Source organism: Umezawaea endophytica, assembly GCF_025061645.1.
GTDB classification, from domain to species: Bacteria; Actinomycetota; Actinomycetes; order Mycobacteriales; family Pseudonocardiaceae; genus Umezawaea; species Umezawaea endophytica.
Genome location: NZ_JANYMP010000045.1, coordinates 1 through 56,843, shown reverse-complemented (window position 1 = coordinate 56,843; position 56,843 = coordinate 1). Strand labels below are relative to the sequence as shown.

Annotated in this window: 57 protein-coding genes (1 of these 57 running past the window's edge); 26 read left to right on the top strand and 31 right to left on the bottom strand. The window is 69.7% G+C overall.

Annotated elements, in window-relative coordinates:
- The 13 genes from NZH93_RS46890 to NZH93_RS46830 all read left to right on the top strand — a co-directional run.
- On the top strand, nt 1-80 hold the 3' end of the coding sequence (locus NZH93_RS46890) for a hypothetical protein (RefSeq protein WP_259629854.1). 310 nt of this gene lie to the left of the window's left edge; 80 of the gene's 390 nt are visible here — the last part of the coding sequence; its start codon lies off the left edge, out of view; the stop codon is at nt 78-80.
- Nucleotides 81-282: 202 nt separating this feature from the next.
- On the top strand, nt 283-465 hold the full coding sequence (locus NZH93_RS46885) for a hypothetical protein (protein ID WP_259629853.1): 183 nt from the start codon (nt 283-285) through the stop codon (nt 463-465).
- 5 nt (nt 466-470) lie between these two features.
- Complete coding sequence (locus NZH93_RS46880) at nt 471-854, top strand: hypothetical protein (RefSeq protein ID WP_259629852.1); 384 nt, start codon at nt 471-473, stop codon at nt 852-854.
- 24 nt (nt 855-878) lie between these two features.
- Entirely contained in the window at nt 879-1,139 is a 261-nt protein-coding gene (locus NZH93_RS46875; protein ID WP_259629851.1) for a hypothetical protein, read from the top strand.
- 5 nt (nt 1,140-1,144) lie between these two features.
- Nucleotides 1,145-1,360, top strand: coding sequence for a hypothetical protein (locus NZH93_RS46870; protein ID WP_259629850.1), 216 nt, complete (start codon nt 1,145-1,147; stop codon nt 1,358-1,360).
- Between the two features lie 79 nt (nt 1,361-1,439).
- Nucleotides 1,440-2,816: an FtsK/SpoIIIE domain-containing protein gene (locus NZH93_RS46865; RefSeq protein ID WP_259629849.1), complete on the top strand. Its 1,377-nt coding sequence runs from the start codon at nt 1,440-1,442 to the stop codon at nt 2,814-2,816.
- A 40-nt stretch (nt 2,817-2,856) separates the two neighbouring features.
- A complete protein-coding gene (locus NZH93_RS46860) occupies nt 2,857-3,339 on the top strand; it encodes a hypothetical protein (RefSeq protein ID WP_259629848.1) in 483 nt (160 codons plus the stop codon).
- Complete coding sequence (locus NZH93_RS46855) at nt 3,336-3,671, top strand: WhiB family transcriptional regulator (RefSeq protein WP_259629847.1); 336 nt, start codon at nt 3,336-3,338, stop codon at nt 3,669-3,671. The genes NZH93_RS46860 and NZH93_RS46855 overlap by 4 nt, the downstream gene beginning before the upstream one ends.
- The gene (locus NZH93_RS46850; protein ID WP_259629846.1) at nt 3,671-3,853 is read left to right on the top strand and encodes a hypothetical protein; all 183 of its coding nucleotides are present in this window, start codon (nt 3,671-3,673) and stop codon (nt 3,851-3,853) included. The genes NZH93_RS46855 and NZH93_RS46850 overlap by 1 nt, the downstream gene beginning before the upstream one ends.
- A 32-nt stretch (nt 3,854-3,885) precedes the next feature.
- The gene (locus tag NZH93_RS46845) at nt 3,886-4,683 is read left to right on the top strand and encodes a hypothetical protein (RefSeq protein ID WP_259629845.1); all 798 of its coding nucleotides are present in this window, start codon (nt 3,886-3,888) and stop codon (nt 4,681-4,683) included.
- A gap of 80 nt (nt 4,684-4,763) precedes the next feature.
- Nucleotides 4,764-6,107, top strand: coding sequence for a replication initiator (locus NZH93_RS46840; RefSeq protein ID WP_259629844.1), 1,344 nt, complete (start codon nt 4,764-4,766; stop codon nt 6,105-6,107).
- Nucleotides 6,104-6,310: a helix-turn-helix transcriptional regulator gene (locus NZH93_RS46835; RefSeq protein WP_259629843.1), complete on the top strand. Its 207-nt coding sequence runs from the start codon at nt 6,104-6,106 to the stop codon at nt 6,308-6,310. The genes NZH93_RS46840 and NZH93_RS46835 overlap by 4 nt, the downstream gene beginning before the upstream one ends.
- On the top strand, nt 6,307-7,698 hold the full coding sequence (locus tag NZH93_RS46830; protein ID WP_259629842.1) for a site-specific integrase: 1,392 nt from the start codon (nt 6,307-6,309) through the stop codon (nt 7,696-7,698). The genes NZH93_RS46835 and NZH93_RS46830 overlap by 4 nt, the downstream gene beginning before the upstream one ends.
- A gap of 217 nt (nt 7,699-7,915) precedes the next feature.
- Here NZH93_RS46830 and ddaH read toward each other — a convergent pair whose 3' ends face one another.
- Nucleotides 7,916-8,806 carry a dimethylargininase gene (gene ddaH, locus NZH93_RS46825; RefSeq protein WP_372507019.1) on the bottom strand — a complete coding sequence of 297 codons (891 nt, stop codon included), beginning with the start codon at nt 8,804-8,806 and terminating at the stop codon, nt 7,916-7,918.
- Between the two features lie 75 nt (nt 8,807-8,881).
- Here ddaH and NZH93_RS46820 point away from each other — a divergent pair, with 75 nt between their 5' ends.
- The 4 genes from NZH93_RS46820 (at nt 8,882) to NZH93_RS46805 (ending at nt 13,321) form a co-directional block, all read left to right on the top strand.
- The gene (locus tag NZH93_RS46820) at nt 8,882-9,322 is read left to right on the top strand and encodes an Lrp/AsnC family transcriptional regulator (RefSeq protein WP_259629841.1); all 441 of its coding nucleotides are present in this window, start codon (nt 8,882-8,884) and stop codon (nt 9,320-9,322) included.
- Nucleotides 9,323-9,350: 28 nt separating this feature from the next.
- The gene (locus NZH93_RS46815) at nt 9,351-10,103 is read left to right on the top strand and encodes an enoyl-CoA hydratase (RefSeq protein ID WP_259629840.1); all 753 of its coding nucleotides are present in this window, start codon (nt 9,351-9,353) and stop codon (nt 10,101-10,103) included.
- 261 nt (nt 10,104-10,364) lie between these two features.
- Complete coding sequence (locus NZH93_RS46810; RefSeq protein ID WP_259629839.1) at nt 10,365-12,254, top strand: 2-oxoacid:acceptor oxidoreductase subunit alpha; 1,890 nt, start codon at nt 10,365-10,367, stop codon at nt 12,252-12,254.
- Complete coding sequence (locus tag NZH93_RS46805; RefSeq protein WP_259629838.1) at nt 12,251-13,321, top strand: 2-oxoacid:ferredoxin oxidoreductase subunit beta; 1,071 nt, start codon at nt 12,251-12,253, stop codon at nt 13,319-13,321. Before NZH93_RS46810 ends, NZH93_RS46805 begins: the two co-directional genes overlap by 4 nt.
- Before the next feature lie 56 nt (nt 13,322-13,377).
- On the opposite strand, the gene NZH93_RS46800 is transcribed toward NZH93_RS46805, so the two are convergent.
- Entirely contained in the window at nt 13,378-15,825 is a 2,448-nt protein-coding gene (locus NZH93_RS46800; RefSeq protein ID WP_259629837.1) for a sunset domain-containing protein, read from the bottom strand.
- Nucleotides 15,826-16,021: 196 nt separating this feature from the next.
- Here NZH93_RS46800 and rarD point away from each other — a divergent pair, with 196 nt between their 5' ends.
- Nucleotides 16,022-16,972, top strand: coding sequence for an EamA family transporter RarD (gene rarD / locus NZH93_RS46795; RefSeq protein WP_259629836.1), 951 nt, complete (start codon nt 16,022-16,024; stop codon nt 16,970-16,972).
- A 30-nt stretch (nt 16,973-17,002) separates the two neighbouring features.
- Here rarD and NZH93_RS46790 read toward each other — a convergent pair whose 3' ends face one another.
- The 18 genes from NZH93_RS46790 to NZH93_RS46705 all read right to left on the bottom strand — a co-directional run bounded on the left by NZH93_RS46790 (nt 17,003) and on the right by NZH93_RS46705 (nt 37,436).
- Entirely contained in the window at nt 17,003-18,010 is a 1,008-nt protein-coding gene (locus tag NZH93_RS46790) for a polyprenyl synthetase family protein (RefSeq protein ID WP_259629835.1), read from the bottom strand.
- 19 nt (nt 18,011-18,029) lie between these two features.
- Entirely contained in the window at nt 18,030-19,595 is a 1,566-nt protein-coding gene (nuoN, locus tag NZH93_RS46785; protein WP_259629834.1) for an NADH-quinone oxidoreductase subunit NuoN, read from the bottom strand.
- Nucleotide 19,596: 1 nt separating this feature from the next.
- Entirely contained in the window at nt 19,597-21,162 is a 1,566-nt protein-coding gene (locus tag NZH93_RS46780; RefSeq protein ID WP_259629833.1) for an NADH-quinone oxidoreductase subunit M, read from the bottom strand.
- Nucleotides 21,159-23,096 (bottom strand): NADH-quinone oxidoreductase subunit L, encoded by a 1,938-nt coding sequence (nuoL, locus tag NZH93_RS46775; protein ID WP_259629832.1) that lies wholly within the window; start codon nt 23,094-23,096, stop codon nt 21,159-21,161. Before nuoL ends, NZH93_RS46780 begins: the two co-directional genes overlap by 4 nt.
- A 10-nt stretch (nt 23,097-23,106) precedes the next feature.
- Nucleotides 23,107-23,406, bottom strand: coding sequence for an NADH-quinone oxidoreductase subunit NuoK (gene nuoK, locus NZH93_RS46770; protein ID WP_106187055.1), 300 nt, complete (start codon nt 23,404-23,406; stop codon nt 23,107-23,109).
- Nucleotides 23,403-24,251 carry an NADH-quinone oxidoreductase subunit J gene (locus tag NZH93_RS46765; protein WP_259629863.1) on the bottom strand — a complete coding sequence of 283 codons (849 nt, stop codon included), beginning with the start codon at nt 24,249-24,251 and terminating at the stop codon, nt 23,403-23,405. Before NZH93_RS46765 ends, nuoK begins: the two co-directional genes overlap by 4 nt.
- 32 nt (nt 24,252-24,283) lie before the next feature.
- Nucleotides 24,284-24,811 (bottom strand): NADH-quinone oxidoreductase subunit NuoI, encoded by a 528-nt coding sequence (gene nuoI, locus NZH93_RS46760; protein WP_259629831.1) that lies wholly within the window; start codon nt 24,809-24,811, stop codon nt 24,284-24,286.
- Nucleotides 24,798-26,087: an NADH-quinone oxidoreductase subunit NuoH gene (gene nuoH / locus NZH93_RS46755; RefSeq protein WP_259629830.1), complete on the bottom strand. Its 1,290-nt coding sequence runs from the start codon at nt 26,085-26,087 to the stop codon at nt 24,798-24,800. Before nuoH ends, nuoI begins: the two co-directional genes overlap by 14 nt.
- Complete coding sequence (locus NZH93_RS46750) at nt 26,084-28,525, bottom strand: NADH-quinone oxidoreductase subunit G (RefSeq protein WP_259629829.1); 2,442 nt, start codon at nt 28,523-28,525, stop codon at nt 26,084-26,086. The genes nuoH and NZH93_RS46750 overlap by 4 nt, the downstream gene beginning before the upstream one ends.
- On the bottom strand, nt 28,525-29,802 hold the full coding sequence (gene nuoF, locus NZH93_RS46745) for an NADH-quinone oxidoreductase subunit NuoF (protein WP_259629828.1): 1,278 nt from the start codon (nt 29,800-29,802) through the stop codon (nt 28,525-28,527). Before nuoF ends, NZH93_RS46750 begins: the two co-directional genes overlap by 1 nt.
- A gap of 8 nt (nt 29,803-29,810) precedes the next feature.
- Nucleotides 29,811-30,560: an NADH-quinone oxidoreductase subunit NuoE gene (gene nuoE / locus NZH93_RS46740; RefSeq protein ID WP_259629827.1), complete on the bottom strand. Its 750-nt coding sequence runs from the start codon at nt 30,558-30,560 to the stop codon at nt 29,811-29,813.
- Nucleotides 30,557-31,879 (bottom strand): NADH-quinone oxidoreductase subunit D, encoded by a 1,323-nt coding sequence (locus tag NZH93_RS46735; protein WP_372507020.1) that lies wholly within the window; start codon nt 31,877-31,879, stop codon nt 30,557-30,559. Before NZH93_RS46735 ends, nuoE begins: the two co-directional genes overlap by 4 nt.
- A 176-nt stretch (nt 31,880-32,055) precedes the next feature.
- Nucleotides 32,056-32,808, bottom strand: coding sequence for an NADH-quinone oxidoreductase subunit C (locus NZH93_RS46730; RefSeq protein ID WP_259629825.1), 753 nt, complete (start codon nt 32,806-32,808; stop codon nt 32,056-32,058).
- 7 nt (nt 32,809-32,815) lie between these two features.
- Nucleotides 32,816-33,367, bottom strand: coding sequence for a NuoB/complex I 20 kDa subunit family protein (locus tag NZH93_RS46725; RefSeq protein ID WP_259629824.1), 552 nt, complete (start codon nt 33,365-33,367; stop codon nt 32,816-32,818).
- Nucleotides 33,368-33,388: 21 nt separating this feature from the next.
- Nucleotides 33,389-33,754: an NADH-quinone oxidoreductase subunit A gene (locus NZH93_RS46720; protein WP_259629823.1), complete on the bottom strand. Its 366-nt coding sequence runs from the start codon at nt 33,752-33,754 to the stop codon at nt 33,389-33,391.
- A 483-nt stretch (nt 33,755-34,237) separates the two neighbouring features.
- On the bottom strand, nt 34,238-35,533 hold the full coding sequence (locus NZH93_RS46715; RefSeq protein WP_259629822.1) for a geranylgeranyl reductase family protein: 1,296 nt from the start codon (nt 35,531-35,533) through the stop codon (nt 34,238-34,240).
- 61 nt (nt 35,534-35,594) lie between these two features.
- Complete coding sequence (locus NZH93_RS46710; RefSeq protein WP_259629821.1) at nt 35,595-36,284, bottom strand: demethylmenaquinone methyltransferase; 690 nt, start codon at nt 36,282-36,284, stop codon at nt 35,595-35,597.
- A gap of 51 nt (nt 36,285-36,335) precedes the next feature.
- Nucleotides 36,336-37,436: a glycosyltransferase family 4 protein gene (locus NZH93_RS46705; protein ID WP_259629820.1), complete on the bottom strand. Its 1,101-nt coding sequence runs from the start codon at nt 37,434-37,436 to the stop codon at nt 36,336-36,338.
- Nucleotides 37,437-37,590: 154 nt separating this feature from the next.
- Here NZH93_RS46705 and NZH93_RS46700 point away from each other — a divergent pair, with 154 nt between their 5' ends.
- Nucleotides 37,591-38,409, top strand: coding sequence for an inositol monophosphatase family protein (locus tag NZH93_RS46700; RefSeq protein WP_259629819.1), 819 nt, complete (start codon nt 37,591-37,593; stop codon nt 38,407-38,409).
- Here the strand turns inward: NZH93_RS46700 and NZH93_RS46695 are convergent.
- From NZH93_RS46695 to NZH93_RS46665, 7 genes are read right to left on the bottom strand one after another with little or no spacing between them, the layout of a single operon-like run.
- Nucleotides 38,406-39,026, bottom strand: coding sequence for a hypothetical protein (locus tag NZH93_RS46695; RefSeq protein WP_259629818.1), 621 nt, complete (start codon nt 39,024-39,026; stop codon nt 38,406-38,408). The two genes, NZH93_RS46700 and NZH93_RS46695, sit on opposite strands and share 4 nt — an antisense overlap.
- A 37-nt stretch (nt 39,027-39,063) precedes the next feature.
- A complete protein-coding gene (gene paaE / locus NZH93_RS46690) occupies nt 39,064-40,125 on the bottom strand; it encodes a 1,2-phenylacetyl-CoA epoxidase subunit PaaE (protein WP_259629817.1) in 1,062 nt (353 codons plus the stop codon).
- Nucleotides 40,125-40,616 carry a 1,2-phenylacetyl-CoA epoxidase subunit PaaD gene (gene paaD / locus NZH93_RS46685; RefSeq protein ID WP_259629816.1) on the bottom strand — a complete coding sequence of 164 codons (492 nt, stop codon included), beginning with the start codon at nt 40,614-40,616 and terminating at the stop codon, nt 40,125-40,127. Before paaD ends, paaE begins: the two co-directional genes overlap by 1 nt.
- Nucleotides 40,613-41,503 carry a 1,2-phenylacetyl-CoA epoxidase subunit PaaC gene (gene paaC, locus NZH93_RS46680; protein ID WP_259629815.1) on the bottom strand — a complete coding sequence of 297 codons (891 nt, stop codon included), beginning with the start codon at nt 41,501-41,503 and terminating at the stop codon, nt 40,613-40,615. The genes paaD and paaC overlap by 4 nt, the downstream gene beginning before the upstream one ends.
- Nucleotides 41,500-41,784: a 1,2-phenylacetyl-CoA epoxidase subunit PaaB gene (gene paaB, locus NZH93_RS46675; RefSeq protein WP_259629814.1), complete on the bottom strand. Its 285-nt coding sequence runs from the start codon at nt 41,782-41,784 to the stop codon at nt 41,500-41,502. Before paaB ends, paaC begins: the two co-directional genes overlap by 4 nt.
- On the bottom strand, nt 41,781-42,722 hold the full coding sequence (gene paaA, locus NZH93_RS46670; RefSeq protein ID WP_259629813.1) for a 1,2-phenylacetyl-CoA epoxidase subunit PaaA: 942 nt from the start codon (nt 42,720-42,722) through the stop codon (nt 41,781-41,783). Before paaA ends, paaB begins: the two co-directional genes overlap by 4 nt.
- A gap of 42 nt (nt 42,723-42,764) precedes the next feature.
- Nucleotides 42,765-43,220 (bottom strand): DUF3592 domain-containing protein, encoded by a 456-nt coding sequence (locus NZH93_RS46665; RefSeq protein ID WP_259629812.1) that lies wholly within the window; start codon nt 43,218-43,220, stop codon nt 42,765-42,767.
- A gap of 62 nt (nt 43,221-43,282) precedes the next feature.
- Here NZH93_RS46665 and NZH93_RS46660 point away from each other — a divergent pair, with 62 nt between their 5' ends.
- On the top strand, nt 43,283-44,512 hold the full coding sequence (locus tag NZH93_RS46660; RefSeq protein ID WP_259629811.1) for an isochorismate synthase: 1,230 nt from the start codon (nt 43,283-43,285) through the stop codon (nt 44,510-44,512).
- A gap of 75 nt (nt 44,513-44,587) precedes the next feature.
- Nucleotides 44,588-45,688, top strand: coding sequence for an alpha/beta hydrolase family protein (locus NZH93_RS46655; protein ID WP_259629810.1), 1,101 nt, complete (start codon nt 44,588-44,590; stop codon nt 45,686-45,688).
- A 39-nt stretch (nt 45,689-45,727) separates the two neighbouring features.
- Here NZH93_RS46655 and NZH93_RS46650 read toward each other — a convergent pair whose 3' ends face one another.
- Nucleotides 45,728-47,230, bottom strand: a complete 1,503-nt coding sequence (locus NZH93_RS46650; protein ID WP_259629809.1) for a M1 family metallopeptidase — start codon at nt 47,228-47,230, stop codon at nt 45,728-45,730.
- Nucleotides 47,231-47,282: 52 nt separating this feature from the next.
- On the bottom strand, nt 47,283-48,932 hold the full coding sequence (gene menD, locus NZH93_RS46645; protein ID WP_259629808.1) for a 2-succinyl-5-enolpyruvyl-6-hydroxy-3-cyclohexene-1-carboxylic-acid synthase: 1,650 nt from the start codon (nt 48,930-48,932) through the stop codon (nt 47,283-47,285).
- Nucleotides 48,933-49,093: 161 nt separating this feature from the next.
- On the opposite strand from menD, the gene NZH93_RS46640 reads away from it, so the two are divergent.
- The 4 genes from NZH93_RS46640 to NZH93_RS46625 all read left to right on the top strand — a co-directional run bounded on the left by NZH93_RS46640 (nt 49,094) and on the right by NZH93_RS46625 (nt 54,211).
- Complete coding sequence (locus NZH93_RS46640) at nt 49,094-49,999, top strand: 1,4-dihydroxy-2-naphthoyl-CoA synthase (RefSeq protein WP_259629807.1); 906 nt, start codon at nt 49,094-49,096, stop codon at nt 49,997-49,999.
- A 961-nt stretch (nt 50,000-50,960) separates the two neighbouring features.
- The gene (gene menE / locus NZH93_RS46635; RefSeq protein ID WP_259629806.1) at nt 50,961-52,055 is read left to right on the top strand and encodes an o-succinylbenzoate--CoA ligase; all 1,095 of its coding nucleotides are present in this window, start codon (nt 50,961-50,963) and stop codon (nt 52,053-52,055) included.
- Between the two features lie 42 nt (nt 52,056-52,097).
- Entirely contained in the window at nt 52,098-52,844 is a 747-nt protein-coding gene (locus tag NZH93_RS46630; protein ID WP_259629805.1) for a DUF8814 domain-containing protein, read from the top strand.
- A 494-nt stretch (nt 52,845-53,338) separates the two neighbouring features.
- Nucleotides 53,339-54,211: a 1,4-dihydroxy-2-naphthoate polyprenyltransferase gene (locus NZH93_RS46625; RefSeq protein ID WP_259629804.1), complete on the top strand. Its 873-nt coding sequence runs from the start codon at nt 53,339-53,341 to the stop codon at nt 54,209-54,211.
- Nucleotide 54,212: 1 nt separating this feature from the next.
- Here NZH93_RS46625 and NZH93_RS46620 read toward each other — a convergent pair whose 3' ends face one another.
- Together NZH93_RS46620 and cds1 are read right to left on the bottom strand one after the other, a co-directional pair.
- On the bottom strand, nt 54,213-54,611 hold the full coding sequence (locus NZH93_RS46620; protein ID WP_259629803.1) for a hypothetical protein: 399 nt from the start codon (nt 54,609-54,611) through the stop codon (nt 54,213-54,215).
- A 60-nt stretch (nt 54,612-54,671) separates the two neighbouring features.
- Complete coding sequence (gene cds1, locus NZH93_RS46615) at nt 54,672-55,760, bottom strand: L-cysteine desulfhydrase Cds1 (RefSeq protein ID WP_308214310.1); 1,089 nt, start codon at nt 55,758-55,760, stop codon at nt 54,672-54,674.
- 33 nt (nt 55,761-55,793) lie between these two features.
- Between cds1 and NZH93_RS46610 the strand changes: the two genes are divergently transcribed.
- Nucleotides 55,794-56,780 carry an ADP-ribosylglycohydrolase family protein gene (locus NZH93_RS46610; RefSeq protein WP_259629802.1) on the top strand — a complete coding sequence of 329 codons (987 nt, stop codon included), beginning with the start codon at nt 55,794-55,796 and terminating at the stop codon, nt 56,778-56,780.
- Nucleotides 56,781-56,843 lie beyond the last annotated feature (63 nt).

Here is a 56,843-nt window from a genome sequence, read left to right as displayed (position 1 = left end):
AGATCAGCGCCTCGGGTATGTGGTTCAAGGCTGACGGTCTCAAGCCCGTCCTCAAGTCAGTGGCCTCCTCGGCCGCCTAGCTCGTTCCCGCTCGCGTGACATTCGTCCGCTGACCGTTCCTAAGCCGTTTTCTCGGGCTGCTTGTTCTTTGACAATTCCACAGTGGGTAGAGCCATGCCTAAATCCGGCACCTGTCGATGGTGCCGGGATATTCGGCGGCGTCAGGCACGTGCACAACGCTCCTGACGTCTGCCGTGCATTCCGAACGATTCGGAGGAACGCATGGACAAAAACAACTATCCGATCAGCCTCGCCGAGTCCGAGAGTGATCCCCGGTTCACGGCTGGGTTGATTTTCGAGGTGATCGACGTGTTGGAGCGGCACGGCTATCCGAGTCCGGTGGGTGCGGACTACGCGGAGGTGCACTGCGGGCTGTTCCGGCTGCTGTACCGGTCGGCTGGGTGATCGCCGTGGCCGAAGACCTGTTCGGCAACGACGTCCCCGACACCTCTGTACCGGCGGGCCAGCCTCGGCCGGTCACCAACGACATGTCCGCCGTAATGACAGTGCTCGGCCGCGCGGAAGACCTGTTCGGCTATGTGCTGGCCGGGGCGTCTCGTCAGGTGTTTCGCCGGTGTGGCGGGGACAGGATGCGGCCGATTCCGCGGTGGGAGGCCGCCGTGGTGCACCAGTTGATCGAGGTCGGTCAGCTCACCGTCGGTGGCACGCATTTCCTGCGCTGCGGGGCTGTCCGGGGTCATGCCAACTCGGTGCTGATGCCCAAGACCACTCGTCTCCAACTCGGCCGGTGGCGGGCACTGAAGAACCCACCCTCCTGGAACAAGGCGGGCTAGGAAACCGGCTCGAAAGGCTCATCAGTGGCAATCGCCCAGAACAAGGCAGCAGAGAAATACGGGCAGTTCGTCGCGGCGATCGATTTCGTGACGGACATGCTCGGACCGCTGGAAAAGTTGATCGAGAGGATGAAGGAGAACCGTGCTCCGGCCGGTGCGTGGCGGATCGCGTCGCCGGAAGACCTGAAAAAGATGCTCGCCAAGTCCCGCGCTGATCTGAGTGCGCTCAAGGACCAGGCGGTCAAGTACGAAACCGAACTGACCACTCGCGAATGGAAGGCGTGACCGCCGTGTCGCATCAGCTTGACGCTGCGTTGGACGACCTCGGCAAGGCCATGAAGGTGCTCCGCGACTCGACCCGGCAGATCCCGTTCCGGCGGGAGGGGTTCCGAGCGGTGCATCACGAGTTCGCCCGGTCCACCGCCGCGCTGCGGGTGGCCCTGTCCTACGCCCGGTCCCAGCTCGAAGAGCCCGCCGTGCGTCGTCGTCGCAACCGTCGCCGGTAGTCCCCGGCACCAACCAATCAGGCAGCGGCCGATCAGCACATGATCGGCCGCTGTCGTCGTCTCCAGGGAAGGAATCACTATGCGAAACAAGTCCAAGCGCGGGGTCGGAGCAGAGTTCCGGGCCGTGGTGTGGATGGTCCGACACCCCGGCTCGGTTGCCACCCCGGCCGCGCTCACCGCGTCCCTGTCCTACCTCGGTCCGAGTCTCACCGGAACGGTTCTCGGTGGTGTCACCGCTGGCTCGGTCGGCTGGTACCGAGCACACCCGGACACCTTCGACCACTACGCCGCCCCGGTGATCCGGTCCTGGCAACGTCGCTGGGCCGGGGCGTACACCGGTCGCCGCTGGGCGGACCTCATGGGCGCGTGCCAGTTGACCCGCGAACACCACCGGACCGGCCGCACCCTCGTTCCGCGCGTGCTCAAGGTTCGGTCGTGGTCGGCATCGATCGACACGGTCCGGGTCAAGCTCGTCCCCGGTCAGGCGTTGCGGGCGTTCGTCGCCCAGGTGGACGAGTTGGCGGCCACGCTTAAAGCGGAGCGGGTCGCCGTGGAACGCGGTAAGCCTGGTGAGGTCGTGTTGATCATCCAGCGTGACGAACCGTTCGACCAGGTCATAGCCGCCCCGGCATTGCCGGAAGAGTGCTCCGCGGTCGACCTGCGGGCGCTGTGCCTCGGGGAGACCGAACTCGGCACCGACTGGAACGAACCGTTGGCGGGAACGCACCACCTGACGGCCGGTGCGACCGGTTCGGGCAAGAACTCGGTGGCCAACGCCAAGCTCCGCGCAGTCGCTCCGCTCATCCGGGACGGCCTGGTCCGGCCGTGGGTGTGTGACCCGAAGCTGTTCGAGTTCGTCGCGCTCAAGCCGATCCTCGACGGCCGGTACGCCGATTCGGCGGAAGACTGCGCCGAGTTGATCGACGCGTTCAAAACCAACATGGAGCGCAAGCAGCGCCGGTTGCAACGTGCCGGAGTACGGTCCATGCCGGTCTCGCGGGAGCACCCGTTGGACTGGCTGATCATCGACGAGATCGGCTCGCTGCTGGCCTACCAACCCGAGTTCGCCCGCGAGATCACCGCTGTGTGCTCGGTCATCACCTCGATGGGCCGCGCCACCAACGACGTCCTCGACGCCTACGTGCAAGAGCCGTCCAAGGACGTCGTCCCGATCCGGGACCTGATCCCCAACCGGGTGTGCCTGCGAGTCACCTCGGAGCGGCACCCGGACATGGTCCTGGGCGACGGTGCCCGTGAACGCGGCGCTATCGCCGACCAGATTCCGGCCGACGAGTCCACGGCGGGCATCGGGTTCCGCGTGGACTCCCGCTCCCGCAACCCCAAGCGCGTCCGCGCTGCCTACACGACGAATGCGGACATCACCGAACTCGTCGAGTTCGTCAAAGCCGGTCCCAGCGACTCCGCAGCCGGTTCAGGCCTGCGCGTCGTCGCCTGACCTTCCCCTCACCACCTCGCCTCACTTCTGGAGGTTCCCTATGTCTGCCAACGATTCCCCGCGCTTTCTCGACCGGATCATGCGGGCCGTCCGGTCCACGATGCGTTCCAAAGGCCTGCCGCGTCCGGACCGGTTGGTGATCTCGACGCGGTCCCGCTCGGTGCACATGGAGTTCACCAGCGGAACCGCCCCCGACCGCCTGGCCGCACTGCTGCTCTGGTCGACCACCCTGGACGGCGTCTCCCTGGCATGGACCCACCAACCGCGTCACGAGGTCTCGGTAGCCGCCACCGGCCGCACTGCCGCCGGAATCTCCTTCGGGCTCGCGGCCTCGGCAACCGTCGCCGATCTGGACGGTCACCCCGGCGTGGATCGGGGCAAGCCTGTGGTGGTGCTGGCCGGGGTGTTCCGGCTCGCGCCGTGCGTCGCCGAGTCCGTCACCTACGAGGATGTCGCCCGCCTGGTCCACCTTGGCCGCTCGGTGCTGGCTCGTCGCTCCGTCGCTGCGGGGGTAGCCGCGTGAACGCCAACGATCAGGCCAGCTACGCCGGTTACCGGGCCTTGATGCTCGTACTATTCGGCCGCTCAGGACAGCCCCCGGCCTGGCGCGCTCAAGCCGCGTGCGCTGGTCAGGACACCGAAGAGTTCTTCGACCCCAAGCGGATCGAGGACGTCAAGGACGGGTGCGCGGGCTGCCCCGTGCTCGCCGAGTGTCGCTCCGACCAACTCACGTGGGAAACCAGCGGCCAGGGGTCCCGCCGCTACTACGCCTCCGGGATCGTGGCTGGTCTGTCCGGGCCGGAGCGCAAGCGTCTGCACTACCCGCGCACCCCCGACCGCAAGGACGTGGCCTGATGCTCCAGTTCGCCGTCCCCGTCACTCTGCGCACCCTCGGCCGCCTGGCCGCGGTGGTCGCGGTCACCGTGCTGAGCCTGGCCGTCATGTACCTGGTCTGCGGCCTCGTCGGCGCGGCCGTGCTCCTGGTCCTGGTGCTCGTTCTCGGCAAGCTCCTCGTCAAAGCGGCCCGCGGCTCGTGACCCTCCACAACGAACACCAGGGGAGGTGAATCATGTTCGGCAAACCCAAGCAGCACAATGACAATCAGTTCGGTGAGACGCGTTCGGTGCGCAAGCTGCGGGCCAAGTTGGACGAGTCACACCAACTCCACCAGCTCACCGGGGACCCCCAACTCAACGCCGTGCAGGTCGACCGGTTCCGCACCTCGGTGACCCGGTGCATGTGGACGTTCCTCGCGGCGGGACTCGGGTTCACCACCACCGGTGTCCACGACTTCCTCGCCGGACACCTCGCCCCCGCTGACCCGATGTGGTGGGGAGCGTGGCTGGTAGAACCCGCGTTGGCGGGCATCCTGATCACGCTCCTGCGGTGGGAAGCCGAGATGATCTCGCGCGGCATCTCCGCCACCCACCAGACCGTGACCCGGCTCAAGCGGGTGCTTCTCGGGGCCACGCTGGTCACCAACGTGTGGTCCTCGGTCCGACCACCCTCGGGGCCGATCAACCACGGGATGGTGTTCCTGCACCTGGTCATCCCGCTGGTGGTCTACCTGATCGCCGAAGTCATGCCGATCATCCAACAACGCTGCACGGCCGCGCGGAACCAGGCGCTCAACGCCGCACCAACGTTGGTTGCTGACCAGCCGCGACCTGACGTGCCCGAACCCAAGTCCGCGGTGAGTGCCCCGATTCGGCTGCGACTTCCGGCACCCATGATCGAGGCCCTGCGCGTCAAGCGGGATCAAGTCGACGCGCTCGGTCGCGAACTCACCGCCCAGGACGTGCAGGACGCCGTCAAGGTCGCCCCCGACTACGCCGCGCGCATCGTCCGGGAACTCGCCACCACCTGAACCACCCCCATCACCAGGGGCATGACCAACGCATCGGTCATGCCCCTGTGCGTTGCGCCCCAACGAAAGGAGGCCTCGCCTTGCTGACCCTGGAAGACCGCATCCACGCCCGACTCAAAGCCCCCGACTACCGCGAATGGCGAGACAAGGTCACCGCCATCGGCGGCTGCGCCGCACCAATCCGACTGTTCGGGGCGTGGCAACTCCACGACACCACCACCGGCTCGGTGATGGCCCACCTCGGCGGGGAAGTGTTCATCCCCTGCGGCAACCGCCGACAGAGCGTCTGCCCCACCTGCTCCGATCGCTACGCCGCCGACGCCTTCCACCTCATGCACGCAGGCCTCTCCGGCGGCTCCAAAGGCGTCCCGCTCGCGGTCTCGGAGAAGCCTCGGGTCTTTGCCACGCTCACGGCTCCGTCGTTCGGGCCCGTTCACAACCGGCGGACGCATCCCAAGAGCGGCAAGGCCATCCCTTGCGCTTGCGGGGCCTTCCACCACCCTGACGACCCGCGCGTCGGCGGGCCGCTGGACTTCGACACTTACGACTACGTCGGCGCGGTCTTGTGGCAGGCACACGCGGGCAAGCTCTGGCACCGGTTCACCATCGCCCTCAGGCGTGCCCTGGCGAACGCGGCGGGACTGACGGTCCGGGAGTTCAAGGACCACGCACGGGTCTCCTACGCCAAAGTCGCCGAGTACCAGCGGCGCGGCCTGGTTCACTTCCACGCCGTCATCCGCATCGATGGGCCAGACGGTCCCCACGACTCCACGCCCCGGTGGGCGACCACGAAACTCCTCGACCATTGCGTCAAGTCCGCGGCTGCCTCCGTGCTGCTGGAAACGGCACGACCTGACGGCCTGGTGCTGCCGCTGGTCTGGGGCAACCAGGTCGACGTCCGACCCATCCGCCCTACCTCCGCACACGAGGTCGAGGACGAGTCCGGGGCGATCAGCGAACACAGGCTGGCCGGGTACGTCGCCAAGTACGCGACCAAGGGCACCGGCAAGACCGAAGCGGCTGACCGGCCGATCCGCTCCCAACTGGAGATCGACTACCTCCGCGTCTCCGAGCACCACCGAGCCATGATCCAAACCGCCTGGAACCTCGGCGACCTGCCCTTTTACGAGGAACTGAACCTCAAGCGGTGGACGCACATGCTCGGCTTCCGCGGGCATTTCCTGACCAAGTCCAAGCACTACTCGACCACCTTCCAAGCCATTCGAGGTGAACGCCGTGCCTTCCGCGCACAGGAAACCCTCGACCGCCTCGGCCTGGAAGCCGACTCCGTCACGGTCGTCAACGACTGGGCCTACACCGGCTCCGGATACGCCAACGACGCCGAACGCGAACTGGCCTCGGCCGTCGCCGATCGACTCCGCGAACAACGACGCCGCAAGTACGAAAGGGAGGTACCGGCATGATTTCCGAACTGCCTGACCCGAACACCCTCATGACGGTCCCCGAATTCTGCTTGCTCGTCGGGGTCTCCAAAGACACGTTCTACAAGTGGCGGCAGATTCCCGGTGCCGCACCCCTCGCCCGAAAGCTGCCCAACGGGTCCCTGCGAATACTCGGCGCGGACTTCGCCGCTTGGCTCGACCGGCTGAGGAGTGATGCGGCATGAACCCTACGTTCAAGGTCTCTATCTGGGAAATCAAGACACTCAAGCCGGGTACGGACGGCAAGAAACGGCCGAAGCCCTACGGTGTCCGCTGGCTTACCGCTGGTAAAGAACACTCCGAGTGGTATCGGACCAAAGCTCTGGCCAATAACCGACGCTCGAACCTCATACAGGCCACGCAGAACGGTGAAGCGTTCGACATCAAGAGCGGTTTGCCCGAGTCAGAATTCAAGTTGCAGTCGGCGCGGTCACTCTTGCAGCTCGCACAAGAGTTCATCGGCGACGAATGGCAGGAATCCGCTCCGAACACCCGTAAGCGCTATGTCGACACGTTGGCGATCCCGGTAGCCGCGTTCGTGAACACCACGAAAGACGTGCCCGACGAACGGGCGCTGAGGCGGGTACTCACCACCTGCCTGCTACCGCTGAACCAGCGTGACCGCGTGCTGACGCCCGAGGAATCGACGATCGTCGAGTGGATCAAGTCCGCCTCACGACCGGTGCGGGAGCTGGCGAGCAAGGTCGAGACGGCGAACCTGCTGCGGGCGGTTGCGAAGAACCTCGGCGGGAAGTCCGCGGCGGCCTGGACCACGCGCACACGTCGTGGCGTGTTGCACCACCTCCTGTCCTACGCGGTGGATGCCGAAGAACTCGTCGCCAACCCCGTAACGGGGCTGAGGGCCAGCGTGCAGCGAGGGAACAGCGAGGTTGATCCACGGGCGGTGCTCAACACTCGGCAGGCGCCTCAGCTCCTCTCAGCGGTCACCTACGCGGGGACGAAGCGCGGTCAGTACGACTATCTGTACGCGTTCTTCGCGGTGATGTACTACGGCGCTCTTCGGCCGTGCGAGGTGAACCGGATCAGGGAAGTCGACTGCGAGCTGCCCGAAACAGGATGGGGCGAGTTGCTGCTGTCGAAGTCGGCTTCCCGCTCGAACGCCCGGTACATCGACTCGGGCGAACTCTGGGAAGAGCGCAACCTGAAGCGGCGGGCTGAGGGGGCGGTTCGACCAGTGCCGATTCCGCCCGTGCTGGTTCGCATCCTGCGGTGGCATCTGAAGACCTTCGGCACCACGGCTGATGGGCGTCTGTTCCGCGGGACGATCAGCGGCGGTCCGGTGAGCGCGACCGTCTACACGGACGCCTGGCGCAAGGCCCGCAAGATCGGGTTGTCGCCGCTTCAAGAGGCGTCGCCGTTGGCCGGTGATCCGTACGACCTCCGACACGCCGCGGTCTCGACCTGGCTCGCTGCCGGGGTGTCCCCTGCTGAGGTGGCCGAACGCGCTGGCCACACGGTGGACGTATTGCTCAAGGTATACGCGAGGGTGCTCGACGGCCAGCGGGAGACGTCGAACAAGCGGATCGATGAACTGCTGGATGACGAGTCGTAGGCATGTCTGCCCAGGTAGAGTGATCGAAAAGGCCCCCGGCGATGATCTTGCCGGGGGCCTTTCCTGTTCCGTGCATGTTCCGTGAGCCGTGGCAGGACGCCGCAGTCAGCGGCAGACAGTCACCTTGAGCCAGCTAGCCCAGCGGCATCATCTGCGCTGATCAGCGGCACTATTCGCTCTCAACCAGCAACTACGGAGCGTGGCGAAAACCGCCAGTTCAGCCCCTCAGTTCCATCGTGCAGCACTTCGGACCGCCGCCGGACTTCCGGAGTTCCGAGATGTCCACCAGCACGGGTTCGAAGCCGTGGGCCTTCACCTGGGTTGCCAGGTCGGTTGCCTCGATCGGCAGGAACACGTGGCGGCCGTCTGAGACGGCGTTGATGCCCAGGCAGGCGGCGTCGGCCGCGGTGGCGATGATGGCGTTGGGGAACAAGCGGCGGAGGACTCGTTGGGAGCCTTCGGAGAAGGCGTCCGGGTAGTACGCGACCAGAGGGGTTGGGGACTGGTCGTCTAGGACGACCAGGGCTACGTCCAGGTGGTAGTAGCGGGGGTCGATGAGGTGTAGGGAGACGACCGGTACGCCCAGTACCTCCTGTGCTTCGGCGTGGGCGGAGGGGTCGGTGCGGAAGCCTGTTCCGGCCAGCAGGAGGGTGCCGGTCCAGGCGAAGTCGCCTTCGGCCTCGTTCGTGCGTTCCGGCATGACGACGTGGCGGTAGCCGTTGTCGAGGAACCAGCGGCGGAAGTGGTCGGCTTCGGCCGCGCGTTGTTCGGCGCGGAAGCGGGAGCCCAGTACGCGGCCGTCGACGACGGTGCCGGAGTTGGCGGCGAACACCATGTCCGGCAGGCCCGGCTGGGGTTCGATGACCTCGACCTGGTGGCCCGCGGCCTCGTAGGCGTCCTTCAGCGCGGTCCACTGGGCCATCGCCAGGTCCGTGTTCGTCGGCTGGGTCGGATCCATCCACGGGTTGATCGAGTACTCGACCGTGAAGTACTCCGGCGGGCACATGAGGTACCTGCGGGTGGTCGGTACGCGCAGGGGCGCGGCGGACGCGCCTAGGTCCAGTACCAGCGGCTCGTCGCCGGGGCCCAGAATGGATACCGAGGTCATGGATCGAAATGTAGATGGCCGGCTGACCCTCGATCAACGCCACAATATTGCGTCTTTTAGGGCACTATGTTGCGTGTGGACACCATCGACCATCGAATCATTTCGTGCCTCATGGCCAACGCCCGATCGAGTTACGCGGACATCGGGAACGTGGTGGGGCTGTCCGCGCCCGCAGTGAAGCGGCGGGTGGACAAGCTGCTCGACACCGGGGTGCTGCGCGGGTTCACGGCGGTGGTGGACCCGGAGCAGCTCGGGTGGGGCACCGAGGCGTTCGTGGAGGTGCACTGCCGGGGCAACGTGTCGCCGAGCGACATCCAGAACCGCCTGGAGCCGATGGCCGAGGTGATGGCGGCCTACACGGTGTCCGGCGCGGCGGACGCGATCGTGCACCTGCGGGCGGCGAGCATCCACCACCTCGAAACGGCGCTGGAACGGCTGCGGGCCGTCGAGATCATCGACCGGACGGTGTCGACGGTGGTGCTGTCCCGGCTGCTCGACCGGCCGCCGGCACCGTAGACCCGGCCGTCTCCGTAGAGTCGGCGGCATGGCTGAGGTGACCCTGGAGAGCTCCGACCGCGTCGCGGTGATCACCGTTCGGGATCCCGAACGGCGCAACGCGCTGACGCTGGAGCTGTCCGACCAGCTCGCCGAGGCCGTCGCGGCCTGCGAACGGGACCCCGAGGTGCACGCGGTCGTCGTGACGGGCGCCGCTCCCGCGTTCTGCGCGGGGGCGGACCTGACGGCGCTGGGCGAGGCCAAGGAGGAGGGACTTCGGCAGATTTACGCCGGCTTCCTCGCCGTGGCGGGCTGCTCGCTGCCGACGATCGCGGCGGTCAACGGCGCGGCGGTCGGCGCCGGGCTGAACCTGGCGCTGGCGTGCGACGTCCGGGTCGCGGGCCCGAAGGCGCGGTTCGACGCGCGGTTCCTCCAGCTCGGCATCCACCCCGGCGGCGGGATGACGTGGATGCTGCAACGGCTGGTCGGGCCGCAGACGGCGACGGCGATGACGCTGTTCGGGCAGGTCCTGGACGCGGACGAGGCCGTGCGGACCGGCTTGGCGTACACCCGTTCGGGTACGGACGTGGTCGCCGCCGCGCGGGACCTGGCGAAGGCCGCGGCCGACGGTCCGCGGGAACTGGTCCGGACCATCAAGGCGTCGATGCGGACGACGGCGGTGCTCGACGACCACGCCGAGGCCGTGACCACCGAACTCGCCCCGCAGGTGGTGTCGATCGAGTCGCCGGAGTTCGCGGCCAGGCTGGCGGCGCTGAAGGACAAGATCAGCGGGCGCCCCTAAATCTACCCGTTACCGAAAGTACCTGTTACCAGCGGTACGCCAATCGGGCGTACCGCTGTGACCTGCGCCGCCTTTGGCCGCGGGCGGATGGCGTCGTGCCTACCGTCGAGAGCACCGGCGGTCCACCGGGTGAGTCAGGGGTTCCCGACCAGTGGTACGCGGGCGACCGTTGCTTTAACACAAACGACTACCCTCGCAACTGCACATGTGATGCGGGACAACAGTTCGGCCTGTCCACGAAGAGAGGGATCGGCGTAGGAGATGACTACCGACCTGGGTAACGGCGCTGCGCCTGGAGCCCCCGAAACACGCAAGCTGGATCGAGTGGTGATCCGGTTCGCCGGGGACTCCGGTGACGGCATGCAGCTCACCGGTGACCGATTCACCTCCGAGGCCGCCGCCTTCGGCAACGACCTGGCGACACAGCCGAACTTCCCCGCCGAGATCCGGGCGCCCCAAGGCACCCTGCCCGGCGTGTCGTCGTTCCAGCTCCACTTCGCGGACTACGACATCCTCACCCCCGGCGACCGCCCCGACGTGCTCGTGGCGATGAACCCGGCGGCGCTCAAGGCGAACATCAAGGACCTGCCCAAGGGCGGGATCCTGATCGTCAACACGGACGAGTTCAGCAAGCGCAACCTGACCAAGGTCGGGTACGCGGCCAACCCGCTCGAGGACGACTCGCTGGCCGACTTCCAGGTGCACGAGGTCGCGATGGCGACCATCACGATCGGCGCGCTGGAGGAGACCGGGCTCGGCAAGAAGGACGCCGAGCGCGCGAAGAACATGTTCGCGCTGGGCCTGCTGTCGTGGATGTACCACCGGCCGACCGAGGGCACGGAGCGGTTCCTGCGCGAGAAGTTCGCGAAGAAGCCGGACATCGCCGAGGCCAACGTCCTGGCGTTCCGCGCGGGCTACTACTACGGCGAGACGACCGAGTCGTTCGCGGTGACCTACGAGGTCGCCCCGGCGAAGCTGAACACCGGCACCTACCGCCAGATCACCGGCAACACGGCGCTGGCGTACGGCCTGGTCGCGGCGGGCCAGCAGGCCCGGCTGCCGATCGTGCTCGGCACGTACCCGATCACCCCGGCGTCGGACATCCTGCACGAGCTGAGCAGGCACAAGAACTTCGGCATCACGACGTTGCAGGCCGAGGACGAGATCGCGGGCATCGGCGCGGCGCTCGGGGCCTCGTACGGCGGCGCGCTCGGCGTGACGTCGACGTCCGGTCCCGGTGTGGCGCTCAAGTCGGAGACCATCGGCCTCGCGGTGATGACCGAGCTGCCGCTGCTGATCATCGACGTGCAGCGCGGCGGCCCGTCGACGGGTCTGCCGACCAAGACCGAGCAGGCCGACCTGCTCCAGGCGATGTTCGGCCGCAACGGCGAGTCGCCGGTGCCGATCGTGGCGCCGCAGTCGCCGTCCGACTGCTTCGACGCCGCGATGGACGCGGTGCGGATCGCGCTCACGTACCGAACGCCGGTGCTGCTGCTGTCCGACGGCGCCATCGCGAACGGCTCCGAGCCGTGGCTGATCCCGGACGTCGACGAGCTGCCCGACCTGTCGGTGGAGTTCGCGACCGAGCCGAACGCGACCGACGGTTCCGGCGAGTTCTGGCCGTACGTGCGCGACCCGGAGACGCTGGCCCGCCCGTGGGCGATCCCCGGCACCCCCGGTCTCCAGCACCGCATCGGCGGTCTGGAGAAGGCGGAGAACACCGGCAACATCTCCTACGAACCGGAGAACCACGACCGGATGGTGCGGCTGCGCCAGGCCAAGGTCGAGGGCATCGAGGTGCCGGACGTGGTCGTGGACGACCCGACCGGCGACGCCAAGGTGCTCGTCGTCGGCTGGGGTTCCTCGTACGGCCCGATCGGTGCCGCGGCCCGCCGCGTCCGCAAGCTGGGCCTGCCGGTGGCGCACGTGCACCTGAGGCACCTCAACCCGTTCCCGAAGAACCTGGGGGACGTGCTTTCCCGCTACGACAAGGTGATCGCGCCGGAAATGAACCTCGGCCAGCTCGCGTTGCTCCTCAGGGCGAAGTACCTCGTGGACGTGCAGAGCTACACCAAGGTGCAGGGCCTGCCGTTCAAGGCCGAGGAGCTCCAGGACGTGCTCGCCGAAGTGATCAAGGGGGTTGGAGCGTGACAGCGATCGACCTGGGACTCCCCGCGCTGGGTGGGCTCGACGGGGTTCCCACGACGGACGAACCGCAGAAGGCCAAGGACTACAAGTCGGACCAGGAGGTCCGCTGGTGTCCCGGCTGCGGCGACTACATCGTGCTCAACGCGGTGCAGTCGTTCCTGCCCACACTGGGGCTCAAGCGCGAGAACATCGTGTTCGTGTCGGGCATCGGCTGCTCCAGCCGGTTCCCGTACTACATGAACACCTACGGGATGCACTCGATCCACGGCCGCGCCCCGGCCATCGCGACCGGTCTCGCCGTCGCCAGGCCGGACCTGTCGGTGTGGGTCGTGACCGGTGACGGCGACGCGCTGTCCATCGGCGGCAACCACCTGATCCACACGTTGCGGCGCAACGTGAACCTGAAGATCCTGCTGTTCAACAACCGGATCTACGGCCTGACCAAGGGGCAGTACTCCCCCACGTCGGAGACCGGCAAGATCACCAAGTCGACGCCCGTCGGCTCGCTGGACCACCCGTTCAACCCGGTGTCGCTGGCACTGGGCGCGGAGGCCAGCTTCGTCGGCCGAGCGCTGGACTCGGACAAGAAGGGCCTCACCGAGGTGCTCCGGCAGGCCGCCGAGCACCGCGGGTCGGCACTGGTGGAGATCTACCAGAACTGCCCGATCTTCAACGACGGCGCGTTCGACGTGCTCAAGGACGCCGACGACGCCAAGCGGCGGATCATCAACCTGGAGCACGGCAAGCCGATCACGTTCGGCCTCGAAGCCGAGTACGGCGTCGTGAAGTCCGGGTTCGCGGGCCTGGAGATCGCAAAGGTCTCCGAGGTCGGCATGGAGAACGTGGTCGTGCACGACGCCACGCTCGAAGACCCGTCGTACGCGTTCGCGCTGTCCCGGCTGTCGGCGCAGGACCTCTCGCACACCGTCACGGGCGTGTTCCGCAACGTCAAGCGGACCACGTACGACGACGCCGCGCGCGACCAGGTCGAGCAGGCGAAGGCGGCCAAGAAGGCCGACCTCCGCGCCCTGCTGCACGGCAAGGACACCTGGACCGTGCTCGGGGACTGAGTACCCGACGCGAAAGGCCCCCTCCACCGCGGTGGAGGGGGCCTTTTCCGTTCGAGCTACTGGGCCGGGCGGAAACCGGCCTTCTGGGCGTCGGCCTCGGTGCGGAACCAGACGTCGGCCCTGGTGCCGTCGAAGTCGGACGAGCCGGGCCGGAAGTAGCGGCGGCCGGTCAGGGTCGCCTTCACCTCGAAGTCGGCGGCGGGCGCGTGGCCGTCGGACTTGGGCAGCACCGACCCCGGACCGAACGGCGAGCGCGGGTTGAAGCCCTCCGGCTGCTGGAACCTGGGCGCGACCGGCGCGGGCGCCTCGCTGCGACCGCCCGTGGACGGGCTGAAACCCACCGGACGGGGCCGGAGCGGCTTCTTCGGGAGAGGAGGCTGGGCGACCGGCTGCGGCGGCCCCAGCAGCGGCGGGGACGTCATGGGCGGCGGACCGCCCGCCGGGCGCTGCGGACGCACCGGGAGGCCGTTGGAGCCGCGCGCCAGCAGTTCCGGCGCCAGGGTCGGCACGAACGGCTGGTCGTCCGTCGGCGGTAGCTGCCGGACGGTCTCCTGGGGCTGCGGGTCGTCGTCCGACTCGTCCAGGATGGGCTCGAACAGCGACCTGGGGCGCTCGGCGGCCGGTTGGGCCGGAGCGGACTTCGACGCCTTCGGCGCGGGCGGTGCGGCGGCCTCGGCCTGCTGGGGCGCGAAGAAGTTCGCGGCGGCCGGGCGCTTCTCGACCGCCGGGGTCTCGACGGGCTCCTGCTTGGTCGGGAAGAAGTCGGCGGGCTCGGCCGGGGTTGCCGCCGGGGCCTCTGCGGCGGGCTGCTCCGGCTCGGCGGAACGCGGCTCGACCGGCGGGAACCCGGTGGCCGGGCGGGGTTCCTGGGCCGCGGGCTGGACGGGCTCGGCAGCGCGGGCCGCGGGGGCGACCTCGGCAGCGCGCAACGCGGCTTCCTGGACGGCGCGGAAATCGGTCTCGCGCGACTCGTCACGCGAACCGGCGTCACCCGCCTGAGCAGCGCGGAAATCAGTGCCGCGCGACTCCGCGTCACCCGACTCGCCACGGGAGGTGGTCCCCTGGGCGTCGGCCCCGCGCGGAGCGGCCTGGGCGGCGCGGAAGTCGGCACCGCGCGACTCGGCGTCCCGCGACTCGGTGACGGGTGGTTCGACGACGAGCGGTTCAGCCACGGGCGACTCGGCGACGGGCGGGTCGGCCGCGGGCGTCCCGGTGGGCTCGTCCGGGTCGTCGCGGCGGTAGTCCGGGTCGTCCAGCTCGACGCCGAGCTGCCCCTTGCTGGAGGCGATGTCGTCGGTGACGATCGGGAACTGGCCGGTCAGGCTGTGCTCGGGCCACGACTCGCGTTCGGCTTCCCGACGGGCGTCGGCGGCCGCCGAGGCGCTCGCGGCCTCAGCGGCACTCGCGGCGTCGGCGGCGTCGAGGGCCCGCTGGAGTTCACCCGCGGGGATGACCGAGGTCTCCTCGGCAGCCGTCTCGGCGGGGACCGAGCCCTCGGCCGGGTCGGCGGCGGGAACGGTGTCGTCGGCGGCGAAGTCCTCTTCGCGCTCGTCCAGCAGCTCGGCCTCGTGCACGGACTCGGCGGGCTCGGCGGACTCGTCGACGTCGGGCCGCTCTTCCTCCTCCTCGCGCCACACCTCGCGCGGGTGCCACTCCTCGACCTCCGGCGGCGCGGTCGGCTCCTCCACCGCCGGGGCGAGGTCCGGGGCGACCGGCGGCAGGTAGCGGGTGCGGTCCGCGGGGATCTCGGGCACGTCGGGCTGCTCGTCCAGGTCCGCGCGCCGGAAGACCGTCGACTCCTGCTCCGGGTTCAGCGGGACGGGCTCGGCCTGGACCTCCTCGGGGGCGAGCCGCTGGAACAGGCTGCGCGGCTTCTCCTCCTCCGGCACGTCCACGGGCTCGACGACGCGCGTCGGCTCGGAGTTCTCCGGGATGCGGGTGAGCGCCGGGGGCAGCTCGTCGTAGTCCGGCTCCGGCTGCGGCTCGGGTTCGGGCTCCATCGGCCTGCCGAACGCGCTCGCCGGCACGAACGCGCCGACGTCGTTGTTCACCTGCTCGGAGGCGTTGAACGCGGGCGGGGGGTCCATCGACCGGGGCGGCTCGACCAGGCGCTGCGGCTCCAGCGGGCGCGGCGGTTCCGCAGGGCGCGGCGGCTCGTAGGCCCGCGGCTGCTCGTAGGCCTCCTGGCCGGGGCCCTGCGGCCACATCTGGTCCGGCACCGGCGGCGGCACGGCCAGCAGCGGGTCGGAGTTCGCGCGGGCACCGACGTGCCAGTCGTCGAACTCCTCGTCGCGCATCGGCGACGACACCGGTGAAGGCGGGGCCTGGGGCTGCGACCTCGCGGGTCCGGCTGGGGCGCTGAGCCTGTTCGCCTCCAACTCGGCGAGCCGCTGCTTGGCCGGTCGAACCTGCACCAGCCAGGTCACCAGCACACCGGCCACGAAGGACAGCAGGCTCCACAGCCAGACCTGCCCGAAGAGCGACACCACTGGAAGTTCCTCCAACTGGCAAGTCCTGTTACGCCTCGACGCGCTCCGCACGCCGAGCTGTTCACCCGGTAGTGGAAGCGGTGCCAAACTACCCTGACCTCGCGGTCAAGCGCGGTCGGCCGTCCACTCGCGCACGGATCTGTCGATACTAGGCCACTCGACGCAACTGACCAGGTCAAAGCGATCCACGTCGCGGCGTAGAGTGCGGCGAGTGCCATCGTTGACCAACCCGGCCACCACTTCGGTGGAAGTTCACCGCCCCGATCGGGGCATCGCCTACGGGGTGGGCGCGTACGGGCTCTGGGGTGTCGTCCCCGCGTACTGGCCCCTCCTTCTCCCCGCCTCCTCGGTCGAGACGCTGGCCCACCGGGTCGTGTGGTCACTCGTGGTGATGGCGGGCATCACCCTCGCGCTCGGCCAGTGGGGCGTGCTGCGCCGCCTGTCGGCCAAGGGCTGGCTGATGGTCGCGGGCGCCTCGGTGCTGATCGCGATCAACTGGGGCTTCTACATCTACGCCGTGAACACCTCCCACGTCGTGGAGGCCTCCCTCGGCTACTTCATCAACCCGCTGGTCAGCGTCCTGCTCGGCGTGCTGGTGCTGAGGGAACGGCTGCGGCTGCCGCAGGTCGCCGCGCTGGGGATCGCCGTGGTGGCGGTCGTCGTGCTGGCCGTCGACTACGGCTCGCTGCCGCTGCTCTCGCTGACGCTGGCCTGCTCGTTCGGCCTCTACGGGCTGCTCAAGAAGACCGTCCCGCTGGACTCCACCACCAGCCTCACCGGCGAGAGCATCGTGCTGGCCCCGCTCGCCATCGGCTACCTGGTCTGGCTGGGCGTGACCGGCGTGGGCACGTTCACCAGCCACGGGGTCGGGCACGCGCTGCTGCTGGCGTCGGCGGGCGTGGTCACGGCCGTGCCGCTGATGCTGTTCGGCGCCGCGGCGCGGAAGGTGCCGCTGAGCACCCTGGGGATGCTCCAGTACCTGACGCCGGTGCTCCAGTTCTGCTGGGGCGTGTTCGTGATGCACGAGACCATGACGCCGGTCCGCTGGCTGGGCTTCGCCCTGGTGTGGGTCGCGCTGCTGGTGTTCACGCTCGACGCGGCCCGCGCGGGGCACCGGGCGCGCCGGGACGCGGCGGTCGACCCCGCTCCCGAGTGCCGCTAGGACCCGGAGGTCCCGGCGGCGGCCTCGGGGTCAGTGCGAACGGGCGACGACGTACTCGCTGAGCGACTCCAGCGCGTCGCGGGCGGAACAGGCGGGCAGCTTGCCCAGCGCGGCGCGGGCCTCGTCGGCGTACTCGTCCAACGTCGTGCGGGCCTTCACCAGGCCGGACGACTCCCGCAGCAGCGCGAGCGCCTCGTCGACCTCGGCGTCGTCGGTGAGGGGAGCGGCCAGCAGCCGCCCCAGCCTGGTGCTCTCGGCACCGGGCTCGGCCAGCGCGTACAGCATCGGGAGCGTCTTCACGCCCTCGCGCAGGTCCGTGCCGGGCGTCTTGCCCGACTCCTCCGTCGGCGACGCGATGTCGATCACGTCGTCGGAGATCTGGAACGCCGCCCCGATCACGTCGCCGTAGGCGCGCAGCGCGTCGGTCTGCTCCTCGTCCATGTCGGAGAACATCGCGCCGAAGCGCGCCGCGGTCGCGATGAGCGACCCCGTCTTCTCCTTGATGGTCTTGAGGTAGTGCTCGACGGGGTCCTCGCCCTCGCGAGGACCCATCGTCTCGCGCATCTGACCGGTGACCAGCTCGGAGAACGTCTCCGCGATGATCCGCGCCGCCACCGTGCCCAGGTCGGCGGTGAGCGCCGACGCGTGCGCGAACAGGTAGTCACCGGTCAGGATGGCGATGCTGTTGTCCCACTTGGCGTTGGCGCTGACCGCGCCCCGCCGCATGGTCGCCTCGTCCATCACGTCGTCGTGGTAGAGCGTCGCGAGGTGCGTCAACTCGACGACCGCGGCCGCCTTGATGACGTTCTCCCGGTCCCACGCCCCGGTGAACTGGGAGGCGATCAGGGTGAACAGCGGGCGAATCCGTTTGCCGCCCGCGTCCACGAGGTGCAGGGACGTCTCCATCACCGGGTGGAACTCGCTCTGCACGACTCTGCGCAGCAGCTCCTCCACCTCGGCGAGGCCGTCCTGCACCACCTCCGCCAGCACAGGGTCGACGAACTGGAACCCTGTCCCCACCTGCTCGCTACTGGTCACCCTTGAAGCCTACGTACCACTAGAAGATGAAGCCGCCTGCCCCCGCCCAATCGAGGGCGAAGGAGGGCCAGACGCCCAGGACGAGCGTGATCGCCGCGCCCAGGGTGATCGCCACCGTGGTGAACGCGCCGGGCACGGTCACCGTCGGGCCGTCGGGCGCGGGTTCGCTGAAGTACATGAGGACGATGACCCTCAGGTAGAAGAACGCCGCCACCGCGCTGGCCACCAGCGCGACCACCACGAGCGGCGCGAGGCCGTCCTCGATGGCCGCCGCGAACACCACGAACTTGCCCACGAAACCACTCGTCAGGGGGATGCCCGCCAACGCGAGGAGCAGGAACGTGAAGACGCCCGCGAGCACCGGGGACCTCTTCGCGAGCCCCGCCCACTGGGACAGGTGGGTCGCTTCGCCGTCGGCGTTGCGCACCAGGCTGATCACGCCGAACACGGCGATCGTGGTGAAGCCGTAGGCCAGCAGGTAGAACAGCGTGCCGGACAGGCCCTGCTCGGTCAGCGAGATCGACCCGATCAGCAGGAAGCCCGCGTGCGCCACCGAGGAGTACGCGACCATGCGCTTCACGTCGGTCTGGGTGAGGCCGAGCACCGCGCCGATGACCATCGAGGCCACGGCGACGCCCCACAGGACGCCCCGCCACTCCCAGTTGGTCCGCTCGAACGCGACCGTCAGGACGCGCAGGATGCCGCCGAAGGCCGCGACCTTCGTGCAGGCCGCCATGAACGCCGTGATGGGCGTCGGAGCGCCCTGGTAGACGTCCGGGGTCCACGCGTGGAACGGGCCGACGGAGGCCTTGAACAGCAGGCCCACGACCAGCAGGCCGAAGCCCGCGAACAGCAGCGTGTCGGACTTGTCGCTGCCCGCCGTTGCGGTCGCGATGTCGGCCAGCTTCACGGAGCCCGCGTAGCCGTAGAGCAGCGCGAGGCCGTAGAGGAAGAACGCCGAGGCGAACGCGCCGAGCAGGAAGTACTTGACCGCCGCCTCCTGCGAGAGCAGGCGACGGCGCCGCGCGAGACCGCACATCAGGTACAGCGGCAGCGACAGCACTTCCAGCGCGATGAACATCGTCAGCAGGTCGTTCGCCGCGACGAACACCATCATCCCGGAGAGCGCGAACAGCGTCAGCGGGAAGACCTCGGTCTGCATGCCCGTGCGGGACGCCTGCGCGCGGTCCTGGACCGTGCCGGGGCGGACCGCGGCGTCGGCGACGAACGCGCCGCCGGGCTCGACGGACCGGTCCGCGATCAGCAGGACCGAGCCGAACGCCAGCAGCAGCAGCGTGACCCAGAGGAAGATCACCGGGCGGTCGACCGCGATGGCCTCCGACAGCGTGGTCACGCCCTGGGGCTTGTTGTCCTCACCGGCCGCGTAGATGCCGAGCGCGCCACCGGCGGCGACGAGGGCGAGCATGGTCAGGACGACCTGCGCCGCCCACCGCTGGTGCTTCGGCAGGAAAGCCTCGAACAGCACGGCGACGCAGGCGGCGCCGAGCACGATCAGGACCGGGGCGATGGCGCCGTAGAGGATCTCCGGCGGATCGATCGGCTGAATCTGGGCGAGGAACTTCACGTCACTTGCCTTCCTGCGCGACCGGGTCGGTCACGCCGACCTCGCTCAACGTCGCCCCGATCGACGGGGTGATCACGTCCAACACCGGCTTCGGGTAGAACCCGAGCACGAGGATCAGGGCCACCAGCGGCGCCAGCACGGCGATCTCCCGCTTGTCCAGGTCCTTGATCCCGGACCGCTCGGGGTCCTTCGCGGTTCCAGGGCCGCCCGCCACGGACAGCAGCGCCGTGCCGCGCACCGGGCCCTGGAAGACCCGCTGGTAGACCCACAGCACGTACAGGGCGGCGAGCACCATGCCGAGCGTGGAGACGATGGTGAACACCGGCTGGTTGGGGTACGAGCCGATGAGCACCAGGAACTCGCTCACGAACGAGTTCGTGCCGGGCAGCGCAAGCGAGGACAGACCGGCCACGAAGAACAGGCCGCCCAGCACCGGGGTCAGCTTCGCCATGCCGCCGTAGTCCTGGATGAGGCGGGAGCCGCCGCGCGACATCACCATGCCCACGACCAGGAACAGCATGCCGGTCGAGATGCCGTGGTTGACCATGTACAGCACCGCGCCGGTGCCCGCCTGCGAGCTGAACGCGAAGATGCCCAGCGCGATGAAGCCGAAGTGGGCGATCGAGGTGTACGCGACGAACCGCTTCATGTCCGTCTGGCCGACCGCGAGCAACGAGCCGTAGATGATGCCGACGACCGCGAGCGACAGCACGACGGGCGCGAGTTCCTTGCTGGCCGCCGGGAACAGCGGCAGGCAGTAGCGCAGGAAGCCGAACGTGCCGATCTTGTCCAGGATGCCGACGAGCAGCACACCGGCGCCGACGGGCGCCTCGGCACCGGCGTCCGGCAGCCAGGTGTGCAGCGGCACCAGCGGGGCCTTGATCGCGAAGGCGATGAAGAACCCGAGGAACAGCCAGATCTGCGTGGACGTCGGCGCGTCCTTCATGACCGTGACGAGCGTGGCCCAGTCGAGCGTGCCCTGGCCCAGCTTGTCCGCGCTGGTGACGTACAGGCCGATCACCGACGCGAGCATGATCAGCCCGCCCAGCAGCGAGTAGAGGAAGAACTTCATCGCCGCGTACTGCCGGTTCGGGCCGCCGAAGCGGCCGATCAGGAAGTACATCGGGACGAGGACGGCCTCGAAGAACACGTAGAACACGAACACGTCGGTCGCGGCGAACACGCCGACCATGCCGGTCTGCATCGCCAGCAGGAGCGAGAAGAACCCGCTCGCGCTGCGGCCCTCCGGCAGCTTGTCCGACCAGGCGCCGCCGATGACGACGGGCATCAGGAAGGCGATCAGCGCGATCATCACCAGCGCGATGCCGTCGACGCCGAACGACAGGTGCACCCCGAAGGTCGGGATCCACTCGGCCGAGCTGGTCAGTTGCAACCGGGCGCTCGACGACGGGTCGTACGCCACCCAGGCGACGACCGCCAGCGCGAGTTCCACGAGCGAGAACCCGAGCGCGACGAACTTCGCGGTCCGGTCGTTCCCCCGCAGGAAGGCCACCACCACGCTGCCGACCAGCGGCAGCAGGAGCAGCGCGATCAGCGTCCAGCTCACGAGAACCTCACCATCAGAAGCGCGCCCAGCACGCAGATCGCGCCCAGGAGCATGGAGAGCGCGTACGAGCGCACGAAACCGGTCTGGAGACGGCGCAACCGGCCGGAGCTACCGCCGAGCAGCGCGGCGGTCCCGTTGACGAGACCGTCGACGCCCTTGTTGTCCACGAACACGAGCGCGCGGGTCAGCCAGGTGCCCGGCCGCGCGAACAGCGCCTCGTTGAGCGCGTTGCCGTACAGGTCGGCGCGCGCGGCGCGGACCGGGAACGACACGCGCAGCGGGCGCGCGGTCGGCTGCGGCTTGCGGCCGAACAGCAGGAACGCGAGCGCGACGCCCACCAGCGACAGGCCGACGCTGAGGATGGCGACCATCGTGTGGTCGAGCACGCCGTGCGTCTCCTGCAACGGGCCGAGGGTCGGCTCCAGCCAGCCCGCGAGGCGCTCGCCGTTCTCCAGGAAGAAACCGGCGCCGACGGAGCCGACGGCCAGCACGATCATCGGGATCTTCATCGACCACGGCGACTCGTGCGGGTGGTACTCGCGACCGTCCTCGCTGGTCTTGAGCTCCTTCCAGCGCGGCTTGCCGAGGAAGACCAGGATCAGCAGGCGGGTCATGTAGAACGCGGTCAGCGCGGCGCCCAGCAGGGCGACACCGCCGAACACGTACCCGCGCCAGCCCGGCTCGCCGAAGGCGGCGGCGATGATGGCGTCCTTGGAGAAGAAGCCGGAGAACGGCGGGATGCCGATCAGCGCCAGGTAGCCGAGCGCCCACGTCGCGAACGTGACGGGCATGTACTTCGCGAGCCCGCCCATCCGGCGGATGTTGCCCTCGTCGTTCATGCCGTGCATGACCGAACCGGCGCCGAGGAACAGCCCGGCCTTGAAGAAGCCGTGCGTCAGCAGGTGCATGATGCCCAGCGCGTAGCCGACCGGGCCGAGGCCGACGGCCAGGATCATGTAGCCGATCTGGCTGACCGTCGAGTACGCGAGGACCTTCTTGAAGTCGTCGTACGCGCAGCCGATGATGCAGCCGATCAGCAGCGTGACGCCACCGATGATCATCACGACCAGTCGGCCGTCCGCGCTGAGGTTGTAGAGCGGGTTCGAGCGGGCGATGAGGTACACGCCCGCGGTCACCATCGTCGCCGCGTGGATCAGCGCCGACACGGGGGTCGGACCGGCCATCGCGTCCGGGAGCCAGGCCTGGAGCGGGAACTGGCCCGACTTGCCGCAGGCGCCGAGCAGGAGCAGCAGCGTGATCGCGAGGATCGAACCGGACGACAGCTCGTCCACCCGCGCGAACACCTCGCTGTACGTGGTGGTGCCCAACTCCTTGAACATGATGAAGATCGCGATGGCGAGACCCAGGTCACCGACCCGGTTCATCAGGAACGCCTTCTTCGCCGCGGAGGCCGCTTCCGGCTTGTACTGGTACCAGCCGATCAACAGGTACGAGGCGAGGCCCACACCCTCCCAGCCGAAGTACAGCGTCACGAACCCGTTGCCCAGCACCAGGAGCAGCATCGCCGACACGAAGAGGTTCAGGTAGGCGAAGAACTTGCGCCTGCCCTCCTCGTGCGCCATGTAGCCGATGGAGTAGATGTGGATCAGGGACCCGACACCGGTGATCAGCAGCACGAACGTCAACGACAGCGGGTCGATCCGCAGGCCGAACTCGACGTCCAGCGCGCCGACCGGGATCCAGTCGAACAGGTGGAGATCGCTCGTGCGCTCCTCGGGACCCTGACCCAGGGTCGTGAAGAACAGCGCGAGCCCGTAGCCGAACGCCGCGATGATCGTGGCGCAGCCCAGCAGGTGGCCCCACTTGTCGGCCCGCTTGCCAGCCAGCAGCAGCACGGCCGCACCGAACGCGGGCAGGGCTAGCAGCAACCAGGCGAAGCTCGCGAGCCCGCTGGCGGCAACTGATTCCGTCACCGGTGACCTCTCAGTACTTCAGCAGGTTGGAATCGTCGACCGAGGCCGAGCGACGCGTGCGGAAGATCGACATGATGATCGTCAGGCCCACCACGACCTCGGCGGCTGCCACGACCATCACGAAGAAACCCATCACCTGGCCGTCGAGCTCCCCGTGCATGCGGGAGAACGTGACCAGCGTGAGGTTCACCGCGTTGAGCATCAGCTCGACGCACATGAACACGACGATTGCGTTGCGCCGCACCAGAACGCCCACCGCGCCGAGGCTGAACAGCAGCGCGGACAGGAGCAGGTAGTAGGTCGGGGTCACTTGTCCCCCTCCTTCGACGGGGCGGAACCGGTGAGCGCGTGGGCGTCGGCCTGGTGGGCCGTCCCGGCCACGTCGGCGACGTCGTCCGCGAGGCGTTCCTTGGTGGTCGTCTCGATGAGGGCCGACAGCGACTCCTCCGCGACGGAACCGTCGGGGAGCAGCGCGGGCGTGGCCACCGAGTTCGCCGTGGCGAAGACACCGGGGCCGGGGAGGGAGCCGGGGCGGTCGCCCTTGAAGCGCTCCTCGACCAGCTCGCGCTGGGTCTTCTTCTCGCCCTTGCCGTGCCGGTCCGAGTACGCCAGGACCATCGCGCCGACGGCCGCCGTGATCAGCAGCGCCGACGTGAGCTCGAAGACGAAGAGGTACTTGGTGAACAGCGCCTCGCCGATGTTGGCGACGTTGCCGCCGCCGGAGGAGTTCACCGCCGCGAGGCCGACCGAGTCGACGCGGGTGAAGGCCTGGGCGAGCGAGCCGACGACCAGTCCGGCGAAGCCGACGCCGAGCACGGCGGCGGCGAGCCGCTGCCCGCGCAGCACCTCGACGATCGAGTCGGAGCTGTCCCTGCCGACGAGCATCAGCACGAAGAGGAACAGCATCATGATCGCGCCGGTGTACACGATGATCTGCACGAAGCCGAGGAACGGCGCCTGCTGGACCATGTAGAGGACACCGAGGCTGAGCATCGTCAGCACCAGCCACAGCGCGGAGTGCACGGCGTTGCGGGCGAACAGCATCCCGAGCGCGCCCGCGAGCGACAGCGGCCCGAGGATCCAGAACGCGACCGCCTCACCGGTGGTGACGACGTCCGGAGCCGCGGTGGCGGGCTCGGTCGCGGGTTGTGCCACGGCGAGGAAGTCCTGCGCCAGGTTGAGAAGGCTCACTGCCCGGCCTCCGACTGGCGTGCGAGCGCGGGCCCGTTCACGTAGTAGTCCTGCTCGTTGTCGCCGAGCCGCATCGGGTGCGGCGGCTGCTCCATGCCGGGCAGCAGCGGGGCGAGCAGGTCTTCCTTCGTGAAGATCAGCTTCTGCCTGCTGTCGTCGGCCAGCTCGTACTCGTTCGTCATGGTGAGCGAACGGGTCGGGCAGGCCTCGATGCAGAGGCCGCAGCCGATGCAGCGCAGGTAGTTGATCTGGTAGTCGGCGCCGAACCGCTCGCCGGGGGAATAACGCTCCTCGTCGGTGTTGTTACCACCTTCGACGAAGATCGCGTCCGCCGGGCAGGCCCACGCGCACAGCTCGCAGCCGACGCACTTCTCCAGGCCGTCGGGGTGCCGGTTGAGCTGGTGCCGCCCGTGGAACCGCGGTGCGGTGACCTTCTTGACCTCGGGGTACTCCTCGGTGACGACCTTCTTGAACATCGTTCCGAAGGTGACGCCGAAGCCCTTGATGGGATCAAACATCCCCATCGCTGGCCTCCTTCGATGCTGTTACCGCAACGGGTTCCTTGGGGAGACGCGCGACGACCGGGGTGCGTCGCGTCGGCGCCTTGGGGACTTCCAGGTCCAGTGGTGGCACGGGGTACCCGCCGCCGGTGATCGGGACCGCGTTCGGGTCTTCCTCGACCTTGCGGTCCGGCAGCAGCAGCGAGAGCAGCACCAGGACGCCGAGCACGACGCCGAAGATCGTCAGGAACTGGCTCTGGCTGAACCCGCCCGAGTTGTTCAGTGCGCGCACGAGTGCGACGGCCACGATCCACACGAGGCTGATCGGGACGAGGACCTTCCAGCCCAGCCGCATGAACTGGTCGTAGCGCATGCGGGGCAGCGTGCCGCGCAGCCAGATGAAGAGGAACAGGAAGAAGAGGGTCTTGGCGACGAACCACAGGAGGCCCCACCAGCCCGTGTTCATGAACTCGCCGCCCCAGGGCGCCTGGTACCCGCCGAGGAACAGCGTGGTCGCGAGCGCGGAGACCGTCACCATGTTCACGTACTCGGCGAGGAAGAACAGCGCGAACTTCAGCGAGCTGTACTCGGTGTGGAAACCGCCGACCAGCTCGGACTCGGCCTCGGGGAGGTCGAAGGGCGCGCGGTTGGTCTCGCCGACCATGGAGATGACGTAGATCGCGAAGCTCGGGAAGAGCAGCACCACGAACCAGAGGTTGCTCTGCGCCTGCACGATGTCCGAGGTGGACATGGAGTGCGAGAACATCACGACGCCGACGATCGACAGGCCCATCGCGATCTCGTAGGAGATCACCTGCGCCGCCGAGCGCAGGGCGCCCAGCAGCGGGTACGGCGAGCCGGAGGCCCAGCCGGAGAGCACGATGCCGTAGACGCCGATCGAGGAGCAGGCCAGCACGACCAGCACGCCGACCGGGAGGTCGACCAACTGGAGCGAGGTCTTCTCGCCGAACAGCGAGACCTCGCCCGCGATCGGGATGACCGAGAACGCCACGAACGCGGGGATGCAGGAGATCACCGGCGCGAGGAAGAACACCCACTTGTCCGCGAGGACCGGGCGGATGTCCTCCTTGAACGCCAGCTTCAGGCCGTCCGCCAACGACTGGAGCCAGCCGTTGGGGCCGACGCGGTTGGGGCCGGGGCGCTGCTGCATCCGCGCGACGACCTTGCGCTCCCAGTTGATCATGAACAGCGTCATGACGACGAGGAACGCGAAGATCCCGACGACCTTGATCAGGATGATCCAGATCGGGTCGTCCGCGAGAAGTTCGGCGGTGGTCATGCCTTTCCTCCAGCTACGGCCACGAGCGAACCGTGGCCCGCGACGAGGTTGCGGCGCACGGTGACCGGGCCCGAGTTGCCGGGCAGCCAGACGACGCCGTCCGGCAGGTCCGCGACCTCGACGGGCAGCGTCACCGACCCGCGCTCGGTCGACACGGTGATGTCGGCGCCCAGTTCCAGGCCGAGCTTCACGGCGGTGTTCGCGGACACCTTCGCCACCACCGGGCGGGCGGTGCCCGCGAGGTTCGGCTCGTCGTCCTGGAGCGAGCCGTTGTCCAGCATCCGGCGCCAGGTCGCGAGAACGGCCTGGCCCTCCTTGGGCTGCACGAGCAGCGGCGCGGGCACCGTGGGCGCCGAGAACTCCGCGACGTTGGAGCCGAGGCGGTCGAGGTCCGCGGCCGCCGCGGCGGGGGTCTGGGTGAACAGGTCGGAGTCCATCTCGACGGCCAGGGTGTCGAGCACCCGGCAGTCCGGCAGCGCGCCGGTGCCCTCGAGCGTGGTGCCGAAGTCGCGGCGACGGCCCTCCCAGTTCAGGAAGCTGCCCGACTTCTCGACCGCCGGGGCGATCGGGAGGACGACGTCCGCGTGGGCGGTCGCCGCGCTCGGGCGCAGTTCCAGGGAGACCACGAAGCCCGCGAACTCCAGCGCGCGCTCGGCGAGACCGGGGTCCGGCAGGTCGAACGGGTCGACACCCGCGACGACCAGCGCGTCCAGGCCACCGCTCGCCGCGGCGACCAGGATGCCGTTGGTGTCGCGGCCCGCGCGGGTCGGCAGCGTGCCCGCCACCAGGCCCCAGGCCTTCTCGACCTCGGCGCGGGCGACGGCGTCGCTGACGAGCCTGCCGCCGGGCAGCAGGTTCGGCACGGCGCCCACTTCGAGCGCACCTCGCTCGCCCGCGCGGCGCGGGATCCACGCGACCTTCGCGCCGGTGGACTCGGCGAGCCGGGCCACCGCGGAGAACAGGCCGGGCACCTCGGCGGCGCGCTCGCCGACGAGGATCACCGAACCGCTGGTGCCCAACGCCTCGGCCACGTCGGCCGCGTGCTCCGCCAGGCCGTTCAGCGCGGCGGGCTCCTGGCCGGGGACGCAGGCGAGCAGCGTGCCGAAGGTCTTCTCCACGGCGGGCGAGGTGTACTGGCCCAGGTGGAACACCTTCGTCTTGCGGCGGGCCGCCTTGCGCAGCCGCAGGAAGACGATCGGCGCTTCCTCCTCCGGCTCGAAGGCGACGCACAGCACGGCGGGCGCGTTCTCGATGGCCTTGAACGTCACGCCGCCGCTGTCCGGAGTCGTACCGAGGATCGTGCTGGTGAGGAACTCCAGCTCCTCGGCCGAGTGCGCGCGGGCCCGGAAGTCGACGTCGTTGGTCTTCAGCGCGACGCGGGCGAACTTCGCGTAGGCGTAGGCGTCCTCGACGGTCAGGCGACCGCCGGTGAGCACGCCGACGCCCTTGGCGTCGCGCGCCGCGGCGAGTCCGGCAGCGGCGACCTGGAGTGCCTCGGTCCACGAGGTCTCACGCAGCTCACCGGTTTCCTTGTCGCGCACCTGCGGACGGGTGAAGCGGTCCGCGGAAGTGGCGTAGCGGAAGGCGAAGCGGCCCTTGTCGCAGATCCACTCCTCGTTGACCTCGGGGTCGTCGCCCGCGAGCTTGCGCTGCACCTTGCCGCGCCGCCAGTCGGTGCGCTCGGCGCAGCCAGACGAGCAGTGCTCGCAGACGCTCGGGGTCGAGATGAGGTCGAACGGGCGGGCGCGGAAGCGGTACGCCGCGCTCGTCAGCGCACCCACCGGGCAGATCTGGATGGTGTTGCCCGAGAAGTACGACTGGAACGGCTTGCCGTCCGCCACGCCGATCTGCTGCTGCGAACCGCGCTCCAGCAGCTCGATGAACGGGTCGCCCGCGATCTGCGCGGAGAACCTGGTGCAGCGCTGGCAGAGCACGCAGCGCTCGCGGTCCAGCAGCACCTGCGTCGAGATCGGCAGCGGCTTCGGGAACGTGCGCTTGTGCTCGTGGAAGCGGGACTCCGCGCGACCGTGCTTGAGCGCCTGGTTCTGGAGCGGGCACTCGCCGCCCTTGTCGCAGATCGGGCAGTCCAGCGGGTGGTTGATGAGCAGCAGCTCCATCACACCCTGCTGGGCCTTGTCCGCGACGGGCGAGGTGAGCTGGGTCTTCACGACCATGCCGTCCGCGACCGTCATCGTGCACGAGGCCTGGGGCTTCGGCATCGGCCGACCGCCCATCTCGACCTCGACGAGGCACTGGCGGCAGGCGCCAGCGGGCTCCAGCAGCGGGTGGTCGCAGAACCGCGGCACGACGATGCCGAGGCGCTCGGCCGTGCGGATCAGCAGCTCACCCTTGGGGGCGACGACCTCGAAGCCGTCGATCACGAGCTTGACGTGGCCCTCGGGGACCGCGACCTCGCTCTTCTCCGGTGCCAAAGTCATCAGTGGGCTCCTGCCAACACAGCGGAGTTCTTGTCGCACAGGGCGAGGAACTCGTCCTTGAAGTACTTGATGCCACTGGTGATCGGGCTGACCGCGCCATCACCCAGCGCGCAGAACGAGCGGCCGAGGATGTTGTCGCAGACGTCGAGCAACGTGTCGATGTCGCTCGCGGTGCCGTTGCCCGCCACCATCCGCTGGAGGATCTGGACCAGCCAGTACGTGCCCTCGCGGCAGGGGGTGCACTTGCCGCACGACTCGTGCTTGTAGAACTCGGTCCACTTCATGACCGCCCACGGGACCGAGACGGTCTCGTTGAACAGTTGCAGCGCCGTCGTCCCGAGCATCGAACCGGCCTCGGCCGCGCCTTCGAAGTCCAGCGGCACGTCGAGGTGGTCCGCGGTGAACAGCGGGGTGGACGAGCCGCCCGGCGTCCAGAACTTCAGCGGGATGCCGTCCTTCATGCCGCCCGCCAGCTCCAGCAGCTCGCGCAGCGTGGTGCCCATCGGCGCCTCGTACTGGCCGGGCCGCGTGACGTGGCCGGACAGCGAGTAGATCTTCGGGCCGGGCGAGCGCTCGCGCCCCATGGTGCGGAACCAGTCGCTGCCGCCGTTGACGATGAAGGGAACGCTGGCGATGGTCTCGACGTTGTTCACCACGGTGGGCGACGCGTAGAGCCCGGCGGTCGCGGGGAACGGCGGCTTCAGCCTCGGCTGGCCGCGCTTGCCCTCCAGCGAGTCGAGCAGCGCCGTCTCCTCGCCGCAGATGTACGCGCCCGCTCCGGCGTGCACGACGACGTCGAGGTCGAACCCGCTGCCCAGGATGTTCTTGCCGAGGTACCCGGCGGCGTACGCCTCCTGGACGGCACCGTTGAGCCTGCGGATGCAGTGCAGCGCCTCACCGCGCACGTAGATCGCGGCGAAGTTCGCCCGGATCGCGTACGAGGTGATGATGACGCCCTCGATGAGGGAGTGCGGGTCCGCCATCATCAGCGGGATGTCCTTGCAGGTGCCCGGCTCGCCCTCGTCGGCGTTGATGACGAGGTAGTGCGGCTTGCCGTCGCCCTGCGGGATGAAGCCCCACTTCATGCCCGTGGGGAAGCCCGCGCCGCCCCGGCCGCGCAGGCCGGAGTCCTTGCACTGCTGGATGATCTGGTCCGGGTGCGCGCCGAGCGCCTTGCGCAGCGCGGTGTACCCCTCCAACTGCTCGTAGGTCTTCAGCGTCCACGAGCGCGGCGAGAGCCAGCGCTTCGTGAGCACGGGGGTCAGGTTGTCCACCACGACGCCTCCTACTTCTTTTCCGGGAGGGGCGGGAAAGCGACGTCGTCCGACATGGACGGTGCGGTCCAGCCGTTGTCCGCGGCGATGCGGGCACCCCGCACCGTCTCGGCGGCGGCCGACGGGCCGTCCAGGTCGGACTCGCGGCCCTCGAAGAAGCCGGCGAGCTGGAGTTCGGCCTGGCGGAAGTCGGTGAGCGGAGCGCCACGCGTCGGCGCGGGCTTCTCCCCGGCCTGCAACGCGGTCACGAGCTCCAGCGCCTTGTCCGGCGTCTGGTTGTCGTAGAACTCGTAGTTCACCTGGAGGACGGGGCCGAGGTCGCAGGCCGCGAGGCACTCGGCGTGCTCCAGCGTGATCGAGCCCGGCGTACCCGGCTCGCCCGAGGTCTCCTCCTGGCCGAGCGGCTTGCCCTCGCTGCCCAGGTGCTCGCGCAGCTTGGCGAAGATGGCGTCGCCGCCCAGCGCCGCGCACAGGGTGTTCGTGCACACGCTGACCAGGTGCTCGCCGCACGGGCGGCGCTTGTACATGGTGTAGAAGGTCGCGACGGCGCTGACCTCGGCGTTGGTCAGGTCGAGCTGGCCCGCGCAGAACGCGATGCCCGCCTGGCTGACGTGGCCCTCGACCGACTGCACGAGGTGCAGCATCGGCAGCAGCGCCGACCGCGACAGCGGGTAGCGCGAGATGAGCTGCTGAGCCCGCGCCACGGTGTCCTCACCGAAGACGCTGAGGTCCACGGTGGACGGTTCAGAAGTCTGGGTCATCGGTCACAACCACCCATCACCGGGTCGATAGAGGCCACCGAGGCGATGACGTCGGCGACCATGCCGCCCTCGCACATCGCGGGCATCGACTGGAGGTTCACGAAACTTGGTTCGCGCACGTGCACGCGGAACGGGCGCGTGCCGCCGTCGGAGACCACGTGGTAGCCGAGTTCGCCGCGCGGCGACTCGATCGGCACGTAGACCTGGCCCGCGGGGACGTCGAAGCCCTCGGTCACCAGCTTGAAGTGGTGGATCAGGGACTCCATCGACTGGCCCATGATCTTGCGGACGTGCTCGAGCGAGTTGCCCATGCCGTCCGAGCCGATCGTGAGCTGCGCGGGCCACGCGATCTTGGCGTCCTCGACCATGACCGGGCCCGGCTCCAGCCGGTCGACGGCCTGCCGGACGAGCCGCAGCGACTGGTGGATCTCCTCGACCCGCATCAGGTACCGCGCGAAGCTGTCCGCCGCGTTCGACGTGGGGACGTCGAAGTCGTAGGTCTCGTAGCCCGAGTACGGCTCGACCTTGCGGAGGTCCCACGGGAGGCCCGCGGACCGCAGGATCGGACCGGTGATGCCGAGCGCGAGGCACGCGTCGACGGGCAGGTAACCCACGCCCGCCAAGCGGTTGCGCCAGATCGGCTGACCCGTGAGCAGCTTGTCGTAGTCCGGGAGCCGCTTGTCCATGATCTTCAGGAACGAGCGGATCTTCTCGACCGCGTCCGCGGGCAGGTCCTGCGCGACACCGCCGGGCCGGATGAACGCGTGGTTCATCCGCAGGCCGGTCAGGTGCTCCAGCAGGTGCAGCACCTCTTCGCGCTCGCGGAAGCCCGCGGTCATGCCGGTCAGCGCGCCCAGCTCCATGCCGCCGGTGGCCAGCGCCACCAGGTGCGAGCTGATCCGGTTGAGCTCCATCAGCAGGACCCGGATGACCTGGGCCCGCTGCGGCACCTCGACGCCGAGCAGCTTCTCCACGGACATGCAGTAGGCGGCCTCGTTGTGCAGCGGCGCCAGGTAGTCCATGCGCGTCACGAACGTGACGCCCTGGGTCCAGTTGCGGTACTCCAGGTTCTTCTCGATGCCGGTGTGCAGGTAGCCGATGACGGACCGGGCCTGCGTGACCGACTCGCCCTCCAGCTCCAGCACCAGGCGGAGCACGCCGTGCGTCGACGGGTGCTGCGGGCCGAGGTTCATGACGATGCGCTCGTCACCCGCCGCGTCGGCGAGCACCTCGTCCCAGTCGCCGCCGGTCACCGTGTAGACGGTGCCCTCGGTGGTCTGGCGGGAGTCGGCGACGTCGACGGACGGGCCCGCGGCGATCGTCGAGGCCTCGTCGGCGCGCGCGTCACCGGCCCGCGCGTCGGCGTCGCGGCTGTCGCTGCCCGCGGCGCTCGTGTCCGTGCCGGTCGACGCGTCGGAGACCGACTCGGTGCGGGTCCCGCCGCCGAGGGACTCCTCGTACGCCTTGTCCGCCGCGTTCGCCTGGTTTTCGCTGCTCACGAGTAAGACCGCCTCTGGTCTGGCGGGGGAATCTCCGCGCCCTTGTACTCCACCGGGATCCCGCCGAGCGGGTAGTCCTTGCGCTGGGGGTGCCCGTCCCAGTCGTCCGGCATGAGGATGCGGGTGAGACCGGGGTGGCCGTCGTAGACGATCCCGAACATGTCCCACGCCTCGCGCTCCTGCCAGTCCGCGGTCGGGTACACCGACACCACGCTGGGGATGTGCGCGTCGTCCACGTCGACCGAGACCTCCAGGCGGATGCGCCGCCGGTAGGTCATCGAGGTCAGGTGGTAGACGGAGTGCAGGCGGCCCGCGACGTCCGCGCCGTAGTCCACGCCCGACACCGAGCTGCACAGCTCGAAGCGCAGGGCGGGGTCGTTGCGGAGCACGGCGCACAGGGCGACCAGCTCTTCGCGGCGGACGTACAGGGTGATCTCGCCGCGGTCGATCGTGACCTGCTGGATCACGTCGGCCGGGATGTCCTTCTCCCGCATGGCGCCGAGCAGCTCGTCGACGAACTCGTCGAACCAGCCGCCGTAGGGCCGCTCGGCGGGGGCCGCGACGTACGCGGGCAGGCGGAGTCCGCCGAAGCCCGACGTGTCACCGGTGCCCGTGACGCCGAACATGCCCTTGCGCGCCTTGCCGGTCTCCAGCGGCGCCTTCGGCTCCGCGGGCGCCACGGCGGTCGGCTCCAAGCCGTCCTCCGCGGGTCGCTGCGCGCTGGAGTTCTCTTCCCCTGGCTCCCTCATCGCCTGCTCACTTCTTCTTCGCGAAACGCTCGGACGACGGCATGAGGTCCGTGGCGTAGCCGCTCTCCAGGAGCGCGGCGGCGCGGGCGGCGCCCAGCGGTTCGTCCATGATCTTGGCGTGGATCTTGAGGATCGCGTCGATCAGCATCTCCGGCCGCGGCGGGCAGCCCGGCAGGTACATGTCGACCGGGACCACGTGATCCACGCCCTGCACGACGGCGTAGTTGTTGAACATGCCGCCGGTCGACGCGCAGACGCCCATCGCGAGCACCCAGCGGGGCTCCGGCATCTGGTCGTAGATCTGCCGCAGCACCGGCGCCATCTTGTTGGTCACGCGACCCGCCACGATCATCAGGTCGGCCTGGCGCGGCGAGGCCCGGAAGACCTCCATGCCGAAGCGGGCGAGGTCGTAGCGCGGCCCACCCGTCGTCATCATCTCGATCGCGCAGCAGGCCAGCCCGAAGGTGGCAGGCCACAGCGAGGACTTGCGGGTCCAGTTGACCAGCTTCTCCACGCTGGTCAGCAGGATGCCGTTCGGGAGCTTCTCCTCGAGGCCCATGACTGTCGCCTTCCCCGGTGCTTAGTTCCAGTCGAGGCCGCCGCGACGCCAGACGTAGGCGTACGCGAAGCCGACTGTCGCGACGAACAGGGCGATCTCCACCAGCCCGAAGATGCCGAGCTTGTCCGCGGAAACCGCGAACGGGTAGAGGAACACCATTTCGATGTCGAACAGGATGAAGAGCATGGCCGTCAGGTAGTAGGCGACCGGCATGCGGCCACCGCCCACGATCGGGGCCGGTGAGGGCTCGATGCCGCACTCGTAGGCGTCGAGCTTGGCCCGGTTGTAGCGCCGCGGCCCGATGTACGGCGCGGCCGTCACCGAGAACAACGCGAACGCGCCGGCAAGTAGGAACATGAATACGAGGGGGAGGTAGGGCTGAAGCACTCTCCGTCGTCCTTTCCTCGCTGTCGCGACCTTGCGACCGCTGACCGATCCGCACCCTAAGGGGTGTTCTTGCCCGACTTGCCGGTAAGGCACGCCTAACAATCCGAGGCCAGCTTGTGAAACAGTTCACAAGCAGGGCCAGGGACTTGTGAAGTGATTCACAAGACCGTCGGCCAGTGTAGAACGTCACACAGAGGTGCCACAGGCACCCCCTCGCAGGGCCCTGACCTGGGCCTGGAGACCTCTTGAGACACCGGGGCGGCCGACGTCGCGGAGTACGCGGAATGACTGCTGCACACGGGTGACGCCATTCCGTTTGTTAGGTAGACCTAAGTTACAACTTAGGATCACCTAACTTCGAGCTATTCAGCGGCGATTTCCCCGGCGTTCACCACAAAAGCCCAGGTGAACAGCACGAGAAAACCGCGTGCACAGAACGAAGGGCCGGACCGGTGCTCCGGTCCGGCCCTTCTACTCCCAGTGCTACGCGCTCGGCGCGAGCTTCGTGGCCGCCGTGATGATGCGGTCGAACGAGTCGCCGTCCTTCGGGTCGTACAGGCCCGCGAGGAGCTTCAGCACGAGCTTCATCAACGTCTTGCGCGGCATGCCGTACTTGGTGGCCGTGCGCATGATCGTCGGGTTCCCGATCAGCTTGCTGAAGATGTTGCCCAGCCGGTAGTAGCTGCCGAGCGACTGCTCGATGCGCGCCGGGTAGCCCGCGAGCGCGTGCTCGCGGCTCAGCCCGGCGGGGCGGGCGAGCGCCTGCACGACGGTCTCGGCCGCGATCCGGGCCGACTCCATCGCGTAGCCGATGCCCTCGCCGTTGAACGGGTTCACCATGCCGCCCGCGTCACCGACGAGCAGCAGGCCGTTGCTGTAGTGCGGCTTGCGGTTGAAGCCCATGGGGAGCGCGGCGCCGCCGATCTTGCTGGTGGCGTTCTCCTCGCGGAAGCCCCACTCCTCGGGCGTGCCGTCGAGCCAGCTCTTCAGCAGCGCCCGGTAGTCCGTCGTGCCGTACGCCTTCGACGTGCTGAGGATGCCGAGGCCGACGTTCACGCTGCCGTCGCCCATGCCGAAGATCCAGCCGTAGCCGGGCAGCAACTGGGGGTTCGCCGGGTCGCTGCGGTCCCACAGCTCCAGGTGCGATTCGAGGTAGTCGTCCTTGGTGCGCGGGCTCGCGTAGTAGCGGCGCACCGCGACGCCCATCGGCCGGTCGTCGCGCTTCTCGATGCCCGCGCTCAACGCCAGCCGCGCGCTCACGCCGTCGCACGCCAGCACGAGCGGCGCGCGGTAGGTGACCGGCGTCTTCTCCGGGCCGATCTTCGCCGTGACGCCGACGACCCGCCCCGTGCGCTCGTCCTTGACGGCGCCGGTGACCGTGGTCAGCTCCTGGAGCCGCGCACCGGCCGCCTTGGCCGTGTTCGCCAGCATCTCGTCGAAGTCCTGCCGGGGCCGCACCACGCCGTACGGCGGGAACGTGGCCAGGTCCGGCCAGTCCAGCTCCATCGTCACGCCGCCGCCGACGACGCGCAGGCCCTTGTTGTGCAGCCAGCCCGCCTCTTCGCGGGTGTCGATCCCGAGGTCGATCAACTGCTTCACGCCGCGGGGCGTCAGTCCGTCCCCGCAGACCTTCTCGCGGGGGAAGCTGCTCTTCTCCAGCAGCAGCACGTCCAGGCCCGCGCGTGCCAGGTAGGTCGCGGCGGTGGAGCCCGCGGGCCCCGCACCGACCACGATCACCTCGGCGTCCTCGCCTGCCTGCCGGCGGCTGGGAGTAGTCATCCCCGACTCCTTGTGCATCAGTTCACAAACTCCTGTGAGTCTAGCCGCGACCTGCTGAGAGTCACTCGGGCTTGGTGGCCCGGTGCAGCGCGACCATGCCCCCGGTCAGGTTGAACCAGGCCACGTCCTCCCAGCCCGCCTCGGACACCAGCTCACCGAGGGCGCGCTGGTCAGGCCAGGCGCGCATGGACTCGGCGAGGTACTGGTAGGCCGCCGGGTTGGACGACACGACCCGCCCGATCAGCGGCAGCAGGCGCAGGAGGTACCGCATGTAGACGAACCGGAACGGCCGGAACGTGGGCGTCGACACCTCGCAGACGACCAACCGCCCGCCGGGCCGGACGACACGGGCCATCTCGCGCAGCGCGGCGACGGTGTCGTTGAAGTTCCGCAGCCCGAACGAGACCGTGGCGGCGTCGAACACACCGTCGGCGAAGGGCAGGTGCAGCGCGTCGGCCGCGACCTTCGGCACCCGCCGGTGCCTGCCGCCCTGCAACATGCCCAGCGAGAAGTCGGCCGCGACGCACCAGGCGCCGGACGCGGCGTACTCCACCGTGGACACCGCGGTGCCCGCGGCGAGGTCGAGCACCTTCTCACCGGGCTGCGCGTCGAGCACCCGACGGCTCCACTCCCGCCAGCGGCGGTCGAACCCGAGTGTCATCACCGAGTTCGTGCGGTCGTACCCCTTGGCCACGCCGTCGAACATCTCGGCCACTTCGCGCGGGTTCTTGTCCAGACCTGCTCGCGACATGCCTGAAGACTATGTGACCGCCCCTTGGGCGGGGCTCCCGACTCCGGCGCCTCACGCCGCCCGGCGCGCCTCCACCCCCGCCACGGCCTCGTAGTGCCCGATCAGCTCCCGGCACAGCACCGGCCAGGTCCTCCCCAGCACGGCCCGCCGCCCGGCCTCGCCGAACCGGGCTCGCCGCCCCGGCTCGCGCAGCAGCTCGACCCGGTCCCGCAGCTCCGCGTCGAAATCGGCCAGCAGGTACCCGGTCACCCCCGTCTCGACCAGGTCGCGCGGTCCGCCCGCGTCCGGCGCCAGCACCGGCACCCCGCTGGCGAGCGCCTCCTGGACGGCCTGGCAGAACGTCTCGTGCGGCCCGGTGTGGACGAAGACGTCCAGGCTCGCGTACGCGGCGGCGAGGTCCTCCCCGGAGCGGAACCCGAGGAACGCCGCCCCCGGCAGCGCCCGGCGCAGGACCGGCTCGTCCGGACCGCACCCGACGACCACGACCCGGACCCCCGGCACCCCGTTCAGCGCGGCGAGCCGCCGCACCTCCTTCTCCGGGGACAGCCTCCCCACGTACCCGACCAGCAGCTCCCCCTCCGGGGCGAGCGACCTCCGCAGCCCGTGGTCGCGCCGCGACGGCCGGAACAGCTCCACGTCCACCCCGCGCCCCCACCGGTGCACCCGCGGCACCCCGTGCGCCTCCAGCGCCTCCACCGCCCAGGTCGACGGCGCCAGCGTCCGGTCGGCCAGCGAGTGCAGCCGCCGCGTCCACCTCCACGCGGCCCGAGCCGTGATCCCCAGCCCGTAGCTGCCCGCGAACCCGGCCACGTCCGTCTGGTAGACGGCGACGGTCGGCAGCCCCAGCCGACGGGCCGCCTGCAACCCCCTCGCCCCCAGCACGAACGGCGAGGCCAGGTGCACCACGTCCGGCCGGAACCCCTCCAGCGCGGTCAGCACCCTGCGGGTGGGCACCCCGACCGGCAGGGAGCTGACCCGCGGCAGGTCGACCGAGGGGACCCGCACGACGGGCGTCCCCCGGTGGTCGTCGTCACCCGCTCCCGGCGCGATCACCAGCGCCGGACCGGGCAGGTTCTCCAGGACGCGGAGGACGGAGTTGGTGACCCCGTTGACGCGGGGCAGGAAGCTCTCGGTGACGATCGCGACGCGCACGGGCCCACCGTGGCGGGCCAACACCACCAGGGCGTGACACGGCGTGGAACGCCACCCGAACGTCTCCCGACGCGGACACCGTTGACCAGGTGATCGTCGGACGGCCACCTGGTGGACGTGTGTCGGCCACCCGCGAGGTCGAAACTAGCTCGGCATGACCGTCTTGTCGTCCAGGCCAGCCCAGCCCGTGGACCCCGCGCTCGTGTCGATCGCGCTGGAGGTGGCGGGGCGCCTCGCGAACGACGCCTCCGACGTGATCATGGCGACCGCCGGGCGAGGTGCGCGGCCGGACGACGGCGACTCGCCGTTCGACTGGGTGACCGACACCGACCACACGCTGGAACGGCACACGCGGCGGGTGCTGACCTCGGAGTTCCCGCGGATACCGGTGTTCTGCGAGAACGTCGACGTGCCCTTCGAGGCCGAGTTCCGGTGGGTCGTCGACCCGATCGACGGGACGGCCAACTACGTGGCCGGGGTGCCGTGGTGCGCCTACAGCCTGGCGCTGGTGGACCGCTGGGGCCCGGTGGTCGGCGTGGTCGCTGACCCGTACCGGTCGCAGATCTACGCCGCCGCGCGGGGCAGGGGCATGCGGGCCAACGGGACACCCGTGCGACTGGGCGCGCAGGCCGCGAGCCCGATCGTGTGCACCGAGATGACCCGCGGCGGCCCGTGGCCGGGGATGGGCGAGTTCATCACCCGCGCCGCCTCGGCGGGCACGGGCGTGCGGGTGCTGGGGTCGAAGGCGCTGGCCGTGGCGCAGGTGGCGCTGGGCCACGCCGCCGCGGCCGTGCTGCACGGCTACCACGAGTGGGACGTGGCCGGGGCCGTGGCGCTGGCCGTGGAGTCCGGCGCGGCCGTGCTGGACCGCAACGGCGACGGGGACCCGCTGCCGGTCGACGGGCTGCTGGTCGCCGCGCCCGAGGTGGCCGACGAGGTGCTCGGCTGGTGGCAGGCCGCGCTGGGCGCCTAGGCGCCCAGGCTGGGGAGCTGCTGCTCCAGGAACTCCAGGTCCGTGCGGGCGCGGTCCAGTTCGGGCCGGTCGAACATCTTCAGCGCGACCCGGCCGACCTCGGTCTCGAACGCCGCGAAGTCGCGGGCGGCGGCGAAGAGGCGTTGGGACGCGGGGTGGTTCTCGTCGACCGCGCCCATCGCCCTGGCCAGCCGGGCGATGCCCCGGACGTCCTCCAACTCGGCTTCGAACTGGGCCGCGATGCGGGCCATCCACTCCTTCGCGGGCGACGCGGGGACGGTGTCCACCACGGCGACCACCCGGCGCACGGACTCCTCGCAGCGGGCCACCACCTTCGACCACTGGTCGGCGGGCGTGGCGGGCACGTAGAGCGGGCGCGCGTGGACCGGAGGGGGCGGCGGGGGGAGGGCGCGCTGGTTCGACTTGCGGATGGCGCCCACCAGCAGGCCCAGGAGGGTTCCGGGGATGCCGCCCGTCGGGATCGCCACGAACAGCGAGGCGAACAGGGAGGCGGCGATGCTGCCCTCGTACGAGGACGGGGTCAGCAGCAGGAGCGTGAACAGGGTGAACATCACCGCGATGCCGATCGCCAACCCGGCCAGCACCGATCTCGCCATGACTCCCATCTCCCGATACTGCCACGTGAGACGTTCGTCAGGCGTCGAAATCGACCGTGACCCTGGTCGTGGTGGGCGTGGCCTGGCAGGTGAGGACGAAGCCCGCCTCGACCTCGCGCGGCTCCAGGGCGTAGTTGCGGCGCATCTCCACCTCTCCGTCCACGACCAGCGCGCGGCACGTGCCGCAGACGCCGCCCTTGCAGGCGAACGGGAGGTCGGAGCGGACGCGCTGGGCGGCGTCCAGGATCGCCAGGTCCGGCGGGACGGGCACGGTGGTCTCGCGGCCGTCCAAGACCACGGTGACCTCGGCCGCCTCGGCCAGTACCGCCGTGTCCTCCGCCCGGCGCGGGGCGGGCGGCGGCTCGTCGACGTAGAACAGCTCGTGGTGCACCCGGTCCGGCTCGACACCGCGTTCGGCGAGCACCGTCCGGGCGTCCTGGACCATCTCGTACGGGCCGCAGAGCCACCAGTGGTCGACGTCGTCGGCCTGCACGACGGTGGTGAACAGGGCGCGCAGCTTGTCCGCGTCGAGCCTGCCGGTGAACAGCTCCACGTCGCGCGGTTCGCGGGACAGGACGTGGACGAGCTGGAGCCCGGCCCGGTAGCGGTCCTTCAGGTCGGCCAGCTCCTCGGCGAACATGACGGTGTCGGTGCGGCGGTTGCCGTACAGCAGCGTCACGCGGGCGCCGCCCGCCAGCACCGTGGCGGCGATCGACAGCGCCGGGGTGATGCCCGAGCCCGCCACGACGAACGCGTGGCGCTCACCGCCGTCCGGCGTGAAGGTCCCCTGCGGCGGCAGGACCTCCAGGACGTCACCCGCGCGCAGCTCGTCGACGAGGTGGCTGGAGAACAGGCCGCCCTCGACGCGGCGGACGCCGATGCGCGGAGCGGCGCCGACGGCGGCGCAGATCGAGTACGAGCGGCGCTCGTCGCCGCGCTTGATCGTCAGGTACTGGCCCGCGGTGAACGCGAACTCCTCCGCCAACTCGGCGGGCACCTCGAAGGTGACGGCGACGGCGTCGTCGCACAGCCGGTCGACGTCGGCCACGGTCAGCGCGTGGAACGTCGTGCGGCGGCGGGTGGGCGCGGAGGCCGTCACTAGATCTCCTTGATGTGCTCGAAAGGTTCGGCGCAGTCCTCGCAGCGGCGCAGCGCCTTGCAGGCCGTGGAGCCGAACCGGGACAGCTCGGTGGTGCGCGGCGACCCGCAGAGCGGGCACGGCACCCGCTGCGACGGCGGCGTGAGGTTCAGCGGGACCGGGCCCGCGACCTTCGGGCCGACGCGGCTCGGCGGGGCGATGCCGTGCTCGGTGAGCTTGCGGCGGCCGTCGTCGCTGATCCAGTCCGTCGTCCACGCCGGGTGCAGCGACGTGCGCACCTCGACCTCGGCGTAACCGGCGGCGGTGAGCGCCCGGCGCAGGTCGGCGCCCATCTCGTCGATCGCGGGACAGCCCGAGTAGGTCGGCGTGATCGTGACGAGCACACGGCCGTCGGACTCCGACACGTCCCGCAGCACACCCAGGTCGGCCAGCGTCAGCACCGGCAGCTCCGGGTCGCGGACCTGCTCGGCGATCTGCCTTGCCGTCGTCACCACACCGCTCCGGGCAGCGACCGGTGCAGGTGCTGCATCTCCGCGACCAGGAACCCCATGGCCTCCGTGTGCACGCCGTCGCGGCCCGCCTGCCCGGCGACGAACGCCGTCGGGATCGGGCCGGGCCTGGTCAGGCCCGCCGCCTCGAACACGGCGTCCAGCACACCGTCCACTTCGGACCGCAGCTCGCTCGGGTCGACGGCGACGCCCGCCAGCCGCGACTCGACGGCGTTGGCGTGGAACAACTCGTCCACGAACGGCCACACGCGGTCGACCGCCGCGACCATCCGGCGGTGCGACTCCTCGGTGCCGTCACCGAGCCGCACGGCCCACTGGGCGGCGTGGTCGCGGTGGTACGCCAGTTCCTTGAGCCCCTTGGCGGCGACGGCCGCGAGCACCGGGTCCGCGCTGCCGCGCAGGCGGGAGAACTGGGCGACCTTCCACGACGAGAACACCAGCAGCCGCACGATGGTCGTGGCGAAGTCACCGCCAGGACCGGGACCGCAGTCGATCTCGGCCAGGTGCACGTTGCGGAACTCGCGCTCGTCGCGCAGGTACGCCAGTGCGTCCTCGTCCCGGCCCTCGCCCTCGACCTCGCCCGCGCGGGTGAGCAGCAGGCGGGCCTGGCCGAGCAGGTCCAGCGCGATGTTGGCCAGCGCGATGTCCTCCTCCAGCTCCGGCGCGCGCGAGCACCACGCGGCCAGGCGCTGGGAGAGGATCAGGGAGTCGTCGCCGAGCATCAGGCAGTAGGCGACCAGGTCCTTCGCGTCCACCGAGGTCGGGACCTCGCGGTCGACACCTTCCAGCGGCGCGCTGAACCCGGTGCCGAACGCCCAGTGCGCGTCCTCCTGGTCGATCAAGGCCTCATAAGCGTTGTCGAAGCTCATAGGTGCGGCACATCCTCGGGGATGGCGTAGAACGTCGGGTGCCGGTAGACCTTGTCGCCGCTGGGCTCGAAGAACGGGTCCTTCTCGTCCGGCGACGACGCGGTGATGGCTTCGGCGGGCACGACCCAGATCGACACGCCCTCGTTGCGCCGCGTGTAGACGTCACGCGCGTTGCGCACGGCCATCTCGGCGTCCGGGGCGTGCAGCGACCCCACGTGCACGTGGTTCAGCCCGCGCTTGCCGCGCACGAAGACCTCCCACAGCGGCCACGACGTGCTCATGCGACACCTTCCTGCGACCGACGGGCCTTGGCGGCGTGTGCGGCGGCGGCTTCGCGGACCCACGCGCCGTCCTCGTGCGCCTTGCGGCGGTGGGCGACGCGCTGGCTGTTGCACGGCCCGTGCCCGCCGACGACCTGCCAGAACTCCTCCCAGTCCGGCTGGCCGAAGTCGTGGTGGCCGCGTTCGGGGTTCCACTTCAGCTCGGGGTCCGGGAACGTGACGCCGAGCTTCGCGGCCTGCGGCATCGACATGTCGACGTACTTCTGCCGCAGCTCGTCGTTGGTGTTGCGCTTGATCCGCCACGCCATCGACTGCTCGGTGTTGGAGCTCTCCTCGTCCGGCGGGCCGAACATCATCAGCGACGGCCACCACCAGCGGTCGACCGCGTCCTGGACCATGTCGCGCTGGGCCTGCGTTCCGCGCATCATGGTCATCAGCAGTTCGTAGCCCTGCCGCTGGTGGAAGGACTCCTCCTTGCAGATGCGGATCATGGCCCGCGCGTACGGGCCGTACGAGGTGCGGCACAGCGGCACCTGGTTGCAGATGGCCGCGCCGTCGACCAGCCAGCCGATCACGCCCATGTCCGCGAACGTCAGCGTCGGGTAGTTGAAGATCGAGGAGTACTTCTGCTTGCCGTCGATGAGCTTCTCGGTCAGCTCGCCCCGGTCCGCGCCCAGCGTCTCGGTCGCGGCGTACAGGTACAGCCCGTGACCGGCCTCGTCCTGCACCTTCGCGAGCAGGATCGCCTTGCGGCGCAACGAGGGCGCGCGGCTGATCCAGTTGCCCTCCGGCTGCATCCCGATGATCTCGGAGTGCGCGTGCTGGGCGATCTGCCGGATCAACGTCCTGCGGTAGCCGTCCGGCATCCAGTCGCGGGGTTCGATCCGCGCCTCGGACGCCACCGTGTGCTCGAAGCGCGCCGCCAGGTCATCCACCATGAGGTGGATGTTACACCTGAACAGCGATATCTGGAGAAACTGTCACAAACGGCGGAGTCCTCGTCTGGTGAACCAGATCGCGGGCAGCAGCAGAGCCCACACGACCAGCAGGAACGTCGAGATCGGCAGCACCGCGAGCGAGGCGCCGCGACCCCAGATCCTGGCCAGTTCGGTGTTGGTCGTGTCGTACTCGATCCGCACGAGCTGCCCCACCTCCAGGCCCTCGGGGTACAGCACGCCCTGCGACGGGCTCTGCACCTTGCCGTCCGGCGTCCCGAACCTGATCACGGTGCGGTTGAACGCGACGGACACCACCTCGGCGGTCGCGTTGCCCAGGTTGGCCTCGATGGCCTGGTCGTCGCGCCAGGCCGCGATCATCAGCAGGGCCGCGACGAGCGTCACCACCCCGCCCACCACCAGCAGCGCGCGGGCGACACCCCGTCGGACCCGGACCCCGGCCGGGGCCCGCTGACTGGTCTGCACTGCGTCGTCCACCACAACTGAGGAGTCTAGAGCCGCCTGGAGGAGGAATCTCAGGAGTGAGTCCATACCCTCGAAGCGTGACCACCGCACCAGCGTCGCGAACCCGACAACGTCTGCGCGTCCGCACCGCGCGTGCGACGGGTGAGGACCTGCTGAGCAGACTGCCGCACCCCGACCACGCGCTCGCCTGGGTCCGAGACGGATCAGGCCTGGTCGGCTGGGGTGAAGCCGCGCGGTTCGAAGCGTCGGGCCCCACCAGGTTCGCCGACGCCGACCGCTGGTGGCGCGACTTCACGTCCACCCTCGACGTCCAGGACGACGTCGGCCAGCCCGGCAGCGGACCGGTCGCGTTCGTCAGCATGGCGTTCGCGGACGAGCCCGGCCACTCCGTCCTGGTGGTGCCCGAGGTCGTGCTCGGCACCCGCGACGGGCGGAGCTGGACCACCACGATCGGCCAGCCGTCCCCGGCCGACATCGCCCCGGTCCGGCGGCCGTCGACGGTCCGCTACGCCGACGGGCGGCTGTCGGTCACCGACTACCGGGGAGCCGTCGCGGCGGCCGTGGCCCGGATGCGCGACGGCGACCTGGACAAGGTGGTGCTCGCGCACGACCTGCTGGCCGTCGCCGACGTCCCGATCGACCACCGGTTCGTGCTGGAGGGCCTGGCCAGGCGCTACCCCGACTGCTGGGTCTACGCCGTGGACGGCCTGCTCGGCGCCACCCCCGAACTGCTGCTGCGGCGGACCGGCGAACTGGTCGACTCGCGGGTGCTGGCGGGCACGACGTGGCCGCACGACGGCATGTCCGACGAGGAGCTGGAGGCGGCGCTGATGTCGTCGCCGAAGAACCTGGAGGAGCACGACTACGCGATCCGCTCGCTGGCGGACACGCTGAAGCCGTTCTGCACGACCATGTCCGTCGAAGGGCCGTCCGTGCTGCGGCTGCCGAACGTGTCGCACCTGTCCAGCGACGTGATCGGCACGCTGAGCGGCTCGCCGTCGCTGCTGCGGCTCGGCGAGGCCCTGCACCCGACGGCCGCGGTCGGCGGCACGCCCCGCGCCGACGCCATCCGCCTGATCGAGGAGCTGGAAGGCCTGGACCGCGGCCGGTACGCGGGCCCGGTCGGCTGGATCGACGGCAACGGCGACGGCGAACTCGGCATCGCCCTGCGGTGCGCCCAGGTCGAGGGCAGCACGGCCCGGCTGTACGCGGGCTGCGGGATCGTGGCGGAGTCCGATCCGGACAGCGAGGTGTGCGAGGCGCACGCCAAGATGCGCCCGATGCGGGACGCGCTCGAAGGCCGCTAGACCCGACGAAGGTCCAGTGCGGCTCATCACCATCGGCAGCGGCGGACGGGTGGCGGTTCGGGCCAGGGTCGGGGCATGTCCACGATCCTGACCGCCCTGCTCGCCGCCGCCACCCTGGTGGCGCCTCCCGAGACCTTCGACCTGCCCGCGCCCACCGGACCGCACGACCTCGGCACCCGCCAGGTCCACCTCGTCGACCCGGCGCGCGACCGGGAACTGATGATCACCACCTGGTACCCGGCGCGGGCGGGCGGCGAGCCGTTCGCGCCGTACCTGTCCCCCGCCTCGGCGGCGGCCTTCGACCAGGGCCACGCGGCGATGGGCCTGCGGCCCGGCCAGGTCGACTGGGGCAGCACGACCACGCACGCCCGCGTCGACGCGCGTCCGGTCGGCCGGTGGCCGGTCGTCCTCTACTCACCCGGCTACGGCTCGCTGCGCACGTTGGCCACCACCGCGGCCGAGGACCTGGCGAGCCGCGGGTACGTGGTCGTGGCCCTCGACCACACCCACGAGGCGCCGTTCGTGGAGTTCCCCGGCGGACGGCTGGAGGTCCGGCAGCCGCCGGGCGACGACCCGTTGCGCACCGCGTTGGCCACCAGGGTGGCCGACGCGCGGTTCGTGCTGGACCGGCTGCCGTCGGTGCTCGGCTCCTCGGCGGACCTGTCGCGGATCGGGATGTTCGGCCACTCCTACGGCGGTGACACCACGGCCGAGCTGATGGTCACCGACCGGCGGGTCGACGCGGGCGCGAACCTGGACGGCTGGCTCGCCTACGACATCGACGGCACGCAGCCCACCCGTGCCGCCACCGAGGGCGTCGACCGGCCGTTCCTGCTGATGGGCTCGGCGGGCAACTCCCGCGACGGGCAGGTCCGCACGCACCGGACCGCACCCGCGTGGGGCGCCTTCTGGGAGCACAGCACCGGTTTCCAGCGCGACCTCGTGATGGCCCAGGCGATGCACTACAGCTACACCGACGTGCAGTCGTTCCTGCCCCAGCTCGACGCCGACCCCGCCGTGCGGGCGCTGCGGATCGGCACCGTCGACCCGGCGCGGAGCACCGCCTCGCAGCGCGCCTACCTGGCGGCGTTCTTCGACCGGGCGCTCAAGCACCGGCCGCAGCCGCTGCTGCGCCACGAGTCACCCGACCACCCGGACGTGGCGTTCGTGCGCTGACCCGTGGGTGCCCCTCGGTGGAGGGGCACCCACCTGGCCTCAGCGCTCGCCGTTGGCGAGCAGCTCGTGCGTCTCCTTGATCTTCTGCCGCGACTTGGGCTCCGCGGTGGGAGCCTTCTTCGCGGCCACGGCGGCCTCCGCACCGGGCGCCGTCGCGGGCTTGCCCTTGGTGAACAGCCACGTCGTGAACAGGTCGTCCAACTGCTGCCCGGAGACCTGCTCCGCCAACGAGATGAACTGGTCGATCGACGCGTCGCCGTACTGGTGCTTCTGCGTCCACTTCCGCAGCGTCGTGAAGAACGCGTGGTCACCCACGGCCGAGCGCAACGCGTGCAGCGTGAGCGCCCCGCGGTCGTACACGGCGCCGTCGAACTGGTTCGCCGCGCCCGGATCGCCGGGCAGGACGTCCCAGAAGGCCGAGTCGGCCGGGTACAGCTCGTAGGTGAAGTCCGAGTTCTCCTGCGCGGTGCCCTCGCCGACGTGCTCCGACCACAGCCACTCGGCGTAGCTCGCGAAGCCCTCGTTCAGCCAGATGTCCTTCCAGCCGTGCACCGACACCGAGTCGCCGAACCACTGGTGGGCCAGCTCGTGCGCGACGACGTAGGTGTTCGTGCCGCGGCGGAAGAACGCGGTGTCGTAGTTGGGCCGGGTCTGGTTCTCCAGCGCGAAGCCGATGCCGCCGGTGACCACGCCGCCCTGCGCCTCGAACGGGTACGGGCCGAAGAAGTCGTCCTCGAAGTCGATGATCTCCGGCGTCCGCTCGACGCTCGCCTTGGCGGCGCCGTCGAACTCGCCGAGGCCCTCCGCGTAGGCGTTCACGACGGGCAGGCCGCTCGGGGACGTCGACTGGCGGACCTCGAACTGGCCGATCGACACGAACGTCGAGTAGGTGTTCTGCGGCTTGGTGCTCCGCCAGTTCCAGCGCGTCCAGCCGTTGATCTGCTTCGTCGTGCCGGTGAGCCTGCCGTTGGAGATCACCTCGACGCCGTCCGGCACGGCCACCGAGACGTCGAACGTGGCCTTGTCCGTCGGGTGGTTGTTGCTCGGGTACCACCACGGCGCGATGTCGGGCTCGTCGATCGCGAGCGCGCCGGTCGACGTCTTCTTCCACGCCGTGTAGCCGTCGACGGACTTGGTGGACGGCTTGTCGTCGTAGGTGACGACGACGGTGACGTCGCTGCCCTTCGCCAAGGTGCCCTTCGGGTCGACGACCAGTTCACCGCCGTCCTGGGTGAACGACGCGACCCTGTTGTTCACCCGGACCGTCTTGACCTTGAGCAGGAAATCGAGGTTGAACCGCGAGAGGTCCTGAGTGGCTTTCGCCAGAATCGTCGTGGTGCCGGACAGGGTGTCGTTAGACGGCTGGTAGTTCAGCCGGATGTCGTAATGGGAGACGTCGTAGCCACCGTTTCCCGAGTTCGGGTAGTACGGATCACCGATACCGGGTGCTCCGGGAGCCGCAGCGGCGCTGGCCGGGCCCGCGAGCAGCGCGAGTGCGCAAGCCGTCGCCGCCCCGACCGTGATCTTCGCTCTGATGGACATGGCTGGAAACTAGTCACCGGGACGGGTCCGGAATACCCCCGTACGTAGGCTCCTACTCTTTGGAACCCGTCGCGACGGCACGCCTCAACGCGGTATGCAAATCACGCAATCCGGAACGATTCGCACGAATCTCCACGACCTTGATTCCGGCGGGCGGCGCCAGTTCGGCGCGGAATTGATCCGCCGATTCGGCCAGGACGTGCGGCACCCGGTAGCCGGCGCACAGCGCGGCGAGGTCCATGCCGTGCGGGGTGCCGAAAACCCGCTCGAACGACCGCGCGTGCTCCGCGGAGCCCTGCTCCAGCAGCGAGAAGATGCCGCCGCCGTCGTCGTTGAGCACGACGATCGTCAGGTCCGGCCGCAGCTCGTCCGGACCGATCAGCAGCCCGTTCAGGTCGTGCAGGAACGTGAGGTCGCCGACGAGCGCGAACCCCGGCCCCCCGGCGAGCGCGAGGCCGATCGCGGTCGACAGGCTGCCGTCGATGCCCGCGCCGCCGCGGTTGGCGTGCACGACGAGGTCCGCGCGCGGGTGGGCGACCAGGTCCACGTCGCGCACCGGGTTCGACGAGCCGAGGAACAGCAGCGAGCCCCACGGCAGCGCGGCGACCAGCTCGCGCGCCACGTGCAGCCCGGTCGGCCACGGCACGTCCCCCAGCACCTCGTCGACGACCTCGGAGGCCATCTTGTCCGCGTCCTGCCAGGCCGCCAGCCACTCCGGGTCGACCTCCAGCTCACCCGCCGACAGCTCGGTCGACGTGTGCGTCGCGGCGAACGACGGGTCCGGCCAGTCCAGGTCCGGTGTCAGCACGTGCACGACCGGCGTCCGCGCGATCAGCTTCAGCACCCCGCGCGACAGCGTCGCCCGGCCCACGACCAGCACCGCGCTCGGCCGCAGCTCCGGGGGCAGCTCGCCCGAGTTCAGCAGCAGCGTCCCGTGCCGCAGCACCGGCCCGTCCGAGCCCGCCGTCGGCTCCGCGACGATCGGCCACCCCGCGTGCCACGCCAGCTCCGCGGTCTCGCCCACCAACGAGTCGCCGACCACGACCAGCGTGCGCGGGCCGAGGTGCTCGACCGTCGACGTGGACCTCGTGACGCGGGGTTCGACCCGCGTCCACGGCACGTCGAAGTGCCTGCCGTCCAGCGCCTCCGGCCAGTCGCCGTCGTGGTCGGGCACCAGCGGCTCGCGCAGCGGCACGTTGACGTGCAGCGGCCTGCCCGACCGGGCCGTCGCGACCGCCCGGCACACCAGCGACCGCCAGACCGCGTTCTGGCCAGCCCGCCGTTCGGCGATGGGGAAGTGCAGCGTGTCCGTCGCCGCGCCGAAGATCCCGTGCTGGTCGACCGTCTGGCTCGCGCCGGTCCGGTACAGCTCGACCGGGCGGTCCGCCGTCACGACCAGCAGGCCGGTGCCCGAGTGCCGCGCCTCCAGCACCGCCGGGTGCAGGTTCGCGACGGCCGTGCCGGACGTGCAGACCACCGCCGTGACCCCGCCCGCCTTCGCCTTCGCCAGACCGAGCGCCAGGAAACCCGCGCCGCGCTCGTCGACCCGCACGTGCAGCGTCAACCGTCCGTCGACCTCGGCCTCGTGCAGGGCGAACGACAGGGGCGCGTTGCGCGAGCCGGGGCTCAGTACGACGTGCCGCACGCCGTTGCGGACGAGCTCGTCGACGAACACCAGGGCTTGCGCGGTGGACGGGTTCACGGGCCCATTCTCCCCCAACCCACCATCGGGTGATCCACCTTGCGCATTCGAACACACGTTCTACTGTTGGGCCATGACCTACGCCACCCGAGTGATGCTGGTCCTGCTGGTCGGAAGCCTGCGGGTCGAGGGCTCAGCGAGCCCCCTTTATTGTCGCGGACGTGGAAATCTCCGAGTTGTTCGACGCGTCCCGTTGGAAGCCGATCCCCGGATTCGAGTCCCTCACGGACATCACCTACCACCGCGCGGTGGACCAGGGCACGGTGCGGATCGCCTTCAACCGCCCGGAGGTGCGCAACGCGTTCCGGCCGCACACCGTCGACGAGCTGCACCGGGCGCTCGACCACGCCCGCATGTCGTCCGACGTGGGCTGCGTCCTGCTCACCGGCAACGGACCGTCCCCCCGTGACGGCGGCTGGGCGTTCTGCTCCGGCGGCGACCAGCGCATCCGCGGCCGGTCGGGGTACCAGTACGCGGCGGGTGAGACGGCGGACACGGTCGACCCGGCGCGCGCGGGGCGGCTGCACATCCTGGAGTGCCAGCGGCTGATCCGGTTCATGCCGAAGGTCGTCATCGCCGTCGTGCCCGGCTGGGCGGCCGGTGGTGGCCACAGCCTGCACGTCGTGTGCGACCTCACCATCGCCAGCGCCGAGCACGCCAAGTTCAAGCAGACCGACGCCGACGTCGGCAGCTTCGACGGCGGCTACGGCTCCGCGTACCTGGCCCGCCAGGTCGGCCAGAAGTTCGCCCGCGAGATCTTCTTCCTGGGCCGCACGTACGGCGCGGCCGAGATGCAGCGCATGGGCGCCGTGAACGAGGTCGTCCCGCACGCCGAACTGGAGAACACCGCGCTCCAGTGGGCGAAGGAGATCAACGGCAAGTCCCCCACGGCCCAACGGATGCTGAAGTACTCGTTCAACCTCATCGACGACGGCTTGGTCGGCCAACAGATCTTCGCAGGCGAAACGACCAGGCTCGCCTACATGACCGACGAAGCAGTAGAAGGCCGCGACGCCTTCCTAGAAAAACGCACCCCAGACTGGTCCGACTTCCCGTACTACTTCTGACCACTGCCCGTTCTGCCTGTCTGCTCGCTCTGACCCCCGCTGTTCCCGACCACCACTATTCCCAACCGCTGCTGTCCCCGACCACCGCCCTTCCCAACCGCCGCCGCTCCCGCCCGCTGCTGTTCCCAACCCCCGCCGTTACCGACCACCACCGTTCCCAACCGCTGCTGTTCCCGACTACCGCCCTTCCCGACCGCTCTGTTTCTGGCCACCACCGTTCCCAACCGCTGCTGTTTCTGGCCATTGCTGTTTCTGACCGCTGCCGCATTCGAGACAGTCCCGACCTCGTTCCGACCGCGGGGCCGCCACCCATCCCGTCCCAACCAGAGCCGAGGGTGCCTTGCCGCCCGGCACCCTCGGAGCGTTGCGCCCAGGTTCGCCAACCGGACGATCGTGCGCACCAACACCGGAAGTTCGACCAAGCGTTCGCGATATCTGGTCCCGAGGCTCTTCCTGTTCTTCAGATGAACCATCGTGCGTTCGCCCCGCACCGAATCCCGAACCGGGCCCTGTTCCGACGGTCCGGGTCGGGTCGGGTTCACGATTCTTGGGCTTCTCGGTCGAAGTGCTCATGTTCGCGCCCTGACAACCTCCGGTCCTTCCTCGTCCACCGCCACATGCCCCCCTGCTCCACACCAAACTCTCCGCCCTAAACCACCGGCAACACACAACCAGTAATTCCCACTCCGAGCCTCCGTCACGCAAGCTGCCGACCCACCGTCTCCCCTATCCAAGTTCCCGCCTTACCCCAACACCCCACAGGTCTGGCCTACTCCAAACTCTCGCCCCTCAAGCCGCCTCCCCACTTCAAGCGCTCGCCTTGCCCCACCAGCACCACCGCTACAGGTCCGCCACCTCCCTCCCTCCAGGCTCTCCGCCCTACCCACCTCCCTTTCCCCACCGCAGGCCACACTCAGCGAGCCCACCGTCCCCCGACAAGCTGGGAAATCTGATGGCCGACATGGTCGAGGCAGTCCCTGTCTCGTTCGAAGCACTCGAACTGCTCCCACCCCTGCGGGCCGCTCTGGACGGCACCGGCCCAGCGGTGGCGCCGGTGCCGTTCGGTCAGGTCGTGGCGCCCGTTCCACTGGAGGGCTGGGAGCGGGAGGCGGCGTTGGTGATCACGACGTCCGGGTCGACCGGTGTGCCCAAGTCGGTGTTGTTGTCGGCTTCGGCGCTTCGGGCGTCCGCCGAGGCGACGCACGCTCGGCTGGGTGGGCCTGGGCGGTGGTTGTTGGCGTTGCCCGCGACGCACATCGCGGGGGTGCAGGTGTTGGTTCGGTCGCTGGTGGCGGGGACTGCGCCTGCGGTGTTGGATCTTGCGCCTGGGTTTCGGGTGGAGCGGTTCGCCGAGGTTGCGCGGCCGTTGTTGGCGACGGCTGGGCCGCACTACACGGCGTTGGTGCCGACCCAGTTGGCTCGGTTGCTGGCCGACGACATGTCGGTGGTGAAGGAGTTCGACGCTGTGCTGCTCGGTGGCGCGGCTACACCGCGGCCGTTGCTGGAGGCGGCGTTGGCGGCCGGGGTGCGGGTGGTGACCACGTACGGGATGAGTGAGACCGCTGGTGGGTGCGTGTACGACGGTGTGCCGCTCGACGGGGTCGAGGTGCGGCTCGTGGACGGGCGGATCGAGGTGGCTGGGCCGACGTTGGCGTTGGGGTATCGGGGGGAGCGGTTCGGCGACGGGTGGTTCCGGACGGGTGATCTTGGTCGGTTCGGGGTGGACGGGGCGGTGGAGGTGTTGGGGCGGGCGGATGACGTGATCGTCACCGGTGGGGAGAAGGTGCCTCCGGTGCTGGTGGAACGGGCTCTGGCCGGGGTTCCGGGGGTGCGTGAGGTGTGTGTGGTCGGGGTGCCGGACGTCGAGTGGGGGCAGGTCGTCGTGGCCGCGGTGGTCGTGGCCGGGGAGGCGCCGTCCGAGGAGGTGCTGCGGGACGTCGTGCGGGCAGCGGTGGGACGGGCGGCTGTGCCGAAGCGCGTGCTGTTCCTGCCGGAACTGCCCACGCGCGGTCCCGGCAAGGTCGACCGCGCCGCCGTGGCCCGCTCGTTCGGGTGACTCCGCCAGCGCGGGCGGGCGCTCACCGCTTGGCTCTGGCGAATGACGAGACGCCTGTTGGTGATCACCGTGGCGCTGCTGGCCGTGGCGCAGGTCCTGCCGGCGCAGGCGGCGACAGCGGCACGCCTGTACCGGGTCTACGCCACCCGTGAAGGCCTGGTCGGCGGCACGACGGCCAACGGTCACGTGATCAAGGACCGCGACCACTTCGTCGCCCTCCCGTCCCGGCGAGGACTGTCCGGTCGCGATTCGGGCGACCTCACGGTGCGCGTGTGTGCGACCAACGGCCGCTGCGAGTGGGCGCCGGTGTGGGACGTGGGGCCGTGGAACGTCAAGGACGACTACTGGAACGACGACCGCGAGATGTGGACCGACCTGCCCGTCGGGAAACCGCAGGCGCAAGCGGCTTTCGAGGACGGTCACAACGGCGGAAAGGACCAGTTCGGGCGCAAGGTCGGGAGTCCGGCGGCGATCGACCTGGCCGACGGCACGTTCTGGGACGGGCTGAAGCTGACGGGCAGTTCGTGGGTCACGGTGCAGTTCCTGTGGACCGGTTCGGCGCCGACCGGAACGGTGCGCGCGCTGTCGGTGGTGCGCAACGGACCTCGCGGCTCGGCCGCCGCGGTGGGCTTTGCGGCGGCGTACGCGCGGGTGCCGCTGGCGTGCTCGGTGGAAGGCGAGAGCGCCACGGGCAGTGAAGGCACGTCGACCACCTGGTACCGCCTGTCAACCGGCAAGTACCTGGGCGCCGCGCACATCGCCGGAGCACCGGCAGTGGACGCCTGCTGACACCGAGTCGGCCAGGGCATCGGTGGGCGCGGTTGGCACGGAGTTCGCGGGGGCACCGGTGGGCGCGTGCTGATACCGGGTCCGCTGGGAGACGGGGCTGTGGGCGGGTATTGGCGCAGGGTCCGCTGGGACACCGGTCCGCGGGCACGTGCTGACACCGGCTGGACCGGGCACCAGTGAGCGCGTGTTGGCACCGGCTCGGCCAGGGCATCGGTGGGCGAGTGTTGGCACCGGAGCAACTGGGACACCGGTCCGTGGACGCGTGCCGGCGCGGACGCCACCGGGGAAGTGAACGGGTGCTGGCACCGGGTCCGGTGGACCACCGGTCCGTGGGTGGGTGCTGGCGCCGGCTTCGCCGTGTGGCGGAGGCTGGTGAAGGTTGGAGCCGATGCGGGAGGCGGGGGCTCGGTGCTGGTGGTCGGGGCAGTCGCGCAAGAGGCGGGATGAGGTCCCCCGTCCGCAGTGGTCAGAGGGGGATGGCCGAAGATGGCTCCATGGCCACAGTCACCCAGTGGGTCGAGGGCACTCGTCCTCGTACGTTGCCCAACTCGATCGCCCCGGTGCTGGTGGGCGCGGGCGCCGCGCAGAACATCGACGGGTTTTCGCTCCCGATGTCGTTGCTCGCGCTGGTGGTGTCCATCGCGCTCCAGATCGGGGTGAACTTCGCCAACGACTACTCCGACGGGATTCGCGGGACGGATGACCACCGGGTTGGGCCGTTTCGGCTGGTGGGGTCGGGTGCGGCTGAGCCGGTGACGGTGCGGAACGCGGCGTTCGCGTGCCTCGGGCTGGCGTCGGTCGCGGGGCTCGTGCTGATCGCGATGTCGGGTTACTGGTGGCTCGTGGCGTTCGGGGTGCTGTGCATCGCGGGGGCGTGGTTCTACACCGGTGGGTCGAAGCCGTACGGGTATTCGGGGTTCGGGGAAGTGGCGGTGTTCCTGTTCTTCGGGCCCGCCGGGGTGTTGGGCACGTTGTTCGTGCAGACCGGTGAGGTGACCGGGATCGGGATCGGGGCCGCCGTGGCGGTCGGGTGCTTCTCGACGGCGGTGCTGGTGGCGAACAACCTGCGGGACATCCCGACCGACACGAAGTCGGGGAAGCGGACGCTGGCCGTCCTCATCGGCGACCGGGACACGCGACGCCTGTACCTGGCGCTGGTCGTGGCGCCGTTCCTGATCACGCTGGTGATCGGCGTCCGGGTGCCGGGCACGCTGCTCGGGCTGCTGGCGTTGCCGCTCGCGGTGCTCGGGGCGCGACGGGTGGTGCGGGGCCTGACCGGGCTCCAGTTGATCCCGGTGCTGCGCGACACGGGTCTGGCGATGCTGGTGTGGGCGGCCGTGGTCGGCGGCGCGCTGATGTTGAGCTGACCTACCAGGCGTCCTCGGTGATGGCGACCTGCTCGTCGTCGTCATCGTCCCGCCGCCGCTTCACGGGCGGGGGCGGGGGTGCTTCGCCCAGGCAGAGGGCGGCGATGTTCTCGCGGTCGGCGTCCAGTGCCGCGCGGACGCCGGGGTCGTGGCCCGCTTCGCCGCTGAGGACCTGGCGCCAGCTCAGGTGGCCGCCCGCGATCCTGCGCTGCAACGCCTGGAGCGCCATCGACGCGGCGGGCGACTTGGCGAACGCGATCACGCGGCGGATGTCCTCGGCGGACGGTTCACGGCCCGCGGCGCGCAGCTTCTCCGCCTGGCGCATGGACTTCTCGGCTTCGGCGATCGACCGGGCCAGGACGTCCTCTGCCGCCAACACCTCCGCGGTCCGCCAACTCACCGAGTTTCCCCTTCCGACTGGACACCTGCTGCGACGCAGCAGGTGTCCGTCCCGTTCCCGCTACCAGGCACCAGTGCGGCGGAACTTCTTCAGCCGTTTCAGGTGGGGTGCGAGGTCCATGTCCTGCGCGGCCACCCACTTGTCGTCGTAGTAGGTGTTGGCGTACCGCTCACCGCCGTCGCAGAGCAGCGAGACGACGCTGCCGCGCACCCGCGACGCCCGCATCTCGGCGATGATCTGGAACGCGCCCCACAGGTTCGTGCCGGTCGACCCGCCGACGCGGCGGCCGAGGACGGTCTCGACGTGCCGGATGACGGCGATGGACGCGGCGTCCGGCACCTTGATCATCCGGTCGATGACCTGGCCGACGAACGACGGCTCGACCCGGCCGCGGCCGATGCCCTCGATGCGCGAGCCTCGGGTGCCGACGAGGGTCGGGTCGCTGTCGCGCCACGCGTCGAAGAACACCGAGTGCTCCGGGTCCACGACGGCGAGGCGGGTCTTCAGCCTGCGGTAGTGGATGAAGCGGCCGATGGTCGCGCTGGTGCCGCCGGTGCCCGCGCCGACGACGACCCAGTCCGGTTCCGGCGACGCCTCCATGGCCATCTGCTGGAAGATCGACTCGGCGATGTTGTTGTTGCCCCGCCAGTCCGTGGCGCGCTCGGCGTGCGTGAACTGGTCCATGTAGTGGCCGTTCAGCTCGGCGGCGAGGCGGCGCGACTCGTCGTAGATCGCGCCCGGCTCGTCCACGAAGTGGCACTTGCCGTCCTGGCGTTCGATCAGGGCGATCTTCTCGGGACTGGTCGACCGGGGCATGACCGCGATGAACGGCAGGCCGAGCAGCCGGGCGAAGTACGCCTCCGACACGGCCGTCGAACCGGACGAGGCCTCGATGACCGGCGTGCCGCCGACGACCCACCCGTTGCAGATCGCGTACAGGAACAGCGAGCGGGCGAGCCGGTGCTTCAACGAGCCGGTCGGGTGGGTCGACTCGTCCTTGAGGTACAGGTCGATGCCCCATTCGAGGGGCAGGGGGAAGTGGAGCAGGTGCGTGTCGGCGCTGCGGTTCGCGTCGGCCTCGATGATCCGGACGGCCTCGCGGACCCAGTCCCTGGTGCGGCTGCAACATCGGTCAAGGGAAATGGTCACGGCGCACGATAACTTCGAGGACACTAGTCCGCCGTGGACAAGTTTCGCGGGTCACTTCTCGCAGGCGCAGTCGGCGACGCCCTGGGCGGCGCCATCGAGTTCGAGCACATGGACGCCATCCGCGCCCGCTTCGGTCCCGCCGGGCTGACCGACTTCGCCCCCGCGTACGGGAAGGTCGGCGCGATCACGGACGACACCCAGATGACGTTGTTCACCCTCGAGGGGCTGGTCATCGCGCGGAAGCACGGGACCGACCCGCTGTGGGACGTGCGGGCGGCGTACGGGCGGTGGCTGCACACCCAGGGCGGGCCCGCCGTGCGGGTCGAGGGGTGGCTGTTGGACGAGCCGGGGATGTTCTCTCAGCGGGCGCCCGGGACCACGTGTTTGAGCGCGCTTTACGACGAGGAGTCGTTCGGGACTACCTCTGACCACATCAACAACTCCAAGGGGTGTGGAGGGGTGATGCGGGCTGCTCCGGTGGCGCTCTGGTCGGAGGATGTGGATGAGGTGTTCGCGTTGGCTGCTGGGACGGCGGCTATCACGCACGGGCATCCGAGTGGGTTCTTGTCCGCTGGAGTGTTGGCGGTGATCGTGCAGCAGGTGTTGGTGGGGGCTTCGGTGATGGAGGCCGTCGCGGAGGCTCGGGAGGAGTTGGTGCGGTGGGATGAGCATGAGGAATTGCTGGAGGTGGTGGATTTGGCGGTTCGGTTGGGATCTCGGGGGAAGAGGCCTACTCCGGAGTTGATTGAGACGTTGTTTGGTGGGGGGTGGGTTGGGGAGGAAGCTTTGGGGATTGGGTTGTACGCGGCTTTGGTGGCGGAGTCGGTGGAGGATGGGTTGTTGTTGGCGGTGAATATTTCTGGGGATAGTGATTCGACCGGGTCTGTTTGTGGGAATATTTTGGGGGCTCGGGATGGGGTGGAGGGGATTCCTCGGAGGTGGTTGGAGGGGGTGGAGTTGGGGGAGGTTTTGGAGAGGTCAGCCGATGAGGCTGGGGGGACGTTTGGGGTTTATGGGTAGTGGTGAGGGCAGGTTTCAGCGTGGTTGGGTTTGGGGGCGCGGGTTTGGAAGGGGGGTGGCCGA

What these genes read in the sequence shown, in the direction of transcription:
- NZH93_RS46885 (WP_259629853.1), top strand. Translation starts at nt 283, where the DNA reads ATGGACAAAAACAACTATCCGATCAGCCTCGCCGAGTCCGAGAGTGAT.
- NZH93_RS46865 (WP_259629849.1), top strand. Translation starts at nt 1,440, where the DNA reads ATGCGAAACAAGTCCAAGCGCGGGGTCGGAGCAGAGTTCCGGGCCGTG.
- NZH93_RS46860 (WP_259629848.1), top strand. Translation starts at nt 2,857, where the DNA reads ATGTCTGCCAACGATTCCCCGCGCTTTCTCGACCGGATCATGCGGGCC.
- NZH93_RS46850 (WP_259629846.1), top strand. Translation starts at nt 3,671, where the DNA reads ATGCTCCAGTTCGCCGTCCCCGTCACTCTGCGCACCCTCGGCCGCCTG.
- NZH93_RS46845 (WP_259629845.1), top strand. Translation starts at nt 3,886, where the DNA reads ATGTTCGGCAAACCCAAGCAGCACAATGACAATCAGTTCGGTGAGACG.
- NZH93_RS46835 (WP_259629843.1), top strand. Translation starts at nt 6,104, where the DNA reads ATGATTTCCGAACTGCCTGACCCGAACACCCTCATGACGGTCCCCGAA.
- NZH93_RS46830 (WP_259629842.1), top strand. Translation starts at nt 6,307, where the DNA reads ATGAACCCTACGTTCAAGGTCTCTATCTGGGAAATCAAGACACTCAAG.
- ddaH (WP_372507019.1), bottom strand. Translation starts at nt 8,806, where the DNA reads ATGACCTCGGTATCCATTCTGGGCCCCGGCGACGAGCCGCTGGTACTG.
- NZH93_RS46815 (WP_259629840.1), top strand. Translation starts at nt 9,351, where the DNA reads ATGGCTGAGGTGACCCTGGAGAGCTCCGACCGCGTCGCGGTGATCACC.
- NZH93_RS46810 (WP_259629839.1), top strand. Translation starts at nt 10,365, where the DNA reads ATGACTACCGACCTGGGTAACGGCGCTGCGCCTGGAGCCCCCGAAACA.
- nuoI (WP_259629831.1), bottom strand. Translation starts at nt 24,811, where the DNA reads ATGGGGATGTTTGATCCCATCAAGGGCTTCGGCGTCACCTTCGGAACG.
- nuoH (WP_259629830.1), bottom strand. Translation starts at nt 26,087, where the DNA reads ATGACCACCGCCGAACTTCTCGCGGACGACCCGATCTGGATCATCCTG.
- NZH93_RS46750 (WP_259629829.1), bottom strand. Translation starts at nt 28,525, where the DNA reads ATGACTTTGGCACCGGAGAAGAGCGAGGTCGCGGTCCCCGAGGGCCAC.
- nuoE (WP_259629827.1), bottom strand. Translation starts at nt 30,560, where the DNA reads ATGACCCAGACTTCTGAACCGTCCACCGTGGACCTCAGCGTCTTCGGT.
- NZH93_RS46730 (WP_259629825.1), bottom strand. Translation starts at nt 32,808, where the DNA reads ATGAGGGAGCCAGGGGAAGAGAACTCCAGCGCGCAGCGACCCGCGGAG.
- NZH93_RS46725 (WP_259629824.1), bottom strand. Translation starts at nt 33,367, where the DNA reads ATGGGCCTCGAGGAGAAGCTCCCGAACGGCATCCTGCTGACCAGCGTG.
- NZH93_RS46715 (WP_259629822.1), bottom strand. Translation starts at nt 35,533, where the DNA reads ATGACTACTCCCAGCCGCCGGCAGGCAGGCGAGGACGCCGAGGTGATC.
- NZH93_RS46710 (WP_259629821.1), bottom strand. Translation starts at nt 36,284, where the DNA reads ATGTCGCGAGCAGGTCTGGACAAGAACCCGCGCGAAGTGGCCGAGATG.
- NZH93_RS46700 (WP_259629819.1), top strand. Translation starts at nt 37,591, where the DNA reads ATGACCGTCTTGTCGTCCAGGCCAGCCCAGCCCGTGGACCCCGCGCTC.
- NZH93_RS46695 (WP_259629818.1), bottom strand. Translation starts at nt 39,026, where the DNA reads ATGGCGAGATCGGTGCTGGCCGGGTTGGCGATCGGCATCGCGGTGATG.
- paaC (WP_259629815.1), bottom strand. Translation starts at nt 41,503, where the DNA reads ATGAGCTTCGACAACGCTTATGAGGCCTTGATCGACCAGGAGGACGCG.
- paaB (WP_259629814.1), bottom strand. Translation starts at nt 41,784, where the DNA reads ATGAGCACGTCGTGGCCGCTGTGGGAGGTCTTCGTGCGCGGCAAGCGC.
- paaA (WP_259629813.1), bottom strand. Translation starts at nt 42,722, where the DNA reads ATGGTGGATGACCTGGCGGCGCGCTTCGAGCACACGGTGGCGTCCGAG.
- NZH93_RS46655 (WP_259629810.1), top strand. Translation starts at nt 44,588, where the DNA reads ATGTCCACGATCCTGACCGCCCTGCTCGCCGCCGCCACCCTGGTGGCG.
- NZH93_RS46650 (WP_259629809.1), bottom strand. Translation starts at nt 47,230, where the DNA reads ATGTCCATCAGAGCGAAGATCACGGTCGGGGCGGCGACGGCTTGCGCA.
- menE (WP_259629806.1), top strand. Translation starts at nt 50,961, where the DNA reads ATGGTCGAGGCAGTCCCTGTCTCGTTCGAAGCACTCGAACTGCTCCCA.
- NZH93_RS46630 (WP_259629805.1), top strand. Translation starts at nt 52,098, where the DNA reads ATGACGAGACGCCTGTTGGTGATCACCGTGGCGCTGCTGGCCGTGGCG.
- NZH93_RS46625 (WP_259629804.1), top strand. Translation starts at nt 53,339, where the DNA reads ATGGCCACAGTCACCCAGTGGGTCGAGGGCACTCGTCCTCGTACGTTG.